Annotated in this window: 45 protein-coding genes (1 of these 45 running past the window's edge); 11 read left to right on the forward strand and 34 right to left on the reverse strand. The window is 72.0% G+C overall.

Features of this window, described 5'->3' with window-relative positions; genetic code table 11:
- Positions 1-357: 357 nt before the first annotated feature.
- The 3 genes from ACFY04_RS27320 to thyX all read right to left on the reverse strand — a co-directional run bounded on the left by ACFY04_RS27320 (position 358) and on the right by thyX (position 4,008).
- Positions 358-2,043 carry a ribonuclease J gene (locus tag ACFY04_RS27320; protein WP_266379024.1) on the reverse strand — a complete coding sequence of 562 codons (1,686 nt, stop codon included), beginning with the start codon at positions 2,041-2,043 and terminating at the stop codon, positions 358-360.
- 124 nt (positions 2,044-2,167) lie between these two features.
- The gene (gene dapA, locus ACFY04_RS27325) at positions 2,168-3,067 is read right to left on the reverse strand and encodes a 4-hydroxy-tetrahydrodipicolinate synthase (RefSeq protein ID WP_314244513.1); all 900 of its coding nucleotides are present in this window, start codon (positions 3,065-3,067) and stop codon (positions 2,168-2,170) included.
- Positions 3,068-3,267: 200 nt separating this feature from the next.
- Positions 3,268-4,008, reverse strand: a complete 741-nt coding sequence (gene thyX / locus ACFY04_RS27330) for an FAD-dependent thymidylate synthase (protein WP_030011069.1) — start codon at positions 4,006-4,008, stop codon at positions 3,268-3,270.
- A 234-nt stretch (positions 4,009-4,242) separates the two neighbouring features.
- Here thyX and ACFY04_RS27335 point away from each other — a divergent pair, with 234 nt between their 5' ends.
- Positions 4,243-4,482 (forward strand): hypothetical protein, encoded by a 240-nt coding sequence (locus ACFY04_RS27335; RefSeq protein WP_389120533.1) that lies wholly within the window; start codon positions 4,243-4,245, stop codon positions 4,480-4,482.
- Between the two features lie 48 nt (positions 4,483-4,530).
- Positions 4,531-5,097: a hypothetical protein gene (locus tag ACFY04_RS27340; RefSeq protein WP_301366052.1), complete on the forward strand. Its 567-nt coding sequence runs from the start codon at positions 4,531-4,533 to the stop codon at positions 5,095-5,097.
- A 36-nt stretch (positions 5,098-5,133) separates the two neighbouring features.
- Here ACFY04_RS27340 and ACFY04_RS27345 read toward each other — a convergent pair whose 3' ends face one another.
- The 6 genes from ACFY04_RS27345 to eccD all read right to left on the reverse strand — a co-directional run bounded on the left by ACFY04_RS27345 (position 5,134) and on the right by eccD (position 12,275).
- Positions 5,134-5,586, reverse strand: coding sequence for a hypothetical protein (locus tag ACFY04_RS27345; protein WP_314244508.1), 453 nt, complete (start codon positions 5,584-5,586; stop codon positions 5,134-5,136).
- Positions 5,587-5,602: 16 nt separating this feature from the next.
- Entirely contained in the window at positions 5,603-6,355 is a 753-nt protein-coding gene (gene dapB / locus ACFY04_RS27350; protein WP_389120535.1) for a 4-hydroxy-tetrahydrodipicolinate reductase, read from the reverse strand.
- A 25-nt stretch (positions 6,356-6,380) separates the two neighbouring features.
- Positions 6,381-7,760: a M16 family metallopeptidase gene (locus tag ACFY04_RS27355; RefSeq protein ID WP_389120537.1), complete on the reverse strand. Its 1,380-nt coding sequence runs from the start codon at positions 7,758-7,760 to the stop codon at positions 6,381-6,383.
- Positions 7,757-9,979, reverse strand: coding sequence for a polyribonucleotide nucleotidyltransferase (locus ACFY04_RS27360; protein ID WP_030386318.1), 2,223 nt, complete (start codon positions 9,977-9,979; stop codon positions 7,757-7,759). Before ACFY04_RS27360 ends, ACFY04_RS27355 begins: the two co-directional genes overlap by 4 nt.
- A gap of 304 nt (positions 9,980-10,283) precedes the next feature.
- Positions 10,284-10,571, reverse strand: a complete 288-nt coding sequence (gene rpsO, locus ACFY04_RS27365; protein ID WP_030011220.1) for a 30S ribosomal protein S15 — start codon at positions 10,569-10,571, stop codon at positions 10,284-10,286.
- 183 nt (positions 10,572-10,754) lie between these two features.
- Positions 10,755-12,275 (reverse strand): type VII secretion integral membrane protein EccD, encoded by a 1,521-nt coding sequence (gene eccD / locus ACFY04_RS27370; protein WP_389120538.1) that lies wholly within the window; start codon positions 12,273-12,275, stop codon positions 10,755-10,757.
- A 196-nt stretch (positions 12,276-12,471) separates the two neighbouring features.
- On the opposite strand from eccD, the gene eccCa reads away from it, so the two are divergent.
- Complete coding sequence (gene eccCa / locus ACFY04_RS27375; RefSeq protein WP_389120540.1) at positions 12,472-16,428, forward strand: type VII secretion protein EccCa; 3,957 nt, start codon at positions 12,472-12,474, stop codon at positions 16,426-16,428.
- A gap of 147 nt (positions 16,429-16,575) precedes the next feature.
- Positions 16,576-16,821 (forward strand): DUF397 domain-containing protein, encoded by a 246-nt coding sequence (locus ACFY04_RS27380; protein ID WP_373043642.1) that lies wholly within the window; start codon positions 16,576-16,578, stop codon positions 16,819-16,821.
- An 85-nt stretch (positions 16,822-16,906) separates the two neighbouring features.
- Here the strand turns inward: ACFY04_RS27380 and ACFY04_RS27385 are convergent, their stop codons facing one another.
- The 4 genes from ACFY04_RS27385 to eccB form a co-directional block, all read right to left on the reverse strand.
- Complete coding sequence (locus ACFY04_RS27385; RefSeq protein WP_389120542.1) at positions 16,907-17,212, reverse strand: WXG100 family type VII secretion target; 306 nt, start codon at positions 17,210-17,212, stop codon at positions 16,907-16,909.
- Between the two features lie 49 nt (positions 17,213-17,261).
- Positions 17,262-17,606 (reverse strand): WXG100 family type VII secretion target, encoded by a 345-nt coding sequence (locus ACFY04_RS27390; RefSeq protein ID WP_389120544.1) that lies wholly within the window; start codon positions 17,604-17,606, stop codon positions 17,262-17,264.
- A 212-nt stretch (positions 17,607-17,818) separates the two neighbouring features.
- Positions 17,819-19,093 carry a type VII secretion-associated serine protease mycosin gene (gene mycP, locus ACFY04_RS27395; RefSeq protein WP_389120546.1) on the reverse strand — a complete coding sequence of 425 codons (1,275 nt, stop codon included), beginning with the start codon at positions 19,091-19,093 and terminating at the stop codon, positions 17,819-17,821.
- Between the two features lie 11 nt (positions 19,094-19,104).
- Positions 19,105-20,682, reverse strand: coding sequence for a type VII secretion protein EccB (eccB, locus tag ACFY04_RS27400; RefSeq protein ID WP_389120548.1), 1,578 nt, complete (start codon positions 20,680-20,682; stop codon positions 19,105-19,107).
- 258 nt (positions 20,683-20,940) lie between these two features.
- Between eccB and eccE the strand changes: the two genes are divergently transcribed.
- The 3 genes from eccE (at position 20,941) to ACFY04_RS27415 (ending at position 25,455) form a co-directional block, all read left to right on the forward strand.
- Positions 20,941-22,215, forward strand: a complete 1,275-nt coding sequence (gene eccE / locus ACFY04_RS27405; protein ID WP_389120551.1) for a type VII secretion protein EccE — start codon at positions 20,941-20,943, stop codon at positions 22,213-22,215.
- The gene (locus tag ACFY04_RS27410; RefSeq protein ID WP_389120553.1) at positions 22,212-22,910 is read left to right on the forward strand and encodes a hypothetical protein; all 699 of its coding nucleotides are present in this window, start codon (positions 22,212-22,214) and stop codon (positions 22,908-22,910) included. The genes eccE and ACFY04_RS27410 overlap by 4 nt, the downstream gene beginning before the upstream one ends.
- 106 nt (positions 22,911-23,016) lie before the next feature.
- The gene (locus ACFY04_RS27415) at positions 23,017-25,455 is read left to right on the forward strand and encodes an SCO5717 family growth-regulating ATPase (protein ID WP_389120555.1); all 2,439 of its coding nucleotides are present in this window, start codon (positions 23,017-23,019) and stop codon (positions 25,453-25,455) included.
- A 64-nt stretch (positions 25,456-25,519) separates the two neighbouring features.
- Here ACFY04_RS27415 and ACFY04_RS27420 read toward each other — a convergent pair whose 3' ends face one another.
- From ACFY04_RS27420 to rimP, 9 genes are all read right to left on the reverse strand, one after another.
- Complete coding sequence (locus ACFY04_RS27420) at positions 25,520-26,476, reverse strand: bifunctional riboflavin kinase/FAD synthetase (RefSeq protein ID WP_389120557.1); 957 nt, start codon at positions 26,474-26,476, stop codon at positions 25,520-25,522.
- 126 nt (positions 26,477-26,602) lie between these two features.
- On the reverse strand, positions 26,603-30,229 hold the full coding sequence (locus ACFY04_RS27425; RefSeq protein ID WP_389120559.1) for a serine protease: 3,627 nt from the start codon (positions 30,227-30,229) through the stop codon (positions 26,603-26,605).
- Positions 30,230-30,473: 244 nt separating this feature from the next.
- Positions 30,474-31,382, reverse strand: coding sequence for a tRNA pseudouridine(55) synthase TruB (truB, locus tag ACFY04_RS27430; protein WP_030011582.1), 909 nt, complete (start codon positions 31,380-31,382; stop codon positions 30,474-30,476).
- Positions 31,379-31,840, reverse strand: coding sequence for a 30S ribosome-binding factor RbfA (rbfA, locus tag ACFY04_RS27435; protein WP_327382979.1), 462 nt, complete (start codon positions 31,838-31,840; stop codon positions 31,379-31,381). Before rbfA ends, truB begins: the two co-directional genes overlap by 4 nt.
- 28 nt (positions 31,841-31,868) lie before the next feature.
- A complete protein-coding gene (locus ACFY04_RS27440) occupies positions 31,869-32,162 on the reverse strand; it encodes a DUF503 domain-containing protein (protein ID WP_389120560.1) in 294 nt (97 codons plus the stop codon).
- Between the two features lie 160 nt (positions 32,163-32,322).
- Positions 32,323-35,451 (reverse strand): translation initiation factor IF-2, encoded by a 3,129-nt coding sequence (infB, locus tag ACFY04_RS27445; protein ID WP_389120561.1) that lies wholly within the window; start codon positions 35,449-35,451, stop codon positions 32,323-32,325.
- 141 nt (positions 35,452-35,592) lie between these two features.
- Positions 35,593-35,886: a YlxR family protein gene (locus ACFY04_RS27450; protein WP_389120562.1), complete on the reverse strand. Its 294-nt coding sequence runs from the start codon at positions 35,884-35,886 to the stop codon at positions 35,593-35,595.
- Positions 35,887-36,032: 146 nt separating this feature from the next.
- Entirely contained in the window at positions 36,033-37,043 is a 1,011-nt protein-coding gene (gene nusA, locus ACFY04_RS27455; RefSeq protein WP_189973235.1) for a transcription termination factor NusA, read from the reverse strand.
- 2 nt (positions 37,044-37,045) lie between these two features.
- A complete protein-coding gene (gene rimP / locus ACFY04_RS27460) occupies positions 37,046-37,558 on the reverse strand; it encodes a ribosome maturation factor RimP (protein WP_030012496.1) in 513 nt (170 codons plus the stop codon).
- Positions 37,559-37,725: 167 nt separating this feature from the next.
- On the opposite strand from rimP, the gene ACFY04_RS27465 reads away from it, so the two are divergent.
- The 4 genes from ACFY04_RS27465 (at position 37,726) to ACFY04_RS27480 (ending at position 40,692) form a co-directional block, all read left to right on the forward strand.
- Positions 37,726-38,274: a hypothetical protein gene (locus ACFY04_RS27465; protein ID WP_389120566.1), complete on the forward strand. Its 549-nt coding sequence runs from the start codon at positions 37,726-37,728 to the stop codon at positions 38,272-38,274.
- The gene (locus ACFY04_RS27470) at positions 38,271-38,738 is read left to right on the forward strand and encodes a ferritin-like domain-containing protein (protein WP_389120569.1); all 468 of its coding nucleotides are present in this window, start codon (positions 38,271-38,273) and stop codon (positions 38,736-38,738) included. The genes ACFY04_RS27465 and ACFY04_RS27470 overlap by 4 nt, the downstream gene beginning before the upstream one ends.
- Before the next feature lie 16 nt (positions 38,739-38,754).
- Positions 38,755-39,657, forward strand: a complete 903-nt coding sequence (locus ACFY04_RS27475) for an aminoglycoside phosphotransferase family protein (protein WP_389120571.1) — start codon at positions 38,755-38,757, stop codon at positions 39,655-39,657.
- Between the two features lie 72 nt (positions 39,658-39,729).
- On the forward strand, positions 39,730-40,692 hold the full coding sequence (locus tag ACFY04_RS27480; protein WP_389120572.1) for a slipin family protein: 963 nt from the start codon (positions 39,730-39,732) through the stop codon (positions 40,690-40,692).
- A gap of 186 nt (positions 40,693-40,878) precedes the next feature.
- On the opposite strand, the gene ACFY04_RS27485 is transcribed toward ACFY04_RS27480, so the two are convergent.
- The 12 genes from ACFY04_RS27485 to ACFY04_RS27540 all read right to left on the reverse strand — a co-directional run.
- Positions 40,879-42,576, reverse strand: coding sequence for a proline--tRNA ligase (locus ACFY04_RS27485; protein ID WP_389120575.1), 1,698 nt, complete (start codon positions 42,574-42,576; stop codon positions 40,879-40,881).
- Between the two features lie 42 nt (positions 42,577-42,618).
- A complete protein-coding gene (locus tag ACFY04_RS27490; RefSeq protein WP_301366104.1) occupies positions 42,619-43,161 on the reverse strand; it encodes an N-acetyltransferase in 543 nt (180 codons plus the stop codon).
- A 100-nt stretch (positions 43,162-43,261) separates the two neighbouring features.
- Positions 43,262-44,104, reverse strand: a complete 843-nt coding sequence (locus ACFY04_RS27495; RefSeq protein WP_389120818.1) for a GNAT family N-acetyltransferase — start codon at positions 44,102-44,104, stop codon at positions 43,262-43,264.
- 212 nt (positions 44,105-44,316) lie between these two features.
- The gene (ispG, locus tag ACFY04_RS27500; protein WP_389120577.1) at positions 44,317-45,474 is read right to left on the reverse strand and encodes a flavodoxin-dependent (E)-4-hydroxy-3-methylbut-2-enyl-diphosphate synthase; all 1,158 of its coding nucleotides are present in this window, start codon (positions 45,472-45,474) and stop codon (positions 44,317-44,319) included.
- Between the two features lie 174 nt (positions 45,475-45,648).
- Positions 45,649-46,950 (reverse strand): M50 family metallopeptidase, encoded by a 1,302-nt coding sequence (locus ACFY04_RS27505; RefSeq protein ID WP_389120580.1) that lies wholly within the window; start codon positions 46,948-46,950, stop codon positions 45,649-45,651.
- Entirely contained in the window at positions 46,947-48,200 is a 1,254-nt protein-coding gene (gene dxr / locus ACFY04_RS27510; RefSeq protein WP_389120582.1) for a 1-deoxy-D-xylulose-5-phosphate reductoisomerase, read from the reverse strand. The genes ACFY04_RS27505 and dxr overlap by 4 nt, the downstream gene beginning before the upstream one ends.
- A 20-nt stretch (positions 48,201-48,220) precedes the next feature.
- A complete protein-coding gene (locus ACFY04_RS27515) occupies positions 48,221-49,549 on the reverse strand; it encodes a hypothetical protein (RefSeq protein WP_389120585.1) in 1,329 nt (442 codons plus the stop codon).
- A gap of 91 nt (positions 49,550-49,640) precedes the next feature.
- Positions 49,641-51,575, reverse strand: a complete 1,935-nt coding sequence (locus ACFY04_RS27520) for an acyl-CoA dehydrogenase family protein (protein WP_389120587.1) — start codon at positions 51,573-51,575, stop codon at positions 49,641-49,643.
- Positions 51,576-51,951: 376 nt separating this feature from the next.
- Positions 51,952-52,461 (reverse strand): RICIN domain-containing protein, encoded by a 510-nt coding sequence (locus tag ACFY04_RS27525; RefSeq protein ID WP_389120590.1) that lies wholly within the window; start codon positions 52,459-52,461, stop codon positions 51,952-51,954.
- Between the two features lie 198 nt (positions 52,462-52,659).
- A complete protein-coding gene (locus ACFY04_RS27530) occupies positions 52,660-54,105 on the reverse strand; it encodes an aldehyde dehydrogenase family protein (protein WP_389120592.1) in 1,446 nt (481 codons plus the stop codon).
- 163 nt (positions 54,106-54,268) lie between these two features.
- Complete coding sequence (locus ACFY04_RS27535) at positions 54,269-55,849, reverse strand: PucR family transcriptional regulator (protein WP_389120594.1); 1,581 nt, start codon at positions 55,847-55,849, stop codon at positions 54,269-54,271.
- 126 nt (positions 55,850-55,975) lie between these two features.
- Positions 55,976-57,671, reverse strand: the 3' portion of a protein-coding gene (locus tag ACFY04_RS27540; RefSeq protein WP_389120596.1) for an ATP/GTP-binding protein. The gene runs 653 nt beyond the window's last position; 1,696 of the gene's 2,349 nt are visible here — the last part of the coding sequence; its start codon lies beyond the right edge, outside the window; it ends in the stop codon at positions 55,976-55,978.

The raw sequence follows: 57,671 nt of genomic DNA on the forward strand, positions 1-57,671 counted from the left end.
TCGTTCTGTTCTTGCGTTTCCGACTCTATCAGACTCTTTCGTGTCCGACTTCCTCGGTGCTTTCCAGGTTATTCGCTTTCGCGCTTTCCCTTTCCAGCGGCTCCAACCTTACCAGAACATTTCCGCACCGTTTCCGGCTGGGATTTGAATTGGTGGCCTTGGAGAGGCCTTTCCCTTTCGGGCGGATCAGACTTTATCAGGTCTCCCTGGGTCTTGTATTCCCACCCGCCCGCATGACGCGTCCGGACACACGTGTGTGCCGGGGTGCCGTGCGAGGTGGAGACGTAAACGTACTGGAGCGGGGCCCCCGGATGCAAATCCGGTTGCCCCGCTCCCGTTCGGTCGCTACGGCGAGGGTCAGACCTCGACGACGACCGGCAGGATCATCGGGCGGCGGCGGTAGCCGTCCGAGACCCACTTGCCCATCGTGCGGCGGATGAGCTGCTGGATCTGGTGCGGCTCGGCGACGCCGTCGGCCGCGGCGCGGGCGATGGCCTCCTCGATCTTCGGGATGACCGAGGAGAAGGCCGAGTCGTCGATGCCGGAGCCGCGGGCCTGGATGTTCGGGCCGCTGACGATCTTGCCGGTGCTGCTGTCCACCACGACGTAGACCGAGATGATGCCCTCGTCGCCGAGGATCTTGCGGTCCTTCAGGTGGACCTCCGTGACGTCGCCGACCGAGAGGCCGTCCACGTACACGTAGCCGGCCTGGACCTTGCCGGAGATCCGGGCCTTGCCGTCGATCAGGTCGACGACCACGCCGTCCTCGGCGATGACGATGCGGTCCTTCGGGACACCCGTCATGGCACCGAGCTCGGCGTTGGCACGCAGGTGGCGCCATTCACCGTGGACCGGCATCAGGTTCCGCGGCTTGCAGATGTTGTAGAAGTACAGCAGCTCGCCGGCCGAGGCGTGGCCCGAGACGTGCACCTTGGCGTTGCCCTTGTGCACGACGTTGGCGCCCCAGCGGGTCAGGCCGTTGATCACGCGGTAGACCGCGTTCTCGTTGCCCGGGATCAGGGACGACGCCAGGATCACGGTGTCGCCGGGGACGATCCGGATCTGGTGGTCACGGTTGGCCATGCGGGACAGGGCCGCCATCGGCTCGCCCTGGGAACCCGTACAGACCAGCACGACCTCGTCGTCCGGCAGGTCGTCGAGGGTCTTGACGTCGACGACGAGACCGGCCGGGACCTTCAGGTAGCCCAGGTCACGGGCGATGCCCATGTTGCGGACCATCGAGCGGCCGACGAAGGCGACCCTGCGGTCGAATTCGTGGGCGGCGTCGAGGATCTGCTGGATGCGGTGCACGTGGCTGGCGAAGGACGCCACGATGATCCGCTTCTGGGCACTCGCGAAGACCCCGCGGATGGCGTTGGAGATGTCGCGCTCGGGCGGGACGAAGCCCGGGACCTCGGCGTTCGTGGAGTCGGAGAGAAGGAGGTCGATGCCCTCTTCGCTCAGACGTGCGAAGGCGTGCAGGTCGGTGAGGCGGTTGTCCAGCGGGAGCTGGTCCATCTTGAAGTCGCCGGTGGCCACGACCAGGCCGGCGCCGGTGCGGATGGCCACGGCCAGGGCGTCCGGGATGGAGTGGTTGACCGCGATGAACTCGCAGTCGAACGGGCCGAGGGCCTCGCGCTCGCCCTCCTTCACCTCAAGGGTGTAGGGGCGGATGCGGTGCTCCTGGAGCTTCGCCTCGATGAGGGCCAGCGTCAGTTTGGAGCCGATCAGAGGGATGTCCGCCTTCTCCCGGAGGAGGTAGGGGACGGCGCCGATGTGGTCCTCGTGGCCGTGCGTGAGGACGATGCCGTCGATGTCGTCGAGGCGGTCCCGGATGGACGAGAAGTCCGGCAGGATCAGGTCGATGCCCGGCTGCTCCTCCTCGGGGAAGAGGACGCCGCAGTCGACGATCAGCAGACGGCCGTCGTACTCGAAGACGGTCATGTTGCGGCCGATCTCGCCGAGGCCACCCAGGGGGGTGACCCTGAGGCCGCCCTTGGGCAGCTTCGGCGGCGGACCGAGTTCCGGATGCGGATGGCTCAAAAGTGTCTCCTCACCACGCACGCCACGTACCCCGGAAGGCACGTGGCGCGCATGTCATTCGTGCACTTGCTGTTGTCAGTTCCGTATTTGTTTGTTCGTTCTTATTCAGTTGTGAAGTCTGTTGTCAGAGCTGTACCCCGCCGGCGGCAAGATCGATCTTGAGCTGGGCCGTCTCTTCGGCGGTCAGCTCGATCAGCGGGAGCCGCAGCGGGCCCGCGGGCAGGCCCTGCAGGTTCAGCGCGCCCTTGGTGGTCATCACACCCTGGGTACGGAACATGCCGGTGAAGATCGGGAGCAGCTTCTGGTGGATCTCGGTCGCCTTCTGGACGTCCCCGCCCAGATAGGCCTCCAGCATGGCGCGCAGCTCGGGGGTGACCACGTGGCTGACCACGGAGACGAATCCGGCCGCGCCGATCGACAGGAGCGGCAGGTTCAGCATGTCGTCGCCCGAGTACCAGGCCAGGCCGCTCTGCGCGATGGCCCAGCTTGCACGGCCGAGGTCGCCCTTGGCGTCCTTGTTGGCAACGATACGGGGGTGTTCGGCCAGCCGGACCAGGGTTTCGGTGTCGATCGGGACACCGCTGCGGCCGGGGATGTCGTAGAGCATGACCGGCAGCCCGGTGGCGTCGGCGATCGCCGTGAAGTGCCGGAAGAGGCCTTCCTGCGGCGGCTTGCTGTAGTACGGGGTGACGGCGAGCAGGCCGTGTGCGCCGGTGCGCTCGGCCTGGCGGGCCAGCTCGAGGGTGTGGCGGGTGTCGTTGGTGCCGATGCCGGCGACCACGTGGGCCCGGTCTCCGACGGCTTCGAGTACGGCTCGTACGAGGTCGTTTTTCTCCGCGTCGGTGGTGGTCGGCGACTCACCGGTGGTGCCGTTGATGATCAGGCCGTCGTTGCCTGCGTCCACCAGGTGGACGGCGAGACGCTGCGCGCCGTCGAGGTCGAGTACGCCATCCGCCGTAAACGGCGTGATCATGGCGGTGAGGACCCGCCCGAAGGGGGTCTGCGGAGTCGAGATCGGAGCCATGGGTAACACGCTACTCGCTGCCATGCTCGCGGTGTCCCCTCGGGGGACGTCAACGGGGTGTTGGACGCCGGCACTGCCTGCTCGGGGGTTCAAGCAGTGCCGGGTCCGTTTGATCAGCCTAGATGAACTTTACGAAACGCCGCAATACGGACACTTAGGACTTGACGTCGCATATCTGTACGCCACAGGTGTACCGGCCCTTACGGGGCAACGCGACCGTTGCCGTTGTAGGCCGCGTACGTCAGCGGCATGAGCTTCGCCCAGTGCTGCTCCATCTTCTCGCCGACCATCTCGATCTCCCGCTGCGGGAAGGACGGGACCGCCGCGAGCTCGTGCTGCGTACGCAGGCCGAGGAAGTGCATCAGCGAGCGCGCGTTGCAGGTGGCGTACATCGAGGAGAAAAGACCGACCGGCAGGACCGAACGGGCAACCTCCCGGGCCACGCCTGCCGCGAGCATCTCGCGGTAGGCCTCGTAGGCCTGCACGTAGGAGTCCTCCATGACGCGGCCGGTCAGTTCCTGCTGCGCCTGGGTGCCCTCGACGAAGACGTACTTGCCCGGGCGGCCCTCCTGGACGAGCTTGCGCTCGGCGTCCGGGACGTAGAAGACGGGCTCCAGCTCCCTGTAGCGGCCCGATTCCTCGTTGTAGGACCAGCCCACGCGGTGGCGCATGAACTCGCGGAAGACGAAGATCGGGGCGCTGATGAAGAAGGTCATGGAGTTGTGCTCGAACGGGCTGCCGTGGCGGTCGCGCATCAGGTAGTTGATGAGGCCCTTGGAGCGCTCCGGGTCCTTCTGCAGCTCCTCCAGCGACTGCTCGCCGGCCGTGGAGACGCGAGCGGCCCACAGTACGTCGGAGTCGGCAGCGGAGTGCTTCACCAGCTCCACCGTCACGTCACTGCGGAAGCTGGGTTTCAGATCTGAAGCGGCGGTTTCGCTCACCGGGGGTCCTTCCAAACGTGCGTCCTGGGGCGCGCCCACTCTACGGCGCCCCTCGCACGGCCTGCGCAGACGCACGCGGCGCGCGGGGTCCGGGCAGGGGCCGCGCGGGGCATCGTACAGCTGACGCACCGCCATGAATTTTTCCTAATGTCCCGAAATCCGGCACCGATTGACGGGCCCGTACGTCCTACCTAGGAGAACGCACCCCCCTCCACCCCGAGGAGATTCACTCTGATGTTCCTACGGCGCGAACCCGTCCCGTTCGCCTTCGCCTCCGAGGCCGACCGTTTCCGAAGCAACGTCACTCCGCCGCCGCGCGAGCGTCTGGGCAGGACCCAGTTGGTCGCCCGTACTCTGGTCGGACTGACCGTGGTTGCGGGGCTCGCCGGCTCGCTGCTCCTCGGTATGCCCGCACTGCAGCCGAGCAAGGCGCCGGAGAAGTCGCAGCAGTCGGAGGCGTCCCAGGGACGGTAGCCTCACGGGCACAGCCCAACCGAACGTGCATGTGAGTGAGGTCCAGCCGTGCCCCTGCCCTTCCTGACGGCCGACGGCGTATCCGATGTGGATGACGACGGCGACGGCGACGAGATCCTGGCCCATGCCGACCAGGACCGCTGGCGGCGGCCCTACCGGCCCGGCCCCTGGCGCGTGGGCATCGGCGCGCTGCTGCTCCTGCTGTCGGCCTTCATGCTGCTGGCCACGATGATCGTCGCCTTCGCGGGCGGCTGGGGCGGAGCCCTCGTCTGCCTGATCGCCGCCCTCGCGGTCGTCGGGTCGGCGGTGCAGACCCTGCGTGTCGGCGTGTGGGTGAGCCCCGCGGGGCTGCGCCGGGTGGGGTTCTTCGTGACCCGCACCACCGCGTGGAGCGAGATCGGCGAGCTCCGTACGGTGCAGCAGCCGGTGCGCTGGCTCGGGCTGCCGAGGACCGTACAGGGGCAGGCGCTGACGATGTCCGCGCAGGGCGGAGCGGAGGCGCCGGTGCTGCTGACCGACCACAACGCCGACTTCCTGTCGCGGACCGAGGCCTTCGACCGGGCTGCCGACACGGTGGGTGCCTGGGCCGACGAGTACCGGCCCGTGGCCGCCTGACCGGCCTGAACCGCCCCCGGGAAGCCCGTACAGGGATCAGACCTGTACGGGCTTCTTGTCGTGCAGGGCGATCGCCCGCTGCATCGCCTTGCGCGCCCGCGGGGTGTCCCGGGCGTCGTGGTAGGCGACGGCGAGCCGGAACCAGCTGCGCCAGTCCCCCGGCGCGTCCTCGGTCTCGGCCTTGCGGCGCGCGAAGACCTCGTCGGCGGAGTCCCGCAGGATCCGCCCGTACGTGTCCCGCTCCAGCTCGTCGACGGGCAGCCCGCCCTCGGCCTCCAGCTCGGTCGCGAGGAGGTTGGCCCGCGTGACGAACCGGGTGTTCTGCCAGAGGAACCAGACACCGATGACCGGCAGGATCAGCACGGCCACCCCGAAGGTGACCGTGAGCAGGGTTCCGTGCTGGATCAGCATCAGGCCCCGGCTGCCGACCAGGACGAAGTAGACCACCAGGACGGCGGCCGTGAGGAAGTACGTGATCTTCGCGCGCATCGTCAAATCAGTCCGGTCAGCCCAGGTCGAGGAAGTGTTCCAGGCCGAAGGTGAGGCCCGGGGTCTGCGCCACTCGGCGCACACCGAGCAGGATGCCCGGCATGAAGCTGCTGTGGTGCAGGGAATCGTGACGGATGGTCAGGGTCTCGCCCTCGCCGCCGAGGAGCACCTCCTGGTGGGCCAGCAGGCCGCGCAGGCGGACGGCGTGCACCGGGACGCCGTCGACGTCCGCGCCGCGCGCGCCGTCGAGGGCGGTGGCGGTGGCGTCGGGCTGGGCTCCGAGGCCGGCCTCGGCGCGGGCGGCCGCGATGAGCTGCGCCGTACGGGTCGCCGTGCCGGAGGGGGCGTCGACCTTGTTCGGGTGGTGCAGCTCGACGACCTCGACGGACTCGAAGTAGCGGGCGGCCTGGGCGGCGAACTTCATGGTGAGGACGGCGCCGATGGAGAAGTTCGGGGCGATGAGCACACCGGTCCCCGGCGAACCGTCGAGCCAGGTGCCCAGCTGCGCGAGGCGGTCCTCGGTCCAGCCGGTGGTGCCGACCACTCCGTGGATGCCGTGACGGATGAGGAAGTCCAGGTTCCCCATCACCGATGCCGGGGTGGTCAGCTCGACCGCGACCTGGGCGCCGGCGTCGGCCAGCGTCTCCAGCTTGTCGCCGCGGCCGAGGGCGGCCACCAGTTCCATGTCGTCGGCGGCCTCGACCGCCTTGACGGCCTCGGCGCCGATGCGGCCCTTGGCGCCGAGGACTGCCACGCGCAGCTTGCTCATTTTGCTTCCTTACTCACGTACGGAACTAGGCGACCGCTTCGTCGAGACGGGCGGCCTGCTTCTCCTTCAGCGGGCCGATCACCGCGAGCGAGGGCCGCTGGGCCAGTACATCCTGTGCGACCGAGCGGACGTCGTCCGGGGTCACGGCGGCGATCCGGGCCAGCATGTCGTCGACCGACATCTGGTCGCCCCAGCACAGCTCGCTCTTGCCGATGCGGTTCATGATCGCGCCGGTGTCCTCCAGGCCGAGGACGGTGGATCCGGAGAGCTGGCCGATGGCCCGCTTGATCTCGTCGTCGGCCAGTCCTTCGGTCGCGACCTTGTCGAGCTCGTCGCGGCAGATCCGGAGCACGTCGTGCACCTGGTTGGGCCGGCAGCCCGCGTACACGCCGAAGAGGCCGGTGTCGGCGAAGCCCGAGGTGTACGAGTACACGCTGTAGGCGAGGCCGCGCTTCTCCCGGACCTCCTGGAAGAGGCGCGAGGACATGCCGCCGCCGAGGGCGGTGTTCAGCACGCCCAGCGCCCAGCGGCGCTCGTCGGTACGGGCGAGGCCGGGCATGCCGAGGACCACGTGGGCCTGCTCGGTCCTGCGGTTCACCAGGTCGACGCGGCCGGCGGTGCGGATGCGCTTGCTGCCGGTGCGCGGGCCGATCGGCTCGGCGTCGGCGCGGGTCAGCGCGCCGGCCTTCTCGAAGGCGGCGCGGACCTGGCGTACGACCTTGTTGTGGTCGACGTTGCCGGCGGCGGCCACGACCAGGTGCGTCGGGTCGTAGTGCTTCTTGTAGAAGCGGCGGATCCGGTCGGCGCCGAGCGCGTTGATCGTGTCGACGGTGCCGAGGACGGGACGCCCCAGGGGGGTGTCCCCGTACATTGTCTGCGCGAACAGGTCGTGCACCATGTCGCCCGGGTCGTCCTCGGTCATCGCGATCTCTTCGAGGATGACGCCGCGCTCGGCGTCGACGTCCTCCTCGCGGATCAGCGAGCCGGTGAGCATGTCGCAGACCACGTCGATGGCCAGCGGCAGGTCGGTGTCGAGCACCCGGGCGTAGTAGCAGGTGTACTCCTTCGCTGTGAAGGCGTTCATCTCGCCGCCGACCGCGTCGATCGCGGAGGAGATGTCGAGGGCGCTGCGCTGGTGGGTGCCCTTGAAGAGGAGGTGCTCCAGGTAGTGCGTGGCGCCGTTCAGCGTGGGCGTCTCGTCACGGGAGCCGACGTGCGCCCAGATGCCGAAGGTGGCGGAGCGGACGGAGGGCAGCGTCTCGGTGACGATGCGCAGTCCGCCGGGCAGGACCGTGCGCCGGACGGTGCCGATGCCGTTGCTGCCCTTGAGGAGGGTTTGGGTACGGGCGACGGCCCGCCCCTCCGAAGAGGGGCGGGCCGTCACACGGGAACTACGCGACATCACTTGTCGGAGTCGTCCTTGTCAGCGTCGTCACCGGCGGCCTCGCCGTCGATCACGGGGATCAGGGAGAGCTTGCCGCGCTGGTCGATCTCGGCGATCTCCACCTGGACCTTGGTGCCGACCGCGAGCACGTCCTCGACGTTCTCCACGCGCTTGCCACCGGCGAGCTTGCGGATCTGCGAGATGTGCAGCAGGCCGTCCTTGCCGGGCATCAGGGAGACGAAGGCACCGAAGGTGGTGGTCTTGACGACCGTACCCAGGTAGCGCTCGCCGACCTCCGGCATGGTCGGGTTGGCGATCGAGTTGATCGTGGCGCGGGCGGCCTCGGCGGCCGGGCCGTCGGAGGCACCGATGTAGATGGTGCCGTCGTCCTCGATCGTGATCTCGGCGCCGGTGTCCTCCTGGATCTGGTTGATCATCTTGCCCTTGGGGCCGATGACCTCACCGATCTTGTCCACCGGGATCTTGACGGTGATGATCCGCGGGGCGAACGGGGACATCGCGTCCGGCGTGTCGATCGCTTCCATCATCACGTCGAGGATGTGGAGGCGGGCGTCGCGGGCCTGCTTGAGGGCGGCGGCCAGGACGGAGGCCGGGATGCCGTCGAGCTTGGTGTCCAGCTGGAGCGCGGTGACGAACTCCTTGGTGCCGGCGACCTTGAAGTCCATGTCGCCGAAGGCGTCCTCCGCACCGAGGATGTCGGTGAGGGCGACGTAGTGGGTCTTGCCGTCGATCTCCTGGGAGATCAGACCCATGGCGATACCGGCGACGGGGGCCTTGAGGGGCACACCGGCGTTCAGCAGCGACATGGTGGAGGCGCAGACCGAGCCCATGGACGTCGAACCGTTGGAGCCGAGGGCCTCGGACACCTGACGGATCGCGTAGGGGAACTCCTCGCGGGTCGGGAGGACCGGCACGATCGCGCGCTCGGCGAGCGCGCCGTGGCCGATCTCGCGGCGCTTCGGCGAACCGACGCGGCCGGTCTCACCGACGGAGTACGGCGGGAAGTTGTAGTTGTGCATGTAGCGCTTGCGGGTCACCGGGGAGAGGGTGTCCAGCTGCTGCTCCATGCGGAGCATGTTGAGGGTGGTGACGCCCAGGATCTGGGTCTCGCCACGCTCGAACAGCGCCGAGCCGTGCACGCGCGGGATGGCCTCGACCTCGGCGGCGAGGGTACGGATGTCCGTGAGCCCGCGGCCGTCGATGCGGACCTTGTCCTTGATGACGCGCTCGCGGACCAGAGCCTTGGTCAGGCTGCGGTAGGCGGCGGAGATCTCCTTCTCGCGGCCCTCGAAGGCCGGGAGGAGCTTCTCGGCGGCGATCTCCTTGACGCGGTCCAGCTCGGCCTCGCGGTCCTGCTTGCCCGCGATGGTCAGCGCCTGGGAGAGGTCACCCTTGACGGCGGCCGCGAGGGCCTCGTACACGTCGTCCTGGTAGTCCAGGAAGACCGGGAACTCGCCCTCGGGCTTGGCGGCCTTGGCGGCCAGGTCGGCCTGGGCCTTGCAGAGGACCTTGATGAAGGGCTTCGCGGCGTCGAGGCCGGAGGCCACGATCTCCTCGGTCGGCGCCTCGGCGCCGCCCTTGACGAGGGCGATGGTCTTCTCGGTGGCCTCGGCCTCGACCATCATGATCGCGACGTCGCCGTCCTCCAGGACGCGGCCCGCGACGACCATGTCGAAGACGGCGTCCTCGAGCTCGGTGTGCGTCGGGAAGGCCACCCACTGGCCGCGGATCAGCGCGACGCGGACGCCGCCGATCGGGCCGGAGAAGGGCAGGCCGGCCAGCTGGGTGGACGCGGACGCGGCGTTGATCGCGACGACGTCGTACAGGTGGTCGGGGTTGAGCGCCATGATCGTGGCGACGACCTGGATCTCGTTGCGCAGGCCCTTCTTGAAGGACGGGCGCAGCGGGCGGTCGATCAGACGGCAGGTGAGGATCGCGTCCTCGGAGGGGCGGCCCTCACGGCGGAAGAAGGAGCCGGGGATCTTGCCGGCCGCGTACTGCCGCTCCTCGACGTCCACCGTCAGGGGGAAGAAGTCGAGCTGGTCCTTGGGCTTCTTCGACGCGGTGGTGGCGGACAGCACCATGGTGTCGTCGTCCAGGTAGGCAACGGCGGAGCCGGCGGCCTGGCGGGCCAGACGGCCCGTCTCGAAGCGGATGGTGCGGGTGCCGAAGGAACCGTTGTCAATGACGGCCTCGGCGTAGTGGGTCTCGTTCTCCACTAGCGTTTTCTCCATTTTCGTCGTCTCCGTCCGCCGCCCGTGTGGCGGTGGACGGTTGCGGAGAAGCGCTCCTGGCGTGCGGGCCGGTCTTCGATCGAAGCATCCGGTTCGTTGCCCCCTGGGGCATTCCGGGTGCCACTACCGAGGACCGGCGGCGTGGGAGGGCGCTCCTCCTCTTCAGTGGTGCGCGTCTTCCTCAGACGCGCACGTGCGTCCGTTCCAGACTACAAAGGGTCCGGTCCTGTCCGCACGTACAGCAAAGGGAGCGGCCCCCTGATGTGGGAACCGCTCCCTCCACGGCGTCTTACTTGGCGCCGGCCGCACCGCGGCGGATGCCGAGGCGCTCGACCAGCGTACGGAAGCGCTGGATGTCCTTCTTGGCCAGGTACTGCAGCAGGCGGCGACGCTGGCCGACCAGGATCAGCAGACCACGACGGGAGTGGTGGTCGTGCTTGTGCGTCTTGAGGTGCTCGGTCAGGTCCGAGATGCGGCGGGAGAGCATCGCAACCTGGACCTCGGGGGAGCCGGTGTCGCCCTCCTTGGCACCGAACTCGGTGATGATCTGCTTCTTCGTAGCGGCGTCGAGCGGCACGCGTACTCCTCGTTTTAGGTCTTCGTTGCCACCGAGTGCCCCAGGTCTGAGTCTCTGGGGAGCTTCCGTTACTCGGGAGGCGGGGTCCGCTGAGCGCAGTCCACAGACCCTTGGGAGAGGATCCGGGGGACGCGTACACAAACGGCCGTCACACAGCGTACCAGGCTGCCGGGACGCAACGTCTCAGCTGGTGAGAGCGCGGGCCCGGGAGTAAACGTCCAGCACAGCCAGGGTAAGGGGCACGAGGCTGAGCAGGACCGCCGCCTCGGTGAGGTCGAGCAGCCTTCCCCAGAAGGGTGACAGGCCCTTGCGGGGGATGACAAGCGCAATTCCCGCGAGGAGGGCCGCGCCGGCGGCGACGGCGGCGGTCAGCCAGATCGTACGGAGGTCCAGGCCGCTGCGGTCGTGCTCCCGCAGGAGGGCTTCGAGCAGGTCGGTCGGCGGGTGCAGGGCCATGCCCAGGATCAGCAGCGCGATGGCGACGAGGCCCGCGGTCAGGGCGCAGACCACCTGGGAGGTGTAACGGAAGAGGCGGGCGCGCAGCAGCATGGCGAGGCCGGTGGCGAGCGCCAGCAGGCGGCCCCAGGTGTTCTCGGAGAAGCCGAGGACGGCGGCGGCGCCGACGGCGACGGCGGCGCAGCCGCCGACCAGGCCGAGCAGCATCTCGTGGCCGCGGCGGGCCTGGGCGGCGATGGCCTCGGCGTCGAGCGGGGCGGCGCCCGGCTCGTGCTGGTCGGAGCCGGTCTGCTCACCGCGCGGCTCGGTCTCGTAGCGGTCCGGGGTCTCCGCGTAGTCGGTGTACTCGTCCGTGGCGCTCTGCGGGGCGCTGTAGCCGATGGGCAGGCGGGCGAAGCGGGCCGAGAGGCCGGGGAGGAAGGCGACGAGGCCGATGGCGACGGGGGCGCAGACGGCGGCGGTGTAGGTGGCGGAGGCCTCGGTGGCGATGGCCACGAAGGTGGCGAGGGTTCCGGTGGCGGCGACGAAGGTGGCCGCGACGAAGGGGGCGTCGCCGCTGGGGGTGAGCGCGACCAGGGCGACCGAGGCGATCAGGGCGCAGACGCAGCCGAGCAGGAACTGGAGGCGCCCGGGTCCCTGGCCGACGGCCGGGGCGATGATCCCGGAGCCGGCGATCATCAGCTGCGGGAGGGCGCCGAGGCCGAGCGCGACGGCGGAGAGGCGGTCGCGGTAGACGCGGGCGCGCACTCCGGCGACGGCGGTGAGCAGGATGCCGACGGCGCCCGCGATGATCCCGGGCAGGCCGTGCATGTCGTGGCGCAGCGGGTCGGCGTACCAGAGGACGAAGCCCAGCATGACGAGCAGCACGGCGGCGCCGGCCAGGCCCGCGCCGCGCAGCATGTCGTCGCTCCAGCGGTGCCGGTCGCGGACGACGGCGGAGGCGACGGCGTCGGACACGTCGTCGAACACGGCGGGCGGCAGGGACTCGGCGAAGGGGCGCAGGCTCAGCACCTCGCCGTCGAGGACCTGCTGGCCGGCGAGGGTCCGGGCGCCGTCGAGGACGGCGCCGGAGCGGCGTACGAGGTGGAAACCGGTCGGGGCGCCCACCGGCTGGGTCTGGCCGGTGAGGCGCAGCAGCTCGGGATAGACGTCGGCGACGGCGATGTCCTCGGGGAGGGCGACGTCGATGCGACTGTCGGGGGCCACGACGGTGACCCTGCAGAAACCCGTCGTTGCGGCCGTACTCACCTGTGTGACCCCCCTGGTTGACGCTCGCACCGGCGGACGATTCGCGGATGCGCATACTGCGCGCGCCACCCTACCGGGCTTATGACCGACTGTCGGCAAGTAGGATCACCGTCGCGTGGGGGAGACCCCCTTCGCGCCCGGGACTTGGGGGCGCCGGTTGCGACGTCCCGTCCGTTTTCGAGGGATTGATGCTCCGGTGAGCCAGATCGTCGTCAAACGCCCGCCGCGGTCCCTGCCGCCCGAGGTTCCCGCAGAGGAGCTGCGGCTGGAAGCTCCGCCCGAACTTCCGCGCGGGCAGCAGGAGGGCATGCTGATGCAGCTCCTGCCGATGCTCGGCATGGGCTCCTCCGTCGTCTTCTTCTTCATGCCGGGCGCGGCCCCCTTCATGCGCATCATGGGTGTGCTGATGCTGGCGTCGACGGTGGCCATGGTCGTGGCCCAGTTGGCGCGCCACCGGCGCGGTACGCAGGGGCAAATGGCCGATGTGCGCCGGGACTACCTCAAATATCTCGCGCAGACACGTCGTCAGGTACGCCAGACCGCGCGGGCGCAGCGCGACGCGCAGCTGTATCTGCACCCGGCCCCCGAGCAGTTGTGGTCGGTGGTGGCGGAGGGCTCCCGGCTGTGGGAGCGGCGGGTGGGCGACCAGGACTTCGGGCAGGCCCGGGTCGGGCTGGGCGCGCAGCGCCTTTCGACCCCGCTGGTGGCTCCGGAGACCGCGCCGGTGGACGAGCTGGAGCCGCTGACCGCGGGCGCGATGCAGCGGTTCCTGAAGGTGCACTCCTCGCTGGACGGGCTGCCGATGGCGCTGTCGATCCGCGCCTTCTACCACGTGACGGTGTCCGGGGAGCCGGAGTCCGCGCGCAGTACCGCGCGGGCGATGGTGGCGCAGCTGGCGACGCTGCACTCCCCCGAGGACCTGATGGTGGCCGTGGTGGCCGCGCCGGGCGCGGTGCCCTCGTGGGACTGGACGAAGTGGCTGCCGCACACGCAGGTGCCGGGTCAGGTCGACGGAGCCGGTACGAAGCGGCTGTTCGGCGATGACCTCGCCGAGCTGGAGGGGCTGCTGGCCTCCCGGCTGGAGGGCCGGCCGCGGTTCAGCCGCGAGGTGTCCCCGGTGCTGGACCAACCGCACCTGGTGGTCGTGCTGGACGGTGGCATGGTGCCGCCGGACTCGGTGTTCGCCGCGGCCGAGGGCCTGCAGGGCGTCACCATCGTCGAGGTGGTCGCGGGCGAGCTGGACGAGCCGCGCGGCGGGCTGTCGGTCGTGGTGCGGCCGGGCCGGCTGCGCCTGGAGTCGGGCGCGGGGGTCGCGTACGAGGGCGTGCCGGACACGCTGTCGCTGCCGGCGGCGGAGGCGCTGGCCCGGCAGCTGGCGCCGATGCGCACCGGCGGCGGGGACGACGACGAGCCGCTGCTGGCCAATCTGGACTTCACCGACCTGCTGAACCTGGGCGACGCGGCCGCGGTCGACGTCGCGCGGACCTGGCGGCCGAGGTCGGCCGGTGAGCGGCTGCGCGTGCCGATCGGTGTCGGCGAGGGCGGCGCCCCGGTCATGCTGGACCTGAAGGAGGCCGCGCAGGAGGGCATGGGTCCGCACGGCCTGTGCGTGGGCGCGACCGGTTCCGGCAAGTCGGAGCTGCTGCGCACGCTGGTGCTGGGCCTGGCCGTCACGCACACCTCGGAGACCCTGAACTTCGTACTCGCCGACTTCAAGGGCGGTGCGACCTTCACGGGCATGGGGCAGATGCCGCATGTCGCAGCGGTCATCACCAACCTGGCGGACGACCTCACGCTCGTGGACCGCATGGGCGACTCGATCCGCGGTGAGCTGCAGCGCCGTCAGGAGCTGCTGCGTTCGGCGGGCAACTACGCGAACATCCACGACTACGAGAAGGCCCGCGCGGCGGGTGCCCCGCTGGAGCCGCTGGCTTCGCTGGTGCTGGTCATCGACGAGTTCAGCGAGCTGCTGACGGCGAAGCCGGACTTCATCGACATGTTCATCCAGATCGGCCGCATCGGCCGTTCGCTGGGTGTGCACCTGCTGCTGGCCTCGCAGCGCCTGGAGGAGGGCAAGCTGCGCGGTCTGGACACGTATCTGTCGTACCGGATCGGTCTGCGGACCTTCTCGGCGTCGGAGTCGCGGACCGCGCTCGGTGTGCCGGACGCCTATCACCTGCCGTCGGTGCCCGGTTCGGGCTATCTGAAGTTCGGTACGGACGAGATGACCCGCTTCAAGGCGGCTTACGTCTCGGGCACCTACCGTTCGGGCGGGCCGGACCTGTCGGTGGGGCAGTTCCCGGTGGAGCGGCGGCCCGCTCTGTTCACGGCGGCCCCGGTGCCGGTGGTGTACGCGGCCCCGGACCCGGCGTACCTGGCGGCGCAGTCCGTACGCGAGGACGACGCGCTGGCGGACACGGTGCTGGACGTGATCGTGAGCCGGCTGGAGGGTCAGGGGGTGCCGGCGCACCAGGTGTGGCTGCCGCCGCTCGACCAGGCGCCGCCGCTGGACCAGCTGCTGCCGGCGCTGGCGCCGAGCCCGGAGCGCGGGCTGCACGCGGACGGGTACACGCGGCCCGGCGGGCTCGTCGTCCCGCTCGGCCTCATCGACAAGCCGTTCGAGCAGCGGCGCGAGGTGCTGTACCGGGACTTCTCGGGTGCGGCGGGCCACATGATGGTGGTCGGCGGTCCGCAGTCGGGCAAGTCGACGCTGATGCGGACGCTCATCGCCTCGTTCGCGCTCACCCACACCCCGCGCGAGGTGCAGTTCTACGGGCTGGACTTCGGCGGTGGCAGCCTGTCGTCGGTCGCCGAGCTGCCGCACGTGGGCGGGATCGCCTCGCGCCTGGACCCGGAGCGGGTCCGGCGTACGGTCGCGGAGGTGGGGGGCATCCTCAACCGCCGCGAGGAGTTCTTCCGCTCGAACAACATCGACTCGATCGGCACCTACCGGCGCCGGCGGGCGGCCGGTGACCTGCCCCAGGAACCGTGGGGCGACGTGTTCCTGATCGTCGACGGCTGGGGCAACTTCCGGGGCGAGTACGACGGCCTGGAGCAGGTCGTCACGGACATCGCCTCCCGCGGTCTGGGCTACGGCATCCACGTGGTGATCACCGCGGCGCGGTACATGGAGGTGCGGGCCGCGCTCAAGGACCAGATGCTCAGCCGTCTGGAGCTGCGGCTCGGCGACACGATGGACTCCGAGTTCGACCGCAAGGTCGCGGCGAACGTCCCCACGGGGATGCCCGGGCGCGGCCAGGTCGCGGAGAAGCTGCACTTCCTGGGCGCGCTGCCGCGGATCGACGGCTCGCACGAGGCCGCTGACCTGTCGGAGGCCACGGCCTCCTTCGTGGCCGCGGTGAAGCAGAACTGGGCGGGTCAGGCGGCTCCCGGTGTACGGCTGCTGCCGCGGCTGCTCCACTCCGACCAGCTGCCCAAGGGCGGGGAGTACCCCGGCCGCGGGATCGCGATCGGCATCGACGAGACCGACCTGGAGCCGGTGTTCGTCGACTTCGAGACCGACCCCTTCCTCCTGGTCTTCGGCGAGAGCGAGTCGGGCAAGACGAACCTGCTGCGGCTCATCGCCAAGCAGATCTCCGAGCGCTACACGCCGGACCAGGCGCGTCTGGTCGTCGGCGACTACCGGCGCGGCCTGCTCGGTGCACTGCCTGAGGAGCACCTGCTGGAGTACGCGCCGATGGCGAGCTCCCTGCAGATGCACATGGAGGCGCTGGGCGGGGTGTTCTCGCGGAGGCAGCCGCCGACCGACGTCACTCCGCAGCAGCTGCGCGACCGCAGCTGGTGGACGGGCCCGGACGTGTTCATCTTCATCGACGACTTCGACCTGGTCGCCACGAGCCAGGGCAATCCGCTGGCGCAGCTGGTGGAGTTCCTGCCCTTCGCCCGTGACACGGGTGTCCGCTTCATCATCGCGCGCAACTCGGCGGGTGCCTCGCGTTCGATGTACGAGCCGTTCATGCAGCGGATCAAGGAGCTGGGCGCGCAGGGCCTGGTCCTGTCCGGCGACCCGTCCGAGGGCGATCTGGTGGGCACGGTGCGGCCGCGTCCGATGCCGCCGGGCCGGGCGCTCTTCGCCTCGCGCAAGCGGGGGACGTCGCTGGTCCAGCTCGGCCGGATGCCGGGCGGCATGTGAGCGGATCCCCCGGTGGCCGGCTGCGACGCCGGTCGCCGGGGGATCGGCACATCGGCACATCGGGGCATCGGTGGAAACCTGTCCCGGCCGGTGGCGCAGCCCCGATAATCGGCGGTGAAGAACGCGCCACCGAGGGAAAGGCCGCCCATGGGCACCCAGCAGGAGAAGGACGAGCTGTACGCGCTCGACATCAGCGGTGTGGAGTGGGAGGGGCCGCCCGGGACCAGCCCGGACGAGGAGCGGGTCGAGATCGCCCGGCTTCCCGAAGGGGCGGTCGCCATGCGGTCCTCGCTGGACCGGGAGACGGTGCTGCGTTACACGGCCGCCGAGTGGGAGGCCTTCGTACTCGGGGCCAGGGACGGTGAGTTCGACCTGGACCGCCAGCACCCCTGAGGGGTCTGGAACGCGCCGAAGGGGCGCGCCCGGTGCGGGCGCGCCCCTTCGGCGCGTGCGGATCTGAAGCAGCGTGCTACCGGGCTCAGAAGGCCTCGGTGAACAGGCGCGAGGCCTTCACGTCGGTGGCGCGGTAGTCGCCCTTGCCCTGCTCGATGAGGCGGGCGACCTCCTCCAGCTTCTGCTTCATGTGGTCGGCCTTGCTCTTGTACTTCGTCTGGAGGTTGACGTACTCGGCGTGCGCATCACCGTCCCAGGTGTCGGTGACGACCTTCAGGGCCGACTCCATCTCCTTCAGGTCCAGGACGATGTTCGAGGAAACGGCCCGGATGCGGTCCGCCATCTGCTGGACCGTCTCATACTTGACCTTGGTGTGCCCGTCAGCAGTCATGTTCTTCTCCTTCTCGCTGCGCTGCGGTGACTGGTGAACGACGCCTGCGTCAGACGCTGTTGAGGCCGGAGTTGTTGCCCGCGCCACTGCTCGACTTGATGGCGTTGAACGCCGCACGCACCTCGTCGTCCTGCGCGTTGCTGAGGTTCTTGGTCTGCGCCACCGCGTTGTGCAGGACCCTGAGCAGGCGGCGGATCTCATCGTGGTCTTCGTTGACCAGGCTCTGCGCGGCACTGAACGCCGAGGCACCCACACCGGTCCAGCCGGCGCTCACGGTGGCGAGGATGTCAGCGAGCTCGCGGGCCTGCTTGGTGACGGCGCTGGCCGTCTCCTCGATCTTGTTCTTCGCCTTGACGACCGGATCGTCTGCAAGTCCGAAGGTGTTCGTGCTCATCGAAGCTCCTCACTTCTCAATTCGCCGGCAGCACCGGCGGATTGCGCAGCGGAGCGGACGTGCCCGGCGCGGTTGTGAGCCACGCGCCCGGGTGTTCCCCCTCCGCTTCACGCGATCCCCCGATCACACTCGTGAAGCCTGGTGTCACTCTAGCCAGTTCATCTGACAGCCCCAACACCAGTAGGGCGCTTCCGTAGATGAACTGTGACCGTTCACTGCAAACGGCGCCTGCGGTTGCGGGCGTCCCGGACGACCGTCGCGGTACCGGCGATGACGGCGATCAGGACCGCGCCGATGCCGAGAGCGTACGTGCCGAACCGCTCCTCGCGCTCCTGGGCCGTCTCGGTGAGTCGCAGCGGCGCCGCCTCCGGGGCCGTGGCCGGGGGCGGGCCGGGGTCGGGGACCGGGGCCTTGGGGGCCTGCTGGTCGTGGGAGAGCGCGCGCACCGGGTCGACGACGCCCCAACCCACGTAGTCGTCACGGCCGTTGACCGCGCGTTCGGCGGTGTTCTGGATCTGCCAGACGATCTGCTGCGCGGACCAGTCCGCATGCTTGGCGCGCAGCAGGGCGGCGACGCCGGCGACGTACGGCGCGGAGAAACTGGTGCCGTTGTCGATGCACTGGCCGAAGCCGGGGACGGTGGAGACCATGTCGACCCCGGGCGCCGCCACCCCGATGAAGTCGCCGGGCTGGGAGAACCCGGCCCGCTCGTTGTTGCGGTCCGAGGCTCCCACCGCGAGCACGCCGGGGAAGGCCGCCGGGTAGGTCTTGCGCTTCTGGCCGCTCATGCCGTCGTTGCCCGCCGAGGCCACCACCACGACGTTGGCGGCTATGGCCTTCTGGACCGACTTGCCGAGATCGGAGTCGGCGGACAGCTGCGCGTCGGTGTCCTGGGAGATGTTGATCACTTGGGCGCCCTTGGCCACCGCGTGGTCGATGGCCTGGCTCAGGTTCGCGGCGTTGCCCTTGCCCTGCCCGTCGTTCTGCCGGATCGGGATGATCGTGGACTCCGGGGCCAGGCCGACGAAGCCGGTGCCCTGCTGGGGGCGGGCCGCGATCAGCCCGGCGACCTTGGTGCCGTGGCCGATGGTGTCGACCGTGCCGTCGCCGCCCTTGGGGTCGACGAAGTCCTTGCCGGCTCCGGTGTCGATGGCTGCGCTGAGCTGCGGGTTCGCCCGGTCCACGCCGGTGTCGATGACCGCGACGCGGACGCTGTTGCCGCTCTTGTCCTTGCCCTTGGTCTGCGCCCAGAGCTCGTCGAGCAGCAGCCGCTGCAGGGCCCAGGGCCGGTCCTCGATCTGCTTCTTCATCGGGAAGGTGCACTCCCCCGCGCCGTCGAGGCTCAGCCCGTACGGGAGTTGCGCGTACGGGGGCTGGGGGGCGGCGGCTGGGGCCGCGGCGGCGGCCGTGCCCGTGCCGCCCGAGGCCAGGGTGAGGGCGAAGGCGGCGGCCAGGAGGGTCCGCCGGGGCGCGTACGTCTGGGTCATCGGCGGCTTCCTCACGAACCCTGGGGCTGGCGGGCGGAGTTGGTGTCCAGGCGCGGCCCCTTGGAGAGGAACTCCGACCAGGCGATGGGCACCATGGCCGGGCTGACGCTGCCGTAGCCGAGCCGGACCTGCGCCTGGCTGGCCTCGGGGCGGACGTCCGTACCGGCCTTCGACTGGTCGGGGGCGCCGATCTTCGACTGCTCGGCGTCGCTGTCGCCGTTGGCCTGGACGGCGTACCGCAGACCGGTGTCGGTGACCAGGAAGAGGGAGCCGCCGGCCGTGGTCTGCTTGCCCTGGACCTGGGTGTACAGCAGGCCCGAGCCGGGGGTGACGTACGCGCTGGTGCCGCTGGCGGTGATGTCGATCGGGAAGCCGGTGCCGGCCCACGTGCTCAGGGTCTGGTTGCCCTGGCCGTCGACCGAGCGCAGGACGCTGCAGACGGTGTCGCGGTTGTTGGACCCGCTGGACTGGGTGCCGGCGGGCGGCGTCGTCTGGTTGATCCGTTCGGTCTTCTTCTGGGGCCACTTGACGTCGGCCGCGAACGGGGCGGCGTCCGGGTTGATCGACTGGAGGTCGATCTCGCGGGGCTTGCCGTGCATGTTGAGGCCGTCGGTCGCGGGAGCCGAGATCAGCAGCCAGGCGACGAAGTCGGAGACCGGTGCGACCTTCCCGGGCAGCACCACGTAGTGCTGCGCACCGGATCCGGTCTGCGCCTTGAGCACCATCCCGACCTTGTTGTCGGTGGTGCCCAGACCCTTCACCCCGGCGTCGGTACCGGCCTTGCCGGGCAGCGGCGGGAAGGACAGGTCGTCGCCGGAGTTGAGGGTTCCCAGCCATTCCGGGCTGACCTGCTGCGGGGTGGCGCCGGTGCCGACCAGCGCGTTGGTCATCGTCCCGGCCGCCGGGGTGCCCTCCGGGAACTTGTACTTCGTCCCGGCCGCGTCGACCAGGTAGCGCTCCTGGCCCGAGGCCGTGCTCTGCACGTACAGCGACTGGGTGTCGGTGAGTCTGCGGGCGTCGTCCGTCTTGACCGCCTCGCGGTCGGCGAGCACGAAGGTGGCGGTCTGCACGCCGCGGCCGTTGCCACCCGGCTGCTGGCAGACGGCCCAGCGCTTGGCCTTGCCCGCGTCCTCCTTGGAGGGGAGCCGGTCGGGGGCGTACGGGATGCCGATGATGGGGCCGCGCGGCGGGTTGCCCGCGTCCAGGACCTTGTCCTCGACCTGGATCACCTTGAACTTGGCGGGATCCAGCAGGAGTCGGGCGGAGGCGAGGTTCAGCACCGGGTGCAGCCGGGTCTGGTCCTTGCCGCCCACCTTCGTCGTCAGGACCACGTACCGGGTCGTCGAGTCCTTGCCGACGATGACCCTGGTCCCCGGTTCCGCCCAGCCCTTGGGGGCCGTCGGCTTGAACATGCCCCAGGCGCCGAATCCGGCGAGCACGAGCGCGCCGACGATCAGCCCGGGAAGGACCGCGCGCAGCGGACGCGGCGCGCCTTCCTCGGTACCCGTGGCGGATGGCTGGAGGAACGCGGCCACCGTGCGCCGCTTCGCAAAGGTGTACGCGTTGAGCTCATCACGTCGTGATGCCATGACCGCCTGCTTCTCCCCGCACGGCCCGGCCGGTGAGTACGGTCCCCGGGCCTCGATTGTCGGACCGGGCACCTACTATGCCTCTTGACGGACGGTATGAAGGGGCCGGGTAGGGTGAGGCTGCCGCCCAGCCCCTTCCGCACCGGGTCAGTCAGGGCTTGTTGGGGTGGATTGGGGAGATTCCGGGGTCGTGCGGCACGTGCCGCGCAGCGCCGGGACTCATGGGGTCTGGCCCCGGAGAGGGGAAGTGCGCGAGTGATGGCCACCGCGACGGAGCAGCAGACCGGCGCGCCCGCACCGGCACGTGTCGGGGTGACGCCGCATCCGAAGTCGAGCCCCGGCCGCTTCGGTCCGTTCCGACTGCAACAGCTCGTGCTGCTCCAAGTCGCGGCAGCCGCCCTGCTGGTGGCATGGGTGGTCGAACCGCTGCTGCTGGTTCCCACCGGTGTCCTGGCGCTCGTCCTGGTGGTGCTCGCGGTCGTACGCCGTCACCAGCGCTCCCTGCCGGAGTGGATCGGCGGCGCGCTCGCGCTGCGTGCACGCCGGCGCCGGGCCGCCTCCTTCCCGGTGCCCGCGGGCACGGAGCCGGGGCTCGCCCCGCTGGTCGAGGCCGATCCGGCACTGCGCACCCTCACCTTCAGCGACCGTGACCGGCGTCCGGTCGGGATGGTCGGCGACGGGACCTTCCTGACCGCGGTCGTCCAGATCGACACGGACGCCACCGCGCTGCGGCCCGACCGGGCGACGCGGCCGCTGCCGCTGGCCGTCGTACGGGACATCCTCGAAGTGGACGGCATCCGGCTGGAGTCCGCGCAGCTCGTGCAGCACACCCAGCCGGCGCCAGCCCCGCACCTGCCCGCGCAGTCGATGGCGACCCGCAACTACGCGCCGCTGCAGGCCCGGACGGGCACCCCGGCGGTCCGGCTGACGTGGATCGCCCTCAAGCTCGACCCGGAGCTGTGCCCGGAGGCCGTCACCGCGCGCGGCGGCGGGCTCGCCGGCGCGCAGCGCTGTCTGGTGCGTGCGGCGGACCAGTTGGCGAGCCGGCTGGCCGGGGCCGGGTTCACGGCCACCGTGCTGACCGAGCAGGAGCTGACGGCGGCGCTGGCCACCTCCTCCTGCGCGAACCCGATGGCGATCACCCAGGCCGGGCGGTCGAACAGCACCGGGCGGCGGACCGAGGAGACCTCGCGCACCTGGCGCTGCGACGACCGGCGGCACACGACGTACTGGATAGGCCGCTGGCCGCAGCTGGGCGGCGCCGGTGCGGCGGCGCTGCCGCAGTTCGTGGCGCTCCTCACCTCGCTGCCCGCCCTCGCGACGAACTTCAGCCTGACGATGGCCCCGGCGGAGCGACAAGGCGTCACCTTGAGCGGACACGTACGGGTGACGGGGCGGAGCGACGAGGAACTGGTCGCTGCACGCCGGGAGTTGGAGAGGACGGCGCGGGGCGTGAAGGCCGGGCTGGTCCGGCTCGACCGTGAACAGGTGCCGGGGCTGCTGGCTTCGCTGCCGCTGGGAGGGGCGCGATGAGGGGCGGATTCGGGCTGGTCGGCCCGCGGCGGGAGCGGCACGTGGTGCCCGCGGCGGACCTGGACCTGCTGGCGCTGCCCGTCGGGGACGACGGGGTCGTCATCGGCGTGGACGCCGAGGGCCGGTCGGCGGTGCTCGGCATCAACCGGCCGACGCCGTACGAGGTGACGCTGATCGGCGGCCTGTGGACGGCGCAGGTGCTGGCGCTGCGCGCGGCGGCCACGGGTGCGCGCGTGGCGGTGGAGACCGGGCGCGGGCAGGTGTGGTCCGGGCTGGCCCAGGCGGCGGGCGGCGGGCAGCAGTGCGTGACCCTGCACGAGGTGGGCCGGATCCCGCCGCAGGGCGCCTCGGCGGGCAGCCCGGTGCTGGTGATCCGCGACTGCGGGATGCGGCCGCCGCGCGGGCGCGTGGTGGCCGGGCCGTGGCAGTCGGTGCTGACCCTGCTGCCGTACCTGAGCCCGACGGCGCCGCGCCTGCTTCAGCAGTCGTCCCTGGTGGGAGTGCAGCGGGTGTCCCCGGACGAGGCGGAGCAGATCGGCAGCCTGATGCGGCTCCCGAGGCAGGCGGTGGACTCCCTGCCGACGCTGGGCGACGGGGTGACCCTGTGGTGCACGGCGCGGGACCGGCAGTTCGTGATGACCCAGGGGACGGACGCCGAGACGGGCCTGCTGGGCGGGGCCCGGCGCATCGACTGACCCGGCCCCCTGAGGGGGGCGGACAGTGGTGTCGGGGCGCGATTAGGGTGGGTCCGGGCGCGGCGAGGTGGGCGCCGGACCAGTGTTCGACAGACCAGGAGGACCAGTGAGCGGCGATCGGAACGAGAGGCGCGGCGGGACGTGGGACGTCCCGACGGACGATCAGTCCGACGCGGAGCCCGAGGTGACGGGCGAGTTCACCATCGACTACACCCCGCCTGCCTGGTACATGCAGGGCGGGGCCCCGGCCGCGCAGGTACCGGGACTCCCCGAGGGCAGCGGCTTCGAGCCCCACCGCCCGTCGGAGCTGGAATCACCCTCGACGATGCGGATCGCTCCGCCGGCTCCGCGGACACCGTCCGACGGCGCGGGTCTGCCGGTTCCGTTCCCGCCCGCTCCCGCGGCCCCTGCCGAGCCGGCCCCGGCGTACCAGGCTCCGGCGCTGCCGTACTCGACTCCGGCACCGGCTCCCGCCCCGGCCGAGGTACCCGCACCGGCACCGGCACCGGCACCGATCGAGCCTCCGGCCCCTGCTCCGGCTCCCGTCGAGTCGGCCCTGCCGTACGCGACCCCCGCTCCGGCTCCCGTCGAGGCGTCGGCTCCGGCGCCTGCTCCGGCTCCGGCGCCTGCTCCGGCTCCGGCTCCGGCTCCGGCTCCGGCTCCGGCTCCGGTCGAGTCGGCCCTGCCGTACGCGACCCCGGCTCCGGCTCCGGTCGAGGCGTCGGCTCCGGCTCCGGCTCCCGTCGAGGAAGCTCCGCCCGCGCTCGAAGCCCCGGCTCCGGTCACGCCGTTCCCGGCACCGGCCCCGGACGCCGACGCGCCCGCGCCCGCCGCCGAGGAGGTCGCTCCGGAGCCGGCTCCCGTCGGCATCCCGCCCGTGACGCCGTTCCCGGCCCTGCCGCCCGTCGATGTGATCACGCCGTACCCGGCCCTGCCGTCGGCCCCCGTCGCGGAGCCGGTGGCCGACCCGGTGGCGGAGGTTCCGCCCGCGCCCTGGGCCGGACCGCAGGACACTCCCGCCGAGGGAACGCCCGTACTGCCGCCCGCCGAGACGCCCGCAGCGGCGCCGACGCCGGTCAGCCCCGCGGACGCGCCGCCGGCCGTCGTGGAGACCCCGTTCGGGGGGCCCGTCGGCGAACTGCCGTCGCCGCCGCCCGCGTTCGGGACCCCGGACGCCTACCCGTTCCCGCCCCCGGCTCCCGCGCCGCAGCCCCAGCCCCAGCCCCAGCCCCAGCACTACGACCCGCGCACCGCCGGGCAGTGGTCGGCCGGGCCCGGGCAGCAGCAAGCCCCGCAGCACCAGCAGCACCCGCAGCCGCAGCCGCACGACCCGCGCTACTCGGCCGGCCAGACCGGCGGCGGAGCGCCCCTCGGCTACACCGCCGCCGTCGAGCTGTCGTCCGACCGCCTGCTGCGCAACAAGCAGAAGCCCAAGAACAACAACAACGGCGTCGGCGGCCGGTTCCGCTTCGGCGGCAAGGCGGCCGAAGCAGAGCGCCAGCGCAAGCTGGAGCTGATCCGCACCCCGGTCATGTCCTGCTACCGCATCGCCGTCATCAGCCTCAAGGGCGGCGTCGGCAAGACCACGACCACCACCGCCCTCGGCGCCACCCTCGCCACCGAGCGCCAGGACAAGATCCTGGCCATCGACGCGAATCCCGACGCCGGTACCCTCGGCCGCCGGGTCCGCCGCGAGACCGGTGCGACGATCCGGGACCTGGTCCAGGCGATCCCGTACCTGCACTCGTACATGGACATCCGCCGGTTCACCTCGCAGGCGCCCTCCGGTCTGGAGATCATCGCCAACGACGTGGACCCGGCCGTCTCCACGACCTTCAACGACGAGGACTACCGCCGCGTCATCGAGACGCTGGGCCGCCAGTACCCGATCATCCTCACCGACTCGGGCACCGGCCTCCTCTACTCCGCCATGCGCGGCGTCCTGGACCTGGCCGATCAGCTGATCATCATCTCGACCCCGTCCGTCGACGGGGCCAGCAGCGCCAGCACCACCCTCGACTGGCTCTCCGCGCACGGGTACGCCGACCTCGTCTCGCGCTCCCTCACCGTCATCTCGGGGGTCCGCGAGACCAGCAAGATGATCAAGATCGAGGACATCGTGCAGCACTTCGAGACCCGCTGCCGCGGTGTCGTCGTGGTGCCGTTCGACGAGCACCTCGCGGCCGGCGCCGAGGTCGATCTCGACATGATGCGGCCCAAGACGCGCGAGGCGTACTTCAACCTCTCCGCACTTGTGGCCGAGGACTTCCTGCGGGCCCAACAGCAGGCCCCGCAGGGACACTGGGGTGCACCGCAGCAGCCCCAGGCTCCTCAGCAGCCCTACGGGCAGCAGCCCCCTCAGCAGCCGCAGCCGCAGCCGCACGGTCAGCCCCAGGGCCAGCCCCCGTACCAGCAGCCGCCCCAGCCCCAGCAGCCGCAGCCCTACGGCCAGCCGTACCCGCAGCCCGGCCAGCCCTGGCAGCAGCCCCAGCCCCCGCAGCAGCCCCAGCCCCAGCAGCCCCCGCGCGACCCGCGCCTCGGCTGACCGGCCGCACAGCGAAAGGGCCCGTACCACCCCGGGGGTGGTACGGGCCCTTTCGCTTCGTTCGTCAGCGCTTCAAGTCGTACGTGTCCGTCAGCACCCGCGCCCGCTTCACGTCGTCCGCGATCGCTTCCAGCAGCCCGTCCAGCGACTCGAACTTCGCCATCCCCCGCACGTACGCGAGGAAGTCGACGGCGACGTGCATCCCGTACAGGTCCAGCCCCACGCGGTCGATCGCGTACGCCTCCACGGTCCGCTCGGTCGCGTCGAACTGCACGTTCGTCCCCACCGAGATCGCCGCGGGCATCCGCTCGCCGTCCGCCGTCAGCCAGCCCGCGTAGACCCCGTCCGCCGGGATCGCGGTGTGCGGCTGCGTCTCGACGTTCGCCGTCGGGTAGCCGAGCTCGCGCCCGCGCTGCGCACCGCGCACGACCACGCCCTCGACGCGGTGCGGACGCCCCAGGATCTCGGCCGCGCCGTCCATGTCGCCCTCCGAGACCAGCCTGCGTGCCAGCGTCGAGGAGAACGGCACCCCGCCGCCCGCCTCGCCCCGCTCGACCAGGTCCACGACGTCCACCTTGTAGTCGTACGTGGAGCCCAGCTCGCGCAGGAAGTCGACGTTCCCCGCGGCCCGGTGGCCGAAGCGGAAGTTCGGGCCCTCGATGACGGCGCGCGCGTGCAGCTTGTCGACGAGGACCTTCACGATGAAGTCGGCCGGGGACAGCTGGGAGAACTCCGCCGTGAAGGGCAGGATCAGCAGCGCGTCCACGCCCAGCCCGGCCATCAGCTCGGCGCGCCGGTCGTACGGGGCCAGGATCGGCGGGTGGCTGCCGGGGCGGACCACCTCGCTCGGGTGCGGGTCGAAGGTGACCACCACGGAGGGGACGCCGAGCTCACTCGCCGTGGCCACCGCCCGCCCGATGATCAGCTGATGTCCCCGGTGCACGCCGTCGTAGGAGCCGATGGTGACGACGCTGCGTCCCCAGTCCTGGGGGATGTCCTCCAAGCCACGCCAGCGCTGCACTGTGACCGCTCCTCGCCCGAACCCGTTTAGTCCTTGAACTGATTGCCGATTGCAGGTCTAAGACTGCCATGCCGGTGGCCGGTGCCCCGCATCGGCATCTGACTGGGAACGCCTCCGTGTCTGTCGTCACGTCACATCCGCGGCCGCCCTGCTCAGGGTCTCCACCGTCCGGCGGGCGCTCGGCCCGAGCAGGGCCGCCGCCTCCGCCTCCGCCGTCGCCAGCCAGCGGGCCACCAGCGCCCCGAAGGCCGGTTCGGCCCGGGCCAGCTCCACCGTCCGCCGTTCGAAGACCGCCGCCCCGCCCGGGGCCCGCAGCAACTGCCGCCCGGTACGCCGCAGCAGCTCGCGGGTACGGTCCTGCGGGCGCCCGGTGGCCCCGGCCGCGACGGCGCCGAGGAACACGTCGAGCACGCCCGGATCGGCCTCCTCGCGCAGCAGGGTGTCGGCCAGCTCCCCGCGCAGCGGGTGCGAGGCCGCCCCGCCGGGCGCCGCCAGCACGACGGCCAGCTCGGCGCGCACCCCGGACGGGGCGCCGAAGAGCAGGTCCAGGACCAGCGGCCGTACCACCGAGGCGGCGGCCGGGCCCTGGTCGAGCCGCCGGTCCACGAAGAAGGCGGCGTGCGGCGCGTCACCGGGGCTCCGCGCGAGGTGCTCCCGTACGAGCTCGGCCGCGCGCCGGGCCAGCCCCGGCGTGGTCAGCGCGGCCAGGGCCCGCACCACCTCCCCGTCCGCCCGGGCGCGCAGGGCGGCGAACACCTCGTCCGGGTCGGGCAGTACGGGCAGAGCCGCGACCAGCGCCGCCGCCGGCAGCCTGGAGCCGGACTCGGGATCGCGGAAACAGGCGAGGGCGTCGGGCAGGTAGCGGCCGCGCACCTGCGGATCGCGGAGCAGGATCGCGAGGGCGCTGCCGTGCAGGGTGGCGTCGGCGGGGCGGGCGAGCAGCGCCTGGGCGGCGTGGCGCAGCAGCTCGCGGTCGGCGGGGGTGCGCACGTGCGGGGCGGAGGCGAGCCCGTAGGCGGCGGCCGCGACCCGCCGCCCGGGCCGTTCGTCGTGCGCCCAGCGGTCGACGGCCCGGCACAGGGCGGAGGGCTCCTCCTCGGCGAGTACGGCGAGCAGCTCGTCGGCGCGCGGGTGCGCGGTGGTGACGAGCGCCTCGGTGAGGTCGTCCACGGCGAGGCTGCGGTGGGTGTGCAGCAGGGCCTGCGCGGCGGTGGCGACGGTGGCCCCGGGGCGGCCGCGCAGCCGGCGCCCGTCGGTGAACCAGGCGCAGAGCAGCGGCTGCGCGCGCTGCGGGTCCCGGGCGAGGCGGCGGGCCGCGGCGTCGAGGTAGCGGTCGCCCGGGACCGCCTCGGCGGGGTCGGCGGGCAGCAGCCGGCGCAGCAGGTCGAGGCGGTCGGGCTCGGGCAGCCGGAGCCGGTTCCAGAACCAGCCGCCGAACTCCCCCGGGCCGGCGCGGGCCACGTGCTCGGCGAGGGCGTGCAGGACGGGGAGGTGGGGCCGGGCGTCGGGGGCCCGGAGCAGGGTTTCGCGCAGCAGCCGGGCGGCCCACCAGGCGCTGTCCGGGGCGGCCCGCTCCGGTTCCTCGGTGAAGCGGTTGAGCCGGTCGACCAGCCCGGTGAGCTCGCCGCGCAGCCGGTCGGGGGCGAGCCTGCGCAGGGCCTCCAGGACGGGCCCGATCCGGTGCCGGGGTACGGGCAGCCCCGGCTCGTCGGGGCCGTGGACGAGCAGGCCGAGGGCCGTCGGGACGTCCAGGTGGCCGGCCTGGATCCAGTCGGCCAGCTCCTCGTGGGCGAAGCGGTAGCCGGGCCCGGCGGGCACCAGCAGTCCCTCGGTGAGCACGGCGGAGGCCCAGCCGGTGCGCCAGGGGAACAGCTCCTCGAAGGAGGCCCGGTCCAGCTGCCCCTGCCCGGGTCCCAGAGCGCGCCGCGCGGCCTCGTGGACCCGGCCGGCCACGCGCGCGGCGAGCCGCCTGACCCCGGGCCCGTGCACCTTGGCGCCCCCGGCGTCGGCGCAGGCCGCGGCGATGCGGACGGCGGTGCGCAGGCACAGCAGGTCCAGGTGCGCGGCGAAGACCTCGTCACGGCCGGGGCGGCCGGCGGTGACCTCGGCGGCCCGGATCCCGGCGAGCAGGTACAGGGTGAGCGGGTGCCGGGCGTCGGCCTCCCGGACGGCGTCGGCGGGGATGCCGAGGCGGGCCCGGGCGGTCTCGGCCTCGGCGTCGTCGAGGTCCGCGAGCGGGAGGGCGGGCGGCAGCCGCCGGGCGGGGCGGGCCGGGGTGTGCAGCGCCCCGGGCGGATAGAGGGCGCCGGCCCCTTCCCAGTACTCGGGCCGGGCGGCGACGACCAGCCGGGTCCCGGTCGTGTGCAGCCACCCGGTGGTGGCGGTGGTCCAGGGGCCGAGCCGGTGGGCGAGCTCCGGCGGCATCTCCTCCGGGGCGTCGAGCACGATGAGCAGGCGCCGGCCGGCGCGGGCGACCACGTGCGCGAGGTGCGCTGCGGCTCCCGCCGGAGCCGGTTGGCTGCGCCGCTCGGCCGGGGTGGTTCCGCCGGGGCCCGGCTCCGGCCGGCTGCACCCCTCGGCCGGTGCGACTCCGCCGGGGCCGGGTACCGGTTGGCTGCGCCGCGCGTCGGGCGGGGTTCCGCCGGGGCCGGACACCGACTGGCTGCATCGCTCGCCAGGGCCCGGCGCCGGTTGGCTGCGCCGCGCGTCGGGCGGGGTTCCGCCAGGGCGCGGGCCGACGTCGCCCTGCGAGAAGGGCCCCGACATGCTCCCGGCCCCGGCGGAGCCCGTGCGCGGGGCGGCATCGACGATCCGGGCCGCCGCTGTCAGGGCCCGTGTCGCCGCGTCGGCCAGGGAGGTGTCGGTGGCACGCAGGTCCGCGCCGCGCAGCCACAGGGTCGGCGCCGGGCAGGCGCCCCGCGCGCGGCGTACGGCCAGGGCGGCGAGGGCCGTGGTGCGGCCCGTGCCCGGGTCTCCCACGAGGCCGAGGACAGGGCGGTCACCGGTGGTGAAGGCGGCCAGTTCGGCGGCGATGCCCGGGCGCTCCACGGGTTCCGGCTCGTCCGGGGGGAAGGAGGCTCCGAGCGTGGTCGCGGTCAGTTCCAGCGCCCCGGCGAGGTTCAGGTCGGCGCCGTGGCCGGGCACGGTCGCGGCATTGCGCTCCAGCAGTGCGGCCAGCGGGCCGTCCGGATCGGCGTCGGCCGCCGCCCGCAGGGCCACCGCGAAGCCGCCGGAGCGGTGCTCCGCCCGCAGGGCGGTGCCCACCACGGCGAGCACCGCTCCGGTCCTGGCATCGAGGACCGGGCCCCCGCAGGCCTCCCCGCCCAGCAGCAGCGCGTCCCGGCCGTCGGTGCCGATCGCCAGCTCCACGGCCACGCCCGCGGGCACCGCGTGGGACCGGTCCGCCGCCGGGTAGCTGACCTCCGCGCCCCCCAGCACCCGCGCCTGCCGCCATCCCCGCGCGGGCAGCCGTACGTAGGTCCCGGGGTCGATCACCTCGCGCAGCGCCACCGGAAGCGGCCGCATCCCGAGTCCGTCGGTCCGCACCAGCGCCAGCGCGAGCCCCGGCAGGGCGGTCACGTCCGCCGCCCCGGCCAGCCAGGTCCGCCCTGCGGGTCCCGGCGCGTGCAGCACCACCCGGGTCAGCCCGTCGACGGCCTCGTGACTGGTGACCACCGTCCCGCGGTCGTCGGCGACGAATCCGCTGCCGCGCGTCCGCCCGGCGGGATCGCAGATCTTGACGAGCTCCGCCATGGCCGCACCACTCCCCGCACCGCTCCCCCGCACCACCCCGTGCTCACGACGGTAGGCAGGTGAAGATCAGCACGAAAAGCACGCGAGGCGAAAGCGCCCCCTTACGCTCCCTCCATTCACTCCGAGCGCCTGCTCGGACGGGTGAATACAGGAGTCAGGGTGGATAGAGACCTACCCGAGGGGGGTCGTGGAGCGGTGAGCGGCAGTCCTTGTGCGCTCACCGCTCCACGTCAACACCCGATCGTCAGACGAAGACCGCGAGGGACTTCGCCTTTCCGTTCTTGCTCTCGACGAGCCCGAGCAGCTGCCCCTGCGGCCCGAAGACCGCGACCGTGCGGCCGGCCTCGTACTCCTGCGGCATGTCGATCCGCACGCCGTTCGCGAGCAGCGACGCCCGCCGGGCGTCCAGGTCCCAGCGCGGGAAGGCCGCGGCGGCCGCCTCGCCGATGGGCATGACGGTCAGCTCCTCCTGGAGCTGGTCCAGGGTCCGTGCCTTGTCGAGCTTGTACGGGCCCACCCGCGTGCGGCGCAGCGCGGTCAGGTGCCCGCCGACGCCGAGGTCGGCGCCCAGGTCACGGGCGAGGGCGCGGATGTACGTACCGCTGGAGCAGACGACGGAGACGACGAGGTCGACGACCTTCGTGCCGTCCTCGGCCTCCGCCTCGCGCATGTCGTACACCTGGAACGACGAGATGGTCACCGGCCGGGCCGGGATCTCGAAGTCCTCGCCGTCGCGGGCGCGCTTGTAGGAGCGCACGCCCTTGATCTTGATGGCGCTGACCTTGGACGGGACCTGCATGATCTCGCCGGACAGCTTGGCGATACCCGCGTCCACGGCTTCCCGGGTGACCCCGGTGGCGTCCGTGGAGGAGGTGATCTCGCCCTCGGCGTCGTCCGTCAGGGTGTCCTGGCCCAGACGGATCGTGCCCAGGTACTCCTTCTCCGTGAGCGCGAGGTGGCCGAGGAGCTTGGTGGCCTTCTCCACGCCCAGGACCAGCACGCCGGTCGCCATCGGGTCGAGCGTGCCGGCGTGGCCGACGCGGCGGGTCTTGGCGATCCCGCGCATCTTGGCGACCACGTCGTGCGAAGTGAAGCCGGACGGCTTGTCGACGATGACAAGGCCGTCCGGAGTCTTCCCTGCGTTGGTGCTCATTCCGCGGCTGCGTCCTCGTCGGAGTCGTCGGCGTCCTCACCGGGCTTCTTGTACGGGTCGGCGTCGCCGGCGTACTGGGCGCCGGAGGAGACCTCGCGTACCTGGGCGTCGGAGGAGCGCGCCTTGTCGAGGAGGTCCTCGATGGTCTTGGCGTTCTCCGGGAGGGCGTCCGCCACGAAGGTCAGGGTGGGCGTGAACTTGGTGCCCGCCGCCCGGCCGACCGCGGAGCGCAGGACGCCCTTGGCGCTCTCCAGGCCCGCTGCCGCGCTGGCCCGGTCCTCGTCGTCGCCGTAGACCGTGTAGAAGACCGTGGCCTCCCGCAGGTCGCCGGTGACCCGGGTGTCCGTGATGGTCACGTGCGTACCGAGGCGGGGGTCCTTGACACCGCGCAGCAGCTTCTCGGCCACCACCTCCCGGATGAGGTCCGCCAGCTTCTTCGCCCGCGCATTGTCGGCCACTGGTCCGTCTCCTTCTTATGTCTTGCTATCAGTCTTCATCACCGTGGAGGCGCCGTCGTACGGACAGCAGCTCCACTTCCGGACGTGCCGCGACCAGCCGCTCGCAGCGGTCGAGTACGTCCGAGAGGAACCCCGCGTCCCCACTCACCAGAGCGACCCCTATCCAGGCCCTGCGGTGCAGGTCCTGGTCGCCCACTTCAGCCGCGCTCACGGAGAACTTGCGTTGGAGCTCGGCCACGATGGGCCGGACCACGGAGCGTTTCTCCTTCAGCGAATGAACGTCGCCGAGGAGCAGATCGAAGGACAGAGTCCCCACGTACATGCAGTTCCGGATATCCCGCCGGTGCGGGTTCGGTGGCCTGCCGGCCGTCGCTCGGCAGGGTCACCAGAACCGTACACGCAACGGCCGGGGCCGATCGACGGATATTCCGCCGACCGGCCCCTGTGTTACGAGTTACGACACGGTGCGAACCGCCTCGCGCTTACGCGCGGGGCTTCTCGCGCATCTCGTACGTCGCGATGACGTCGTCGATCTTGATGTCGTTGTAGCTGCCGAGGTTGATACCGCCCTCGAAGCCTTCGCGAATCTCGGTGACGTCGTCCTTGAAGCGGCGCAGACCGGAGATGTTGAGGTTCTCCGCGATGACCTTGCCATCGCGCAGGAGCCGCGCCTTGGTGTTGCGCTTGACCTCGCCGGACCGGATGAGGACACCGGCGATGTTGCCCAGCTTGGACGAGCGGAAGATCTCGCGGACCTCCGCCGTACCGAGCTCGACCTCTTCGTACTCCGGCTTGAGGAGACCCTTCAGGGCCGCCTCGATCTCCTCGATGGCCTGGTAGATCACCGAGTAGTAGCGAACGTCGACGCCCTCGCGGTCCGCCATCTGCGCGGCACGGCCGGCCGCACGGACGTTGTAACCGATGACGATGGCGTCGGAGCCCATCGCCAGCGAGATGTCGGACTCGGTGACCGCACCCACACCGCGGTGCAGGACCCGGATGTCGACCTCTTCACCGACGTCGAGCTGGAGCAGCGAGGACTCGAGAGCCTCGACCGCACCGGACGCGTCGCCCTTGATGATGAGGTTGAGTTCCTGGACCAGACCGGCCTTGAGCACGGAGTCGAGGTCCTCGAGGGACACACGACGGACGCGCTTGGCGAAGTTGGCGTTGCGCTCACGCGCAGCACGCTTCTCGGCGATCTGACGGGCGGTGCGGTCCTCGTCCACGACGAGGAAGTTGTCGCCGGCGCCGGGGACGTTGGTGAGACCCAGGACCAGGACGGGGGTCGACGGACCCGCTTCCTCGACGTTGTTGCCCTTGTCGTCGAGCATGGCGCGCACGCGGCCGTAGGCATCGCCCACGACCATCGTGTCGCCGACGCGGAGGGTACCGCGCTGGACGAGGACGGTGGCAACGGCACCGCGGCCGCGGTCGAGGTGGGACTCGATCGCAATACCCTGAGCGTCCTGCTCCGGGTTGGCACGGAGGTCGAGCGAGGCGTCGGCGGTGAGGACGACGGCCTCGAGCAGGGAGTCGATGTGCAGACCCTGCTTGGCGGAGATGTCGACGAACATCGTGTCGCCGCCGTACTCCTCGGCGACCAGACCGAACTCGGTGAGCTGACCGCGCACCTTGACCGGGTCGGCACCTTCGACGTCGATCTTGTTGACCGCGACGACGATCGGGACGCCGGCGGCCTTGGCGTGGTTGAGCGCCTCGATCGTCTGCGGCATGACGCCGTCGTTGGCCGCGACCACGAGGATCGCGATGTCGGTCGACTTCGCACCACGGGCACGCATGGCGGTGAACGCCTCGTGACCCGGGGTGTCGATGAAGGTGATGCGACGCTCTTCGTCGTTGACCTCGGTGGAGACCTGGTACGCACCGATGTGCTGCGTGATGCCGCCGGCCTCGCCCGCAACGACGTTCGTCTTGCGGATGGCGTCGAGCAGTCGGGTCTTACCGTGGTCGACGTGACCCATGACGGTCACGACCGGCGGACGCGGCATGAGGTATTCCTCGCCGCCCTCGTCCTCGCCGAACTCGATGTCGAAGCCCTCGAGGAGCTCGCGGTCCTCTTCCTCCGGGCTGACGATCTGGACGACGTAGTTCATCTCGCCGGCCAGCATTTCGAGCGTCTCGTCGGAGACGGACTGCGTGGCAGTGACCATCTCGCCGAGGTTCATCATCACGGCGACGAGCGACGCCGGGTTGGCGTTGATCTTCTCCGCGAAGTCGGTGAGGGAGGCACCGCGCGACAGGCGCACGGTCTCGCCGCCACCGCGCGGCAGCATCACGCCGCCGACGGACGGGGCCTGCATGGCCTCGTACTCCTGGCGCCTCTGACGCTTGGACTTGCGACCACGACGGGCCGGACCACCGGGACGGCCGAAGGCGCCCTGCGTGCCACCACGGGCACCGGGACCACCGGGACGACCACCGAAGCCGGGACGACCGCCGCCACCGGCACCGGCCGGACCGCCGCCGAAGCCGCCGCCACCGGGACGCGGGCCGCCGAAGCCGCCACCGCCGCCGGGACGCGAGCCCGGACCGGCCGGACGACCGGCGAAGCCGCCGCCCGCGGGACGACCGGCACCGCCACCGGGACGGGCACCGCCCGCACCGGGACCACGGCCACCGGGGCCGCCACCGGGACGGGGACCGGGACCACCGGCAGCGGGACGCTGCGGCATCATGCCCGGGTTCGGACGGTTACCACCGGGAGCACCACCGGGACGCGGGGCGCCGCCCTGCGGACGCGGCATGCCGCCCGGGGTCGGACGACCTGCACCGGGACCCTGCGGACGCGGAGCGCCGCCGGGACCACCCTGCGGGCGGGGAGCACCCTGGCCGCCGCCGGCGCCGGGGGCACCGGGACGGGGCGCGCCGGCCGGACGGGGCGCCTGCGGGCGCGCCATGCCGGTGGAGCCGCCGGAGGTGAAGGGGTTGTTGCCCGGACGGGGACCCGCCGGACGGGCACCCTGCGGACGCGGCGCCTGGGAGCCGGGGGCTCCGGAGGGACGCTGCGTCTGGGCACCGGGAGTGGCGCCGGCCGGGCGCGGAGCGCCGGGACGGGCACCGGCCTGGCCGCCCTGACCCTGGGCCGGACGCTGCTGCGCCGGACGGGGGCCGGGAGCCGCGGCGGGACGCTCGGTGCGCGCCGGGGCGGCCGGAGCCGCCGGAGGCGCGGAGAACTCGGTCGCCACGGGCGCCGCCGGAGCGGGCTTCGGGGCGGCCGGAGCCTTCGGGCCGGGACGCGGGCCGGAGGCGGCCGGAGTCACCGGGGTGCTTGCGGCCGGAGCCTCGGCGACGACCGGCTTGGGGGCCGGCGCTCCGGGCTTCGGGGCAGCGGGACGTGCCGCAGCGGCCGGGGAGGGCGCTGCGGGCTTGGCGGGCGCAGCCTTGCGGGGCGCGCCGGGCTTAGCAGCGGACTTGCCGGCGTTGCCGCCGGGCCCCTGCAGTGCGTCAGTCAACTTGCGTACAACCGGCGCCTCGATCGTCGAGGACGCCGAACGGACGAATTCACCGAGTTCTTGGAGCTTGGCCATGACGACCTTGCTCTCCACCCCGAACTCCTTGGCGAGTTCGTATACCCGGACCTTAGCCACTTCGCTCCTTTTAGGTCCGGGTTACGCCGGACCGTCGCTACTTCATGGGCGTACTCATCGCGTACTCATCGAGTGCTCATCGCAATCTCGACCTACTTCCAACTCGCGAGGTACCTGACCGCACGGGGTATCCGTGCCGTACTACTTCATTACGGTGTGCCCGGCCTCAGCGGCCACGGCATTGCGCAGGTTCTCCGTGTCGAGCGCTCCGGCGGACCGAAGGGCCCGGGGGAACGCACGTCGCCGGATCGCCTGGTCGAGGCAGACCACGGCAGGGTGCACGTAGGCACCCCGTCCCGGCCGCGTACCGCGTGGATCGGGGACGCAAGCGTCCCCATCCGCCACGACGCGCAGCAGATCGTTCTTGGCCGCTCGCTCCCGACACCCCACACAGGTGCGTTCGGGGCATGCGCGGGCTTGCGTCCGGCCAGACACGCCTAAGTCTACCTCCCCGCACCGACCTCTCTCCCGACAAGTGGCGGGGGAAAGATCGAACGGCTGTCGTGTTGTCTTGTTATCCGCTGCCGGAGCGGCGGTCGTGCACCCTGTCTACCGTCCGGGCAAGCCCGGACGGTACCGGTTTATTCCCCGTCCCGGTCCCGGTCGGCGTCGGGCGCCGTCTCGGTGTCGGGGCGGATGTCGATGCGCCAGCCGGTGAGCCGCGCGGCGAGGCGGGCGTTCTGGCCCTCCTTGCCGATGGCCAGCGACAGCTGGTAGTCCGGCACGGTCACCCGGGCGGACCGGGAGTCCCAGTCGACGACCTCGACCTTGCTCACCCGGGCGGGTGACAGCGCGTTCGCGACCATCTCCGCCGGGTCGTCCGACCAGTCGACGATGTCGATCTTCTCGCCGTGCAGTTCGGCCATGACGTTGCGCACACGGCTGCCCATCGGGCCGATGCAGGCGCCCTTCGGGTTGAGGCCCGAACGGGTGGACCGGACGGCGATCTTGGTGCGGTGACCGGCCTCACGGGCGATCGCCGAGATCTCGACGCTGCCGTCGGCGATCTCCGGGACCTCCAGCGAGAAGAGCTTCTTCACGAGGTTGGGGTGGGTGCGCGAGAGGGTCACGGACGGACCGCGGACACCCTTCGCCACCCGCACGACGTACGCCTTCAGGCGCAGACCGTGCGTGTACTCCTCGCCGGGGACCTGCTCCTGCACCGGCAGGATGGCCTCCAGCTTGCCGATGTCGACGAGGACGTTCTTGGGGTCCTTGCCCTGCTGGACGACGCCGGTGATGACGTCGCCCTCACGGCCGGCGAACTCGCCGAAGGTCAGGTCGTCCTCGGCGTCGCGCAGACGCTGCAGGATCACCTGCTTGGCGGTCGTCGCGGCGATCCGGCCGAAGTCCGACGGGGTGTCGTCGAACTCCTTGGGCTCCTGGCCCTCTTCGAGATCCCTCGGGTCTTCCGTCGCCCACACGACCACGTGACCGTTGGTGCGGTCCAGCACGACGCGAGCGCGGCGGAAGCTCCCCTCGGTCCGGTGGTACGCGATGAGGAGGGCCGACTCGATCGCTTCGACGAGCAGGTCGAAGGAGATCTCCTTCTCCCGGACCAGACCCCGCAGGGCACTCATGTCGATGTCCACGGCTACGCCTCCTCTTCCTTCTTGTCCTTGCGGTTGAACTCGATCTCGACACGCGCCTTGGCGATGTCGGTGAATGCAATGCGCCGGGCGGTCGCCTTGCGGCCCTTCACACCCGGTACTTCGAGGTCCAGGCCCTCGTCGTCGACGTCGAGGATCCGGGCGACCAGTTCCCCGGCACCCTTCTCGCCCTCGGCGGACAGCTGGAACTTCACGAGGCGGCCGATGGCCCGTACGTAGTGACGGTGCTCGGTCAGCGGGCGGTCGGCGCCCGGCGAGCTGACTTCGAGGACGTACTCGTCCTCACCCATCACATCGGTTTCGTCGAGCTTGTCGGAGACCTCGCGACTCAGCTCGGCACACGCGTCCAGCTCCACGCCCTCGTCGGAGTCCACGATGATCCGCAGCATCCGGCGCTTGCCCGCCCGCGACATCTCGATCTCTTCGAGGTCCAGGCCCTTGGCGGCGACGAGCGGCTCCAGCAGTCCGCGCAGCCTGTCGCTCTGGGTGGTGCTCATCCGGGTGACTCCTCGGCCGCGTGTGCTGTTGTGATTTCCGTCGTGTGTCAGGTCAAAGGGTATCCGGTGTCGGAGGGTGTTGCCGTCCGCCCTGTGGACAGGGCCCCGGGTACCGTGATCACACCCTGCCCCGCCATCTGCCCCGTCATCACCCGGAGGACGTCGCCGTGCCCTGGACTCTGCCTTCGAGACCCTCGCGCAGGAGCCTGCTCGCCGGTACGGCCGGTGCGGCCGGCGCCGCGCTGCTCACCGGGTGCTCCGGCGGCCGTGCGACCGACGCCGCCCTCACGATTCCACTCGAACGGCGGATGCGGGAGACGGCCGTACGTGACAGTACGCGACTGCTGGAACGTTACGACGCCACGGCGGCCGCCCATCCGGCCCTGTCCGCCCGGCTCGCTCCGCTGCGCGCCGCCGTCGCCGCCCACACCGCGGCCCTGTCCCTCACCCCTTCGGCCCCGCCGTCCCCCTCCCCGTCCCGGTCCGGCGGTACGGGGGCCGCCGCGCCCGCGCCCGCGGCGAGCGGCGAGCCGGTGCCGCCGGCGCCCGCCGAGGCCCTGACCGCGCTCGCGGACGCCGAGCGGAGCCTGTCCGAGTCCCGGACCATCGACCTGGCCGGGGCCCCCGGGGAGCTGGCCCGGCTGCTGGCCTCGGTGGCCGCCTGCGGCGCCGTACACGCGTACCTGCTGACCTCGAACCCCGGAGCCACCTCGTGAAGCCCGAACCCTCGCCCGTCGGCCGGGCCCTGGAGGCCGCCCAGGCCGCGCTCGCCGCCGAACACGCGGCCGCGTACGGCTACGGGGTGATCGGTGCCCGGTCCGCCGGCGACCGCGCCAAGCAGGCCCGGGAGGCGTACGGCGGCCACCTCGCGCGGCGCGACGCGCTCGCCCGGACCGTACGGGAGCTGGGCGGCGCGCCCCGGCCGGCGGAGGCCGCGTACGCCCTGCCGTTCGAGGTGCGCACCCCGGCCGACGCCGAGCGGCTGGCCGCCGGGATCGAGGACCGGGTGGCCGGCGCGTACTCCGACCTGGTGCGCGCGACGGAGGGTCCGCTGCGCCGCGAGGCGGCCGACGCCCTGAGCGCGGCGGCAGTGCGCGCGGCACGCTGGCGTGGTGTCGGCGTAGCCTTCCCTGGGCTCACGGAACGCGCTGACGAGGCGCAACGGGCCCAGCACAGCTGAAAGGGACCACGCACGCATGGCTTTCGAACCGCCGCAGCGGCTTGTACGGGCGCTCGGCGAGCTGCCGGAATCGGCGCAGGACACGGACTGGCTGGGGCAGTTGCCCCGACTCACCGAGGCCGCGCTGTCCCGGCGCGGGGTGGAGGCCCGGCGGGTGCAGGCCCCGGGCGGCCGCAGCAGCCTGGTGGTCCTCGTCACGTACGCCGACGGGACCCCGGCCGCACTGAAGCTGGCACCCCCGCACGCCCGGCCCGACCGCGAGCTGGCCGCGCTGGCCCACTGGGGCGGTTTCGGGGCCGTACGGGTCCTCGACACGCGGCATCACGACGACGACGGGGCGCTGCTGCTGGAACGGCTGCACCCGGAGGTGTCGCTGCGGTCGCTGCCGGAGGCGAAGGCCCTGCTGGAGGCGAGCGGCACGCTGCGCAGGCTGTGGGTCACGCCGCCGGCCGGGCACGGGTGGGAGACGGTGGCGGAGCGCACCGAGTGGCAGTCGGAGGCCCTGCGGGCGGCCCCGGCGGAGACCCGGGCCCTGGCGGACACCGCGCTGGCCCTGCGGGCGGAGTTGGTGGCGGCCCCGCCGGAGGAACTGCTGCTGCACGGGAACTTCCGGCAGGGCAAGGTACTGGCGGGCGAACGGGCTCCGTGGCTGACGGTGGGCCCCGATCCGCTGGTCGGCGAGCGGGCCTACGACCTGGCGCGGCTGGTCCGGGACCGGCTGGAGGACCAGGTGGCCTCCTCGGCGGGGGCGGCGGGAGCCCGGCGCCGGGTGAACAAGCTGGCGGACGCGCTGGAGGTGGACCGGGAGCGGCTGCGGGGCTGGACGCTGTTCCGGGCGGTGGAGTCGGGCAACCGCGCGCTGGCCGCAGGGCGCCGCAGGGACGCCGAGCTGCTGCTGGAGTTCGCCGCCTGGCTGTAGGGGGCGTCCGGTCGATCAGACACTCCCTTGGGCATACCGTAGGTAGGAAGGTATGTCCGGCAGGGGGCCGTCATGGTCGAAGAACTGCTGACAGCGGCCATCGCCACGGGTGTGGGCGTCGTGGTCTACGTGGGCGCCGCGGCCCGGGTGGTGAAGCAGTACGAGCGGGGTCTGGTCTTCCGCTTGGGCAGGCTGCGCGAGGAGGTCCGCGGGCCCGGCTTCACGACGATCGTTCCCTTCGTGGAGCGGCTCCGCAAGGTGAACATGCAGATCGTGACGCTGCCGGTGCCCGCGCAGGAGGGCATCACCCGGGACAACGTCACGGTGCGGGTGGACGCGGTCGTGTACTTCAAGGTCGTCGACCCGGCGAGCGCGATCGTGGCGGTGGAGGACTACCGCTTCGCCGTCTCGCAGATGGCGCAGACCTCGCTCAGGTCGATCATCGGAAAGTCCGACCTGGACGATCTGCTGTCGAACCGGGAGATGCTCAACCAGGGCCTGGAGCTGATGATCGACAGCCCGGCGGTGGGCTGGGGCGTGCAGATCGACCGGGTCGAGATCAAGGACGTCTCGCTGCCGGAGACGATGAAGCGGTCGATGGCCCGCCAGGCGGAGGCGGACCGTGAGCGCCGGGCGCGCGTGATCAACGCGGACGCGGAGCTGCAGGCCTCGCACAAGCTCGCCGAGGCGGCGGAGGTCATGTCGGAGCAGCCGGCGGCGTTGCAGTTGCGTCTGCTCCACACGATCGTGGCGGTCGCCGCCGAGAAGAACTCCACGCTGGTGCTGCCGTTCCCGGTGGAGCTGCTGCGCTTCCTCGAGCGCTCGGCCCCTCCGCCTGCGGCGGCTCCTGCGCGGGACAGACCGGCCCCGGCCGGCCCGGCTTCCGAAGGCCCCGGGCCGGCCGAGGTCGACGCAGCCTCGGCTCCGGACGCGCTCGACGGAGCCCCGGCGCCGGACGCGCTCGACGGCTCGGTGGACGGGCTGATGCTGGACGCGCCGCCGCCGGAGCATGAGCCGGACGGGCTGCGCGAGTAGCCGCTGCGCGGGGCCTTCTCCCCGCCCCGCCCTTTCGCCATCCCCCAGACTCCGTCCGGGGGGACCCCAGCCGGGCCCTGCCCGGACCCGGCCCTTAAGCGCCGGACGGGCTGGAAGATCCGGCCTCGCCGGCGTTTGAGGCGCGGGGTCCGGGGCGGAGCCCCGGGAGCCGGGCCGCAGCCGGCGCTACGACGTCAGGCGGGACAGGGCTTCTGCCAGGGGGAGTTCCTCGCGGGTGCCCGACGCGCGGTGCTGGAGTTCGACCACCCCGTCGGCGGATCGGCGGCCCGCCACCAGGATCCACGGGACGCCGATCAGTTCCGCGTCCGTGAGCTTCACGCCGGGCGACAGGCCGGGGCGGTCGTCCAGCAGTACCCGCAGACCCGCCGCGGCCAGGGCCGTCGCCGCCTCCTCCGCCAACGCGAGCGGCACCGCCTTGCCCGCCGCCACCACGTGGACGTCGGCCGGGGCCACCGCCGCGGGCCAGCACAACCCGCGTTCGTCCGCGGTCTGTTCGGCCAGCGCCGCCACCGCACGCGAGACGCCGATGCCGTACGAGCCCATCGTGACCCGGACCGGCTTGCCCTCGCGGCCCAGGACGTCCAGCCCGAAGGCGTCGGCGTACTTGCGGCCCAGCTGGAAGATGTGCCCGATCTCGATGGCCCGGTCGAGCTTCAGCCCCGCCCCGCAGGACGGGCAGGGGTCGCCCGGCTCCACGACCACCACGTCCAGGTACCGGTCGACCTCGAAGTCCCGCCCGCAGACCACGTTCCGGGCGTGCGTGTCCGCCCGGTTGGCCCCCGTCACCCACGAAGTGCCGGGCGCGACCCGGGGGTCGGCCAGGTAGCGGACCTTCTCCAGACCCTGCGGGCCCACGTAGCCGCGTACCAGGTCCGGGCGGCCCTCGAAGTCCTCGGCCGTCACCAACTCCACCACCGCCGGGGCCAGATGCTCGCCCAGCTTGCCGAGGTCCACCTCCCGGTCCCCCGGCACGCCCACGGCCGTGATCTCGCCGTCGACCTTGACCAGGAGGTTCTTCAGCGTCGCCGAGGCGGGTACGCCCAGGTGCGCGGCCAGGGTCTCGATGGTCGGGGTGTCCGGGGTGTCCACCTCCTCCAGCGCCGGGTGCTCCGCGGTCACGGGAGCCAGGGCGAAGGTCACCGCCTCCGTGTTCGCCGCGTAGTCGCAGGACGGGCAGTCCACGAAGGTGTCCTCGCCCGCCTCGGCCGGGGCCAGGAACTCCTCCGACGCCGAGCCGCCCATCGCGCCCGACACGGCCGACACGATCCGGTGGTCCAGGCCGAGCCGCTCGAAGATCCGGACGTACGCCTCGCGGTGGAGCCGGTAGGACTCCTCCAGCCCCTCGTCGGACACGTCGAAGGAGTACGAGTCCTTCATCTGGAACTCGCGCCCGCGCAGCACCCCGGACCGGGGCCGCGCCTCGTCGCGGTACTTGGTCTGGATCTGGTACAGCATGACCGGCAGGTCCTTGTAGGAGGTGCACTGGTCCTTCACGACGAGGGTGAAGATCTCCTCGTGCGTCGGCCCGAGCAGGTAGTCCGCGCCCTTGCGGTCCTTGAGCCGGAACAGCAGGTCCCCGTACTCCGACCAGCGCCCGCTGACCTCGTACGGCTCCTTCGGCAGCAGGGCCGGGAGCAGCACCTCCTGGGCCCCGATCGCGTCCATCTCCTCGCGGACGACGCGCGAGACGTTGTCCAGGACCCGCTTGCCGAGCGGCAGCCACGTCCACACCCCGGCCGAGCTGCGCCGGACGTAGCCGGCGCGGACCAGGAGCCGGTGGCTGAGGGTTTCGGCGTCGGCCGGGTCCTCGCGGAGGGTCTTGGCCATGAGACGGGACATGCGCTGCACGTATTGCGTAGACATGCCGGGAGGTTACCGGGGGCCGGGCGGCCCGTGGTACCGGTTTCAGGGCCTGCTCAGCGGCAGGGTGGCACCCATGACGGCGTACGGCAGGCTCGCGCTCGGGAAGTGGACCTGGCGGGCGAGGTCGGTGTAGCCGAGGGCCCGGTAGAGGCCGCGGGCGGGGCTCTCGGTGTCGATGGCGGAGAGGATCGAGCGGGGCTCGGCGGCGTCGTCGGTGATGCCGGTGATGAGGGCGCGGCCGACGCCGTGGCCCTGGAAGCCGGGGTGGACGTGCAGCTCGGTGATGACGAAGGAGCCGTCGAGCCAGTCCTCGTGCCCGCCGGCCCGCAGGTAGGGCTCGACGATGGTGGACCACCAGTGGGTGCGGTCGTTCGGCATCCCGTACACGAATCCGGTGAGCGCTCCGTCCTCGGCGAACGCCCCGAGGGCACGGGCTCCGCGGCAGGTCATGTGGCGCTGGACGATGTAGCGCCGGATGCCGACCTCCTCCTCGCTGAGGCCGAAGGCGACGGCCTGCACGCGCAGGGCCTCGTCCACGCGGGCGGCGAGGTCGAGGGGACCGATTCGGACTCCGGAAGGCAGCATGCGGCGACCTTACTTCGCGGTACGGGGCTGCCGGAATGCCACAGCAGGGGTCCGTGGCCCGCCTTTCGGATCAGGTGCGGCCGGGTGCCGGAACCGGGTGTCAGAAGAGGACGCTCATGAACGCGCCGACCTCGCGGAAGCCCACGCGGCGGTAGGCGGCCCGGGCGGCGGTGTTGAAATCGTTCACGTAGAGGCTGACCACGGGAGCGACGTCGCGCAGCGCGTACTCGACGACGGCGGCCATCCCGGTCTCCGAGTGGCCGAGGCCGCGGAACCCGGGGTCCACCCACACGCCCTGGATCTGGCAGGCGCGGGCGGTGGCGGCGCCGATCTCGGCCTTGAAGACGACCTTGCCGTCGTCGACGCGGGCGAAGGAACGGCCGCTGGCGACGAGCTCGGCGACGCGGGCCTGGTAGAGCAGCCCGCCGTCACCGGCCATCGGCGAGATGCCGACCTCCTCGGTGAACATGGCCACGCAGGCGGGCATGATCAGGTCCATCTCGTCCTTGCGGATCCGGCGGACCTGCGGGTCGGCCTCGACCGTGGTGGACGGGCGCTCGATGACCATGAGCGGCTGATGGGAGCGGACCTCGCGGGCCGGGCCCCAGCTGGGCTCCAGGAGCTGCCACAGCAGCCGGGTGGCCTCGGCGGGGCCCACGATGGAGGAGCAGCGGCGGCCGGTGCGGCGGGCCCGGTCGGCAAAGGCGCGGACGGCGTCGGGTGCGGCGCAGACGGGGACCAGGTTGGCGCCCGCGTAGCAGAGCGAGCGGAGCTCGCCGTCGGCGTACCAGCCCCACATCTCTCCGCCCAGGCGCCAGGGGTCGAGTCCGGCGACCTGGACCCGGGAGGTGACGAAGGCGTTCTCGACCGGCTCGCGTCCGAGGATGTCCATCGCGGCGTCGAGATCACTGGGCTCAAGGACCCGGGTGGTGGTCTGCGTCAACACTGGGGCCTCACCATGCAAGTCTGCTGATCTCCGCACTGTACCCGGCGGGGCCCGGGGATGCCGCGTCCGAGGTCACGAAAGAGCCCCGGCCCGCCCCCGAGCTGCGGGAACGGTGCCGGGGCCACTGACGAAGCCCGCAGGGTCGAGCGAGCCGAAGGGGCGGCACGAGCCAGCAACAGGCGCCCCGGAGGCGAGCCGAGCCCGGAGGGTCAGACGCCGATCGCGACCGTGGGCTCGCCGCTCGTGATGCCGTCGGCCTCCATCTGCGCCGCGATCTTCATGGCCTCTTCGATGAGGGTCTCCACGATCTTCGACTCCGGGACGGTCTTGATGACCTCGCCCTTCACGAAGATCTGGCCCTTGCCGTTGCCGGAGGCGACGCCGAGGTCGGCCTCACGGGCCTCGCCCGGGCCGTTGACGACGCAGCCCATGACCGCGACGCGCAGCGGGACCTCCATGCCCTCCAGGCCCGCCGTGACCTCCTCGGCCAGCTTGTAGACGTCGACCTGGGCGCGGCCGCAGGACGGGCAGGAGACGATCTCCAGGCGGCGCGGCTTGAGGTTCAGCGACTCCAGGATCTGGATGCCGACCTTGACCTCCTCCGCCGGCGGGGCGGAGAGGGAGACGCGGATGGTGTCGCCGATGCCCTCGGAGAGCAGTGCACCGAAGGCGACGGCGGACTTGATGGTGCCCTGGAAGGCGGGGCCGGCCTCGGTGACGCCCAGGTGCAGCGGGTAGTCGCAGGCGGCGGCGAGCTGGCGGTAGGCGTTGACCATGACGACCGGGTCGTTGTGCTTGACCGAGATCTTGATGTCGCTGAAGCCGTGCTCCTCGAAGAGGCCGGCCTCCCAGAGCGCGGACTCGACCAGCGCCTCGGGGGTGGCCTTGCCGTACTTCTTCAGCAGGCGGGCGTCGAGGGAGCCGGCGTTGACGCCGATGCGGATCGGGGTGCCCGCGTCGTTGGCGGCCCGCGCGATCTCCTTGACCTTGTCGTCGAACTGCTTGATGTTGCCCGGGTTCACGCGGACCGCGGCGCAGCCGGCGTCGATCGCGGCGAACACGTACTTGGGCTGGAAGTGGATGTCGGCGATGACCGGGATGTTCGACTTCTTCGCGATCACGGCGAGGGCGTCGGCGTCGTCCTGCGTCGGGCAGGCCACGCGGACGATGTCGCAGCCGGAGGCGGTCAGCTCGGCGATCTGCTGGAGCGTGGCGCCGATGTCGGAGGTCCGGGTGGTGGTCATCGACTGCACGGAAATCTGTGCGTCGCCACCGACGGCCACGGAACCGACCTGGATCTTGCGGCTGACCCTGCGGTCGGCAAGCTTCGTCGGCACGGCCGGCATTCCGAGAGAGATGGCAGTCATCTGCTGTGCAACCCCAAGGTGTGGATCAAGGTCCCGAGATCGGCGGGCTCCAGGCTTCGAGATTACGCCAACCAAGGCGCGGCCCGTGCATCCGAGGGGTGCGCCACCCGAACGTAGGGAGCCGGGCACGATCCGTGCCCGGCTCCCGCGGTCCTGGGGCAGAGCCCCCGCAAACTAGGTGATCTTGATCGGGTTGACCACGTCCGCCACCATCACCAGCAGGGTGAAGCAGATGAACAGACCCGCGACCACGTACGCGACGGGCATCAGCTTCGCCACGTCGAAGGGGCCGGGGTCGGGGCGCCGGAAGATCCGCGCGACGGTGCGCCGGAAGGATTCCCACAGGGCGCCGGCGATGTGCCCGCCGTCGAGCGGGAGCAGCGGCAGCATGTTGAACAGGAACAGCGAGAGGTTGAAGCCGGCCAGCAGGTTGAGGAAGAAGACCAGCTGGTGCTGGGCGGGGATGTCGAGGGTGAAGATCTCACCGCTGACCCGCGCCGCGCCGACGACGCCCATCGGGCTGTCCTGCTTGCGCTCCGCCCCGTTGAAGGCCGCGTTCCACAGGTCCGGGACCTTGGTCGGGAGTTCGACCAGCGACTGGACGCCGGCCTGCATCATCTCGCCCATGCGGTCGACGGACTGGCCGAAGGACTGCGGGACGTAGCCGGAGGCGGGGGCGAAGCCGAGGAAGCCCGCGGTGACGTACTCGTCCTTGACGTACCTGCCGCTGCCGTCCGTCTTGGCGACCTTGTTCTCGATCAGGTTCGCCTTGAGGTCCACGCGCTGCCCGGCCCGCTCCACCGTGATCGTGGCGGGGCCGACGGTGGCGCGGATGTCCTTCTGCAGGGCGGACCAGTCGCCGACCGATCGGCCGTTGAAGGCGACGATCTTGTCGCCCGCCTTCAGGCCCGCGGCCTTGGCGGGGGCGGCCGGGTCGCCGGGGGCGCACTTGTCGCGCTTCTCGCTCTGCTGGATGACGCAGTCCGAGACGGTGGCGACCGAGGTGGTCTGGGTGTTGAGCCCGAAGGTCATCAGGGTCGTGAGGAAGATCGCCACGGCCAGGATCAGGTTCATGAACGGCCCGGCGAACATCACGATCACGCGCTTCCACGGCTTGCGCGTGTAGAAGAGCCGGGTGTCGTCCCCGGGCTGGAGCTCTTCGTACGCGGCCGAGCGCGCGTCCTCGATCATCGACCGGAACGGCGAGGTGGAACGGGCGGTGACCTTGCCGTCCTCGCCGGGCGGGAACATCCCGATCATGCGGATGTAGCCGCCCATCGGGATGGCCTTGATCCCGTACTCGGTCTCGCCCTTCCTCCGCGACCAGACGGTCGGCCCGAAGCCCACCATGTACTGCGGCACGCGAATGCCGAAGATCTTGGCCGTGGAGAGGTGCCCCAGCTCGTGCCAGGCGATGGAGACCAGCAGGCCGACCGCGAAGACCACGACCCCGAGCACCGTCATCAGTAGTGTCATGCGCGCGCCTCCACGGCGGCCCGAGCCGCCATCTCCCGCGCCCGGGCCCTGGCCCAGGCCTCCGCTTCAAGGACGTCCTGGACCGTCAGGGAGGTTCCCGACTCAGGTGTCCCGTGCTCATCGACCACGGCAGAGACCGTATCCATGATTGCTGTGAACGGCAGCCGACCTGCCAGGAATGCTTCGACGCACTCCTCGTTGGCCGCATTGAACACGGCCGGGGCGGTGCCGCCGAGGGTGCCCACGTGCCGGGCGAGGCCCACCGACGGGAAGGCCTCGGTGTCCAGCGGGAAGAACTCCCAGGTGGAGGCCTTGGTCCAGTCGAAGGCGGGGGCCGCGTCCGGGATCCGCTCGGGCCAGCCGAGGCCGATCGCGATGGGGCCGCGCATGTCCGGCGGGGTGGCCTGGGCGAGCGTGGAGCCGTCGGTGAACTCCACCATGGAGTGCACGTAGGACTGCGGATGGACCACGACCTCGATGCGGTCGAAGGGGATGTCGTAGAGCAGGTGCGCCTCGATGACCTCCAGCCCCTTGTTGACCAGGGTCGCGGAGTTCACGGTGATCACCGGGCCCATGGCCCAGGTGGGGTGCGCGAGCGCGTCCTGGACGGTCACGCTCGCCAGCTCGGCGCGGGTGCGGCCGCGGAAGGGCCCGCCGGAGGCGGTCACCACGAGCTTGCGGACATCGGCCCGGGTGCCGGCGGCGAGCGCCTGGAAGAGCGCCGCGTGCTCGGAGTCCACCGGGATGATCTGGCCGGGCTTCGCCAGGGCCTTGACCAGCGGGCCGCCGACGATCAGCGACTCCTTGTTGGCCAGGGCCAGGGTCCGGCCCGCCCGCAGGGCGGCGAGGGTCGGCGCGAGGCCGATGGAACCGGTGATGCCGTTGAGGACGGTGTGGCACTCGGAGGCGGCGAGTTCGGCAGCGGCGTCCGGACCGGCCAGGATCTCGGGCAGCGGCTCGGAAGCACCGTACCGGGCGCTCAGCGCCTCTTTCAGGGCCGGTACGACGTCCTCGCGGGCGACGGCCACGGTCGTGACCCGCAGCAGGTGGGCCTGCTCGGCCAGCAGCTCCACCCGCCCGCCGGCGGCGGACAGCGCGGTGACGTTGAACCGGTCCGGGTTGCGCAGGGCGAGGTCGATGGCCTGGGTCCCGATGGACCCGGTGGACCCGAGGATGACGATGTCCCGGAGGCCGGCCGCGGGGTCGAAGAGGAGGTGCGGATCGGCGAGGGGGGCTGGGCGGTCGCTCATGCCCCCATTGTTGCCGCAAGTCATGAGCGGCCGGACACGGAGCCCCCTTCCGTTACCCGCAGAAGCAGGTGCGGGAGCGTTCCGGCGAACTCAGGGAGCGTCCGGGCGACGCTCCACCAGGCTTCGGGGTCCTCGTCGAGGGCCAGGGCCAGCAACTGGTCGGCCTCGGCGTGGGAGGCGAGGACGGCCGCGGGGCGGTCGTGCCGGTCGGGATGGTCCACGTCGCCGAGCCAGTGGTCCTGGTCGAGGGCCCAGCAGGCCGGCAGCTTGTGCCGGATCACGTCATGGCCGGTGAGCAGGCCGCGGTCGATGCAGTCGCGCACCCAGCGGATGTCCTCCTCGACCCTGTCCATCGGCACGGCGAGGCTCGTCAGGGCCAGCTCGCGCTCCACGCCCCCGTAGGGCGGGGCGGCCGTCGGGGACAGGTGGCGCACCGCGCGGACGAGGTCGGGGCCGGGCTCACCCGCGTCGGCCGCCTCGGGCACGGTGCCGTCGGCCAGGGCGGCGACCAGCGCGGGCAGCGGGCCCCGGTGTCCGGGGGCGTGCCTCAGCAGCTCCGCCCACAGCCGGGGATCGTCCCCCAGCGGGCGCAGGGCCCGCAAAACGGCCGTCTGCATGCCGGCCTGTTCGGGCAGGGTCCAGCGCAGGCCGTCGGTGTCGGGGAGGCGGGCGAGCAGCAGGGTCCGGTGCGCGGGGGCGACGTGCGTGACGAGTTCCTCGTGCGTGACCCGTCCCATCCGCACGGCGCGGACGGCCGGCCGGTGCCAGGAGCGCCCGTCCGGCGGCGCCGCCGGGGTGGCCAGGAAGGCGTGGACGGTCTCCAGGGGCAGGTCCGCGACGAGCAGCAGGGCCTCGACCGCGCCGGTCGGCAGCGGCTCGCGGAGGTGCTCGGCGAGCAGCAGCTCCGGGTCGGGCCGGTACCGCAGCGCCAGGATGTCCAGCGGGACCCGCGGCCCGCGCCTGCCGTGCCGGCGCAGCAGGCCGGCCAGCTCGGCCGCGCCGAGCGGTCCCTCGCCGGGGTCCCTGCCGAGTTCGGCGCGGAGCACCGGGAGGAGTTCGGGCGGGGTGCGGCGGCGGGCGTAGCGGGCGGGTCCGGGCAGGCCGGGCAGCGGCCGGCCCACGACCCTGGGGTTGCGCGCGATGAAGGTCCGGTCGGCCGCGCCGCCGTGTCGCAGCAGCAGGGTGACGGTCGAGGCCGACAGCCACTCGTCCCGGCACAGGTATTTGCGGGTGGGCTCGTCCAGCCTCCCGATCATGTCGGTGACGATGTGGTCCGGTGCGTGGCGCAGCAGGTGCGCCACGCACCAGGCCAGCCGTCGGCTGGTGCGGTCTTCCTCGGCCGTCGGCATCGTTCTCGTCCGCCTCGTGCTGTGCTCGTACGCGTACCAGTACTCGTACTCATCCTCGTACGTCTGTCCGACGTCCGGCGATGATCGCAGGTCAGCGGATGGGGCGGTGCACGTTTTTCTGTGTCGAGGGTCCGGGCGCCGCGTCCGCGATCCAGGGGCCCTCCCCGGAGGGGTCGAGGACGCCCTCCTCCAGCCAGGTGTAGGTGCCGGACAGGACGCCCGCGACCACCTTGCGGTCGAGGTCGTCGGTGTTGGACCAGAGCCGGCCGAAGAGCTCCTCCACGCGCAGCCGGGACTGCTCGCAGAAGGCGTCGGCCAGCTGGTAGGCCTCACGGCCGTGGGCGCCGGTGGCGCGCAGGTGCTCGGCGCGGACGCAGGCCGCGCTCATGGCGAAGAGCTCGGCGCCGATGTCGACGATCCGGCCGAGGAAGCCCTGTTTGGTCTCCATCCGGCCCTGCCAGCGGGACATGGCGTAGAAGGTCGAGCGGGCGAGTTTGCGGGCGCTGCGCTCCACGTAGCGCAGATGGGTGGAGAGGTCGGGGTGGCCGCTCGGATGGAAGGCGCGGTAGGTGCCGGGGACCTGGCCGGGGCCGGTGGCGAGCTTGGGCAGCCAGCGGGCGTAGAACCCGGCGGCGCGGGCTCCGGCCTTCGCCTTGTCGCCTAGTGCCTTCTCGGGGTCGATGAGGTCGCCCGCCACCGAGAGGTGGGCGTCGACGGCCTCGCGGGCGATCAGCAGGTGCATGATCTCGGTGGAGCCCTCGAAGATCCGGTTGATGCGCAGGTCGCGGAGCATCTGCTCGGCGGGGACGGCGCGTTCGCCGCGGGCGGCCAGGGACTCGGCGGTCTCGAACCCGCGCCCGCCGCGGATCTGGACCAGTTCGTCGGCCATCAGGCAGGCCATCTCGGAGCCGTAGAGCTTGGCGAGGGCGGCCTCGATGCGGATGTCGTTGCGGTCCTCGTCGGCCATCTGGGAGGCGAGGTCGACCACCGCTTCGAGGGCGAAGGTGGTGGCGGCGATGAAGGAGATCTTGGCGCCGACCGCCTCGTGCCGCGCGACCGGCCGGCCCCACTGCTCGCGTACGCCCGACCACTCGCGGGCGATCTTCAGGCACCACTTCCCGGCGCCGACGCACATGGCGGGCAGGGACAGCCGGCCGGTGTTGAGCGTGGTCAGAGCGATCTTGAGCCCGGCACCCTCGGCGCCGATGCGCTGGGACGCGGGGACCCGGACCCGGTGGAAGCGGGTCACGCCGTTCTCCAGGCCGCGCAGGCCCATGAAGGCGTTGCGGTGCTCGACGGTGATCCCCGGCGAGTCCGCCTCGACGACGAAGGCGGTGATCCCGCCGCGGTGGTTCTCCGACTTCGGGACGCGGGCCATGACCACGAGGAGGTCCGCGACGACGCCGTTGGTGGTCCACAGCTTCACGCCGTCGATGACGTACGCGTCGTCCCCGTCCGGGACGGCCGTGGTGGCCAGGCGCGCCGGGTCGGACCCCACGTCGGGCTCGGTGAGCAGGAAGGCGCTGATCGCGGTGGTGGCGCAGCGGGGCAGGTAGGCGTCCTTCTGCTCCTGCGTGCCGAACATCTTCAGCGGCTGGGGCACGCCGATCGACTGGTGGGCGGAGAGCAGGGCCCCGATGGCCGGGCTCACCGAGCCGACGAGGGCCAGCGCCTTGTTGTAGTAGACCTGGGTGAGACCGAGGCCGCCGTACTTGGGGTCGATCTTCATGCCGAGGGCGCCGAGCTCCTTGAGACCGCGCACGGTCTCGTCGGGGATCTTCGCCTCGCGCTCGATGAGGGCCCCGTCGATGCGGGTCTCGCAGAACTCCCGCAGCCGGGCCAGGAAGGCCTCGCCCCGCCGGACGTCCTCGTCGGCGGGGAGCGGATGGGGGTGGATCAGGTCGAGCCGGAAGCGTCCGAGGAACAGTTCCTTGGCGAAACTGGGTTTGCGCCAGTCCTGTTCCCGGGCCGCCTCCGCGACCTGCCGTGCCTCGCGCTCGGTCACCTTGGGCTGTGTTGCGGACATGAGGGGACTCACCTCGCCGCCGAAGTCGGAAGTCGGGGGTCCACCGGCATTACCAGCCGGTGCTACCTGTGAGTCGTACCCGCTCGGGGCTCCGGGAAAGCCAGCGAACGCGGAGACCGCCCGAGCACCGGCGCAGTTGGCCTACAACACCACCCCTGACCTGCGGGGTCTCCCGACGCCCCCAGGTCGCTTCGTACCGGCCCACGGCGGCCGGTCAGGTCCGGTGCCTCCCACGGACGCCGGACGCCCGACACGGCACCGCCCCGGCACGGGAGCCGGGACGGCTCATGCCGGGACGGTCGGGCCACGAACACAAAAGGATTCACGGCTCCGAAGTAGTCTCACCAAAAACCCTCCGGCGGCTGCCGCCGAAGTCCTACCAGGCCCAGTACTGGTCCGCGTAATAGCCGCAGGTGTACTGCATCGCCGCATTGCCGTTCGCAGTACCCTGCACCACGAGGCACTTGTTGCTGTTGTAATTCACGTACCACGTGTAGCTGGAATTGAGGTGGTAGGCGTACCACTTCTGGTCATTCAGTCCGGTGCACGTGTACTGGAATACGGGCGCCCCGTCCGCGTTCCCCTGGGCCGTGAGGCACTGCCCGCTGTGATCGTTGCGGATCTCGGCGGGGACGCCGGAGGTGTTGACGGACCAGCTCTGGTCCTCATAGTTCCCACAGGTGTACTGCGTCGCGCGAGAACCGTTGGAGCCGTTCGCCATGACGACCAGACACTTGCCGCTGTTGATGTTCTGCAGTCCGTAGTGTCCGGGCGGGTTGATCACGCTGAAAGGCGTGACAACGTCGGCCGACGCGGCGGCCACCGGAAGAAGCGCCGCGAAAATGGTGAAGAGCGCCGCTAAGACACCGAGCCGCTGCTTTTTCATAAATCCCCCCTGCACAGAGGAGCCGAATTTCGACCCTCCCCGGCGGGGGGATTACCAAAGGCTATCGGGCGACTACAACGGTTTTATTTCCTCGCATGTGCCGGGCTCGCCTGCTATGCGAGCCGGGATGTGGACGCAAAAGACGGCCGGAGCCCCCGCACAGTAGGCTCCGGCCGTCGGCTTTCGGGCCGTACGAGATCAGATGTCGAGGCCGGTCAGGACCAGGACCCGCTCGTACGTGTAGTCGTCCATCGCGTAGCGGACGCCCTCGCGGCCCACACCGGACTGCTTGACGCCGCCGTACGGCATCTGGTCGGCGCGGTAGGACGGCGCGTCGCCGATGATCACACCGCCGACCTCGAGCTCGCGGTGGGCCCGGAACGCGGTCTGGACGTTGCGGGTGAAGACGCCGGTCTGCAGACCGAACTTCGAGTCGTTGACGGCGGCGAAGGCCTCGTCGGTGTTCTCGACCTTCTTCAGCGTCAGGACCGGTCCGAAGACCTCCTCGGTGGCGAGCTTGACGCCGTCCGGCACGTGGGCCAGGACGGTGGGCTCGTACGAGGCACCCGCGCGCTTGCCGCCGGCGAGCAGCTTGGCTCCGCCGGCCACGGCCTCGTCGACCCAGGACTCGACACGCTGGGCGGCGGCCTCGGAGACGAGGGGGCCGACATCGGTGGCGGAGTCGGACGGGTCGCCGGTGACCTGGGCCTGGACCTTCTCGACGACCTTCTCGACGAGGCGGTCGTAGACGGAGGCGTCGGCGATCACGCGCTGCACGGAGATGCAGGACTGGCCGGCCTGGTAGTTCGAGAAGGTCGCGATACGGGTCGCAGCCCAGTCGAGGTCGGCCTCGGAGGACCAGTCGTCCAGGACGACGGCCGCGGCGTTGCCGCCGAGCTCCAGGGTGCAGTGCTTGTGGGGCACCGACTGCTGGATGGCGTAGCCGACGGTGTCGGAGCCGGTGAAGGAGATGACGGGCAGGCGCTCGTCCTTGACCAGGGCCGGCATCTTGTCGTTGGCGACCGGCAGGACCGACCAGGAGCCGGCCGGGAGGTCGGTCTCGGCGAGCAGCTCGCCCAGGATCAGCCCGGAGAGGGGCGTGGCCGGGGCGGGCTTGAGGATGATCGGCGCGCCGACGGCGATGGCCGGGGCCACCTTGTGGGCGCACAGGTTCAGCGGGAAGTTGAACGGCGCGATGCCGAGGACCGGGCCCTTGACGAAGCGGCGGGTCAGCGCGAGACGGCCGACACCACCGGCGTCGGTGTCGAGGCGCTGGGCCTCTCCGCCGTTGAAGCGGCGGGCCTCTTCGGCGGCGAAGCGGAACACGGACACCGCACGGCCGACCTCACCGCGGGCCCACTTGACGGGCTTGCCGTTCTCGGCGGAGATCAGCTGGGCGATCTCCTCGGTGCGCTCGGCGAGCCGCTTGGACACGTGGTCCAGGGCCGCGGCCCGTACGTGGGCGGGGGTCGCGGAGAACTCCGCCGTCGCGGCGTACGCCGCGGCCACGGCCTCTTCGACCTGCTCGTCGGTGGGCACGCTGACGGTGCCGACCAGGCGGCCGTCCCACGGGGAGTGGACGTCGAAGCTGTCCTCGCCGGTGGCCTGGCGGCCGGCGAGCCAGAAGGCGTGGGTGGAAGTCATGCGAATCCCGGCCCTTCGGAAGTGTGCGGTGGGTCCTGACCCCTCCACCGTAGAACTCCGGCGGCGTTTCGGCGTTTGTCCCTGATGGAGCGGCGGGTCGTCGCGCTTCGCCGCTTTGTCACTGTCCAGCCGGCCCGGTGCGCGCCCCCGGGAGTCACTACGCCTAGGACGGGGCCGAGGTCGCCTTGAGGGCGAGCCACAGCTCCATGCGGACGTCCGGGTCCTCCAGGGAGCGGCCGAGGATCTCCTCGACCCGCTTCATCCGGTAGCGCAGGGTGTGCCGGTGCACGCCGAGGTCGGCCGCGGCCGCGTCCCACTGCCCGTGGCGGGAGAGCCAGGCCTGGAGCGAGGCCACCAGGTCGCCGCGCCCGGTCGCGTCGTGCTCCCGCAGGGCGCGCAGGGTGCCGTCCGCGAAGGCCCGTACGGCGTCGTCGGCCAGCAGCGGCAGGACCGAGCCCGCCGCCATGTCCTCGTGCTCCACCATCGGCCGGCCGCGGCGCCGGGCCACGGCCAGGGCCTGGTCGGCCTGCTTGAGGGCCGCCGCCGCACCGCCCGGTCCGGCCGGCGCGGACAGGCCGACCACCAGCTCGTCCGGCTCCGGCCCGGCCGCGTCCCGGCCGCGCCGCGCCTCCAGGACCTCCGCGTGGTCCATGCACGCCTGTACGGCCGAGCCCCCGTCGGAGGCCAGGACCACGAGCCGGCCCTCCTCCGGGACGACGAGCAGCGCCTCCCCGGTCCGGGCCGCCGCCGACTCCACCGTGTCGGACAGCAGCGCCAGGCCTTCCGGCTGCGCGGTCCCCGCCAGGGCCGGCTCGGCCACGACGATCCGGAACGGTGCCTCCAGCAGGGCCCCGTACAGGTCCCCGGCCACGGCCCGCGCGTGGTCCGCCTCGCCCGCGAGCAGCATCCGCAGCACCGCCGCCCCCAGCCGGGACTCGGCGTCGTGCAGCGAGCGCGAGCGCTCGGTGGTGAGGGTGAGCAGCGCGACCGCGGAGTGGACGGCGTACCGCTCGGCCGTGCCCAGCGGGGCCGCGGTACCGACGGCGAGCGCGCCGCGGGCGCGCCGGCCCGTGCCCAGGGACTGGAGTTCCACGCGGTCCTCGGAGCCGCCGACCACGGCGCTGGCGGGGGCCGGGCGCTCCCGCAGCCGTTCCACGTCGGGCGTCAGCCGGGCGGCGCGGCGCGCGGCCCAGTCGGGGGCGGCCGCGACGACCGCGCCCGAGGTGTCGTACAGCGCGGCCCAGCCGTGCACGTGCGCGGCCAGTTTCACCAGCAGCTCGGTGGGGCCGTCGACGGAGAGCGCGGCCCGCGTCAGCTCCCGCTGGGCCTCGAAACCGGCGGTGACGGCCCGGTACTGGTCCGCCGCGAGGGCCGCGGAGACCGCCTTGCTGATCGCCAGGAAGGGGGTCCGCCGCGGTACCTCCAGCAGCGGCATGTCCTCGGTCCGCGCGGCCTCGACCAGTGCCTCGGGGATCTCCTCGTAGTTGACGCCGATCGCGAAGCCGATGCCGACGACCCCGGCCGCGGCGAGGCGGCGTACGTAGGCGCGCATCTCCTCCGGGTCCCCCGCGTCCAGCTTCATCGCGGTGATCAGGAGCAGCTCCCCGCCCTCCATGTAGGGGACGGGGTCGGCGAGCTCGCTGACGTGGGCCCAGCGCACCGGGGTGTCGAGGCGGCCCTCTCCGGCCCGGACGCTGAGCTTGAGCGCCGAGTGCTGGACGAGTGAGGCGAGGGTGAGCGGCATCGGTTACCAGTGGCCTTAGCGGGAGGGGCGAGCGGGAGGGTCAGGAGGCAGACCGCCGACGGTTTTCGCCGTGTCGTACGAACGACTCCCCTCGATTCTGCCACCTCGTACGGGTCGGGGTGCGGGTCAGGACGTTCCGGCCAGGCGGACCAGCAGCGGAGCCGCCCGCTCCCCGCGCACCGAAGTCAGCGACAGGACCGCGTGCCCCGGCGGCACGGCGTGCGCCAGGTCCGATGCGGACCACCGCTCGCGCTCCACCTGGCGCACGGTCACCGCGTCCGTGGTGACCGCCTTGCCGGTGACGAGCTTGCGGAAGGAGTGCATCAGGCGGGTGAGCGGCTGGTCGGCGAAGACGGTGCGGTGGGTGACGTCCCGCGTCTCCACCCACTCCGTGCCCCAGGCCTCTGCGAAGCGCTTGCCGTCCCAGGTGGTGACCCCGGAGAAGGCCATACGGCAGCCGACCGCCCCGAGCAGCGGTGTCCGCAGCGCCTCCGGTACGTCGTCCAGCGTGCGCAGCGTGAGCAGGACGCCCGCATGCGCCGAGCGCAGCCGCTGGACGCCGCGGACGGTCTCGGCGGTCAGGGTGTGGGAGGCGTCGTCGAAGGCGAGGAAGGCGAAGAGGGAGCGGTCGGTGCGGGCGCCCGCGGCGGCGTTGAACTGGGCGAGCAGCAGCCGGGCCAGCATCCGGGAGGCGTCGGCGTGCCCGCGTTCGGGCAGGTCCACGCGGACCCGGATCGGGTGCTCCAGGGCGCGCAGCGAGAACGGCCGGCCCTGGCCGGTGGTGTCGAAGAAGCCGGCGAAAGCCGGCCGGTCCAGCAGGGCCACCCGGTCGGCGAGGGCGGGGCCGGGGTCCGCGGGGGCGCCGTGCTGGCGGGCCCGGGCGTCGAGCTCGCGCAGCATGGCGTGCTGTCCGGCGAGGTCGCGGCGCAGCGCGTCGAAGGCGGTGGGGACCTGGTCGAGCAGCTCGCGCAGTTCGGGCACGGTCGGGAAGCGGTCGTACGCCGCCCGGAAGGGGCCGAGGAGCTGGGCGAGGGCGGTCGCGGCCCGGCGTACGTCGATCCCGGGGACGTCCCCGACGAAGGCCTCGGCGAGCAGGGTGGCGGCCTCGTCGGGGTCGGTGGCGCCGCCGTAGAGGTCGAGGTCGTAGACGGAGGCGGGGTCGCCGACCCGGACCACGACGTCGAAGGCGGCGTCCGGCCCGAGCTGGGCGCCGGCCGCGCCGACGGCGACGACGGCGGCCTGGCCGGCGAGGGCCTGGAGCGAGAGCGACTCGACGACGGGCCGCACCAGCCGCCGGGTCTTGCCGGTGCCGGAGGGGCCGACGGCGAGCAGGGAGGTGCCGAGCACGTCGGGGTCGAGGGCGAGCGACGTGCCGCGGCGGGAGTACGGGTTGCGGGCGCCGTCCTCCACGGTGCCGAGCAGCACCTGCCGGGCCAGCAGATCGTGCCGGGCGGCCCGCGCGGGCAGGTCCCGCGCCCCGGACGGGTGCACGCAGGCGGCGGCGCCCTTGTCACGCACGGCGTCGGCGAAGGCCCGCATCCGCGAGGGGTCGACGCGCACGGAGTCCCAGGCCCGCCGGATCCGGGCGTAGTCCACGTCGTTCATCCGCCCACCCCCGGCCTCCGCCTCCAGCCGCTCGGCAACCTCCCCCAGCCCGGCGGCCCGCAGCTGCGGCCAGCGCGCGGGGTCGTCCTCCTGCTCCCCGGCAGGTGTCGCCCGGGTGCGGTCCGGGCCGGCCGGATCCGCGGCAGGCCGGATCCGGCGCAGCAGGCGGACCGCGCCGCCGAGCCAGGCGAAGGCCAGGACGACGGCCACGTCGATC

Origin of the sequence: Streptomyces sp. NPDC001549 (assembly GCF_042894025.1) — a bacterium.
Taxonomy (GTDB): domain Bacteria; phylum Actinomycetota; class Actinomycetes; order Streptomycetales; family Streptomycetaceae; genus Streptomyces; species Streptomyces kutzneri.

What these genes read in the sequence shown, in the direction of transcription:
- dapA (WP_314244513.1), bottom strand. Translation starts at nt 3,067, where the DNA reads ATGGCTCCGATCTCGACTCCGCAGACCCCCTTCGGGCGGGTCCTCACC.
- ACFY04_RS27335 (WP_389120533.1), top strand. Translation starts at nt 4,243, where the DNA reads ATGTTCCTACGGCGCGAACCCGTCCCGTTCGCCTTCGCCTCCGAGGCC.
- ACFY04_RS27345 (WP_314244508.1), bottom strand. Translation starts at nt 5,586, where the DNA reads ATGCGCGCGAAGATCACGTACTTCCTCACGGCCGCCGTCCTGGTGGTC.
- dapB (WP_389120535.1), bottom strand. Translation starts at nt 6,355, where the DNA reads ATGAGCAAGCTGCGCGTGGCAGTCCTCGGCGCCAAGGGCCGCATCGGC.
- ACFY04_RS27380 (WP_373043642.1), top strand. Translation starts at nt 16,576, where the DNA reads ATGGGCACCCAGCAGGAGAAGGACGAGCTGTACGCGCTCGACATCAGC.
- ACFY04_RS27385 (WP_389120542.1), bottom strand. Translation starts at nt 17,212, where the DNA reads ATGACTGCTGACGGGCACACCAAGGTCAAGTATGAGACGGTCCAGCAG.
- ACFY04_RS27390 (WP_389120544.1), bottom strand. Translation starts at nt 17,606, where the DNA reads ATGAGCACGAACACCTTCGGACTTGCAGACGATCCGGTCGTCAAGGCG.
- mycP (WP_389120546.1), bottom strand. Translation starts at nt 19,093, where the DNA reads ATGACCCAGACGTACGCGCCCCGGCGGACCCTCCTGGCCGCCGCCTTC.
- eccB (WP_389120548.1), bottom strand. Translation starts at nt 20,682, where the DNA reads ATGGCATCACGACGTGATGAGCTCAACGCGTACACCTTTGCGAAGCGG.
- eccE (WP_389120551.1), top strand. Translation starts at nt 20,941, where the DNA reads ATGGCCACCGCGACGGAGCAGCAGACCGGCGCGCCCGCACCGGCACGT.
- ACFY04_RS27410 (WP_389120553.1), top strand. Translation starts at nt 22,212, where the DNA reads ATGAGGGGCGGATTCGGGCTGGTCGGCCCGCGGCGGGAGCGGCACGTG.
- ACFY04_RS27425 (WP_389120559.1), bottom strand. Translation starts at nt 30,229, where the DNA reads ATGGCGGAGCTCGTCAAGATCTGCGATCCCGCCGGGCGGACGCGCGGC.
- truB (WP_030011582.1), bottom strand. Translation starts at nt 31,382, where the DNA reads ATGAGCACCAACGCAGGGAAGACTCCGGACGGCCTTGTCATCGTCGAC.
- ACFY04_RS27440 (WP_389120560.1), bottom strand. Translation starts at nt 32,162, where the DNA reads ATGTACGTGGGGACTCTGTCCTTCGATCTGCTCCTCGGCGACGTTCAT.
- rimP (WP_030012496.1), bottom strand. Translation starts at nt 37,558, where the DNA reads ATGAGCACCACCCAGAGCGACAGGCTGCGCGGACTGCTGGAGCCGCTC.
- ACFY04_RS27475 (WP_389120571.1), top strand. Translation starts at nt 38,755, where the DNA reads ATGGCTTTCGAACCGCCGCAGCGGCTTGTACGGGCGCTCGGCGAGCTG.
- ACFY04_RS27480 (WP_389120572.1), top strand. Translation starts at nt 39,730, where the DNA reads ATGGTCGAAGAACTGCTGACAGCGGCCATCGCCACGGGTGTGGGCGTC.
- ACFY04_RS27485 (WP_389120575.1), bottom strand. Translation starts at nt 42,576, where the DNA reads ATGTCTACGCAATACGTGCAGCGCATGTCCCGTCTCATGGCCAAGACC.
- ACFY04_RS27490 (WP_301366104.1), bottom strand. Translation starts at nt 43,161, where the DNA reads ATGCTGCCTTCCGGAGTCCGAATCGGTCCCCTCGACCTCGCCGCCCGC.
- ispG (WP_389120577.1), bottom strand. Translation starts at nt 45,474, where the DNA reads ATGACTGCCATCTCTCTCGGAATGCCGGCCGTGCCGACGAAGCTTGCC.
- ACFY04_RS27505 (WP_389120580.1), bottom strand. Translation starts at nt 46,950, where the DNA reads ATGACACTACTGATGACGGTGCTCGGGGTCGTGGTCTTCGCGGTCGGC.
- dxr (WP_389120582.1), bottom strand. Translation starts at nt 48,200, where the DNA reads ATGAGCGACCGCCCAGCCCCCCTCGCCGATCCGCACCTCCTCTTCGAC.
- ACFY04_RS27515 (WP_389120585.1), bottom strand. Translation starts at nt 49,549, where the DNA reads ATGCCGACGGCCGAGGAAGACCGCACCAGCCGACGGCTGGCCTGGTGC.
- ACFY04_RS27520 (WP_389120587.1), bottom strand. Translation starts at nt 51,575, where the DNA reads ATGTCCGCAACACAGCCCAAGGTGACCGAGCGCGAGGCACGGCAGGTC.
- ACFY04_RS27525 (WP_389120590.1), bottom strand. Translation starts at nt 52,461, where the DNA reads ATGAAAAAGCAGCGGCTCGGTGTCTTAGCGGCGCTCTTCACCATTTTC.
- ACFY04_RS27530 (WP_389120592.1), bottom strand. Translation starts at nt 54,105, where the DNA reads ATGACTTCCACCCACGCCTTCTGGCTCGCCGGCCGCCAGGCCACCGGC.
- ACFY04_RS27535 (WP_389120594.1), bottom strand. Translation starts at nt 55,849, where the DNA reads ATGCCGCTCACCCTCGCCTCACTCGTCCAGCACTCGGCGCTCAAGCTC.